The sequence below is a fragment of the Paraburkholderia sediminicola genome (assembly GCF_046027355.1).
GTDB lineage: Bacteria > Pseudomonadota > Gammaproteobacteria > Burkholderiales > Burkholderiaceae > Paraburkholderia > Paraburkholderia sediminicola_B.
The window spans coordinates 284,434-342,104 of record NZ_JAQQEK010000002.1 but is presented as its reverse complement, the minus strand read 5'-3'; the positions used below and the strand labels follow the sequence as shown (position 1 = coordinate 342,104).

50 protein-coding genes and 1 pseudogene (1 of these 51 running past the window's edge) are annotated in these 57,671 nt (G+C 63.1%); 30 read left to right on the top strand and 21 right to left on the bottom strand.

Going from position 1 to position 57,671, the window contains the following annotated elements:
• Positions 1-29 precede the first annotated feature (29 nt).
• The 7 genes from PQR42_RS04780 (at position 30) to PQR42_RS04750 (ending at position 7,682) form a co-directional block, all read left to right on the top strand.
• A complete protein-coding gene (locus PQR42_RS04780; RefSeq protein ID WP_408382752.1) occupies positions 30-1,439 on the top strand; it encodes a cache domain-containing protein in 1,410 nt (469 codons plus the stop codon).
• Positions 1,440-1,441: 2 nt separating this feature from the next.
• Positions 1,442-2,089, top strand: a complete 648-nt coding sequence (locus tag PQR42_RS04775) for a response regulator (protein WP_408382749.1) — start codon at positions 1,442-1,444, stop codon at positions 2,087-2,089.
• A gap of 113 nt (positions 2,090-2,202) precedes the next feature.
• A complete protein-coding gene (locus PQR42_RS04770; protein ID WP_408382747.1) occupies positions 2,203-2,745 on the top strand; it encodes a hypothetical protein in 543 nt (180 codons plus the stop codon).
• 159 nt (positions 2,746-2,904) lie between these two features.
• The gene (locus PQR42_RS04765) at positions 2,905-4,851 is read left to right on the top strand and encodes an arylsulfatase (RefSeq protein ID WP_408493576.1); all 1,947 of its coding nucleotides are present in this window, start codon (positions 2,905-2,907) and stop codon (positions 4,849-4,851) included.
• 7 nt (positions 4,852-4,858) lie between these two features.
• Positions 4,859-5,941, top strand: coding sequence for a formylglycine-generating enzyme family protein (locus PQR42_RS04760; RefSeq protein ID WP_408382743.1), 1,083 nt, complete (start codon positions 4,859-4,861; stop codon positions 5,939-5,941).
• Positions 5,938-6,732, top strand: a complete 795-nt coding sequence (locus PQR42_RS04755) for a MetQ/NlpA family lipoprotein (RefSeq protein ID WP_408382740.1) — start codon at positions 5,938-5,940, stop codon at positions 6,730-6,732. The genes PQR42_RS04760 and PQR42_RS04755 overlap by 4 nt, the downstream gene beginning before the upstream one ends.
• Entirely contained in the window at positions 6,726-7,682 is a 957-nt protein-coding gene (locus PQR42_RS04750) for a hypothetical protein (protein ID WP_408205076.1), read from the top strand. Before PQR42_RS04755 ends, PQR42_RS04750 begins: the two co-directional genes overlap by 7 nt.
• A 12-nt stretch (positions 7,683-7,694) precedes the next feature.
• Here the strand turns inward: PQR42_RS04750 and cls are convergent, their stop codons facing one another.
• The 4 genes from cls to PQR42_RS04730 all read right to left on the bottom strand — a co-directional run bounded on the left by cls (position 7,695) and on the right by PQR42_RS04730 (position 11,019).
• Positions 7,695-8,957 (bottom strand): cardiolipin synthase, encoded by a 1,263-nt coding sequence (cls, locus tag PQR42_RS04745; protein ID WP_408382738.1) that lies wholly within the window; start codon positions 8,955-8,957, stop codon positions 7,695-7,697.
• 148 nt (positions 8,958-9,105) lie between these two features.
• Positions 9,106-9,591 carry a hypothetical protein gene (locus PQR42_RS04740; RefSeq protein ID WP_408205074.1) on the bottom strand — a complete coding sequence of 162 codons (486 nt, stop codon included), beginning with the start codon at positions 9,589-9,591 and terminating at the stop codon, positions 9,106-9,108.
• Positions 9,592-9,613: 22 nt separating this feature from the next.
• Positions 9,614-10,465 carry an H-NS family nucleoid-associated regulatory protein gene (locus PQR42_RS04735; RefSeq protein ID WP_408205128.1) on the bottom strand — a complete coding sequence of 284 codons (852 nt, stop codon included), beginning with the start codon at positions 10,463-10,465 and terminating at the stop codon, positions 9,614-9,616.
• Between the two features lie 215 nt (positions 10,466-10,680).
• Entirely contained in the window at positions 10,681-11,019 is a 339-nt protein-coding gene (locus PQR42_RS04730; protein WP_408382736.1) for a hypothetical protein, read from the bottom strand.
• A 372-nt stretch (positions 11,020-11,391) separates the two neighbouring features.
• On the opposite strand from PQR42_RS04730, the gene PQR42_RS04725 reads away from it, so the two are divergent.
• On the top strand, positions 11,392-11,685 hold the full coding sequence (locus tag PQR42_RS04725; protein WP_408382734.1) for a hypothetical protein: 294 nt from the start codon (positions 11,392-11,394) through the stop codon (positions 11,683-11,685).
• Between the two features lie 54 nt (positions 11,686-11,739).
• Positions 11,740-11,976, top strand: coding sequence for a hypothetical protein (locus PQR42_RS04720; RefSeq protein ID WP_408205127.1), 237 nt, complete (start codon positions 11,740-11,742; stop codon positions 11,974-11,976).
• Between the two features lie 27 nt (positions 11,977-12,003).
• Here PQR42_RS04720 and PQR42_RS04715 read toward each other — a convergent pair whose 3' ends face one another.
• Positions 12,004-13,077, bottom strand: coding sequence for a DUF6765 family protein (locus PQR42_RS04715; RefSeq protein ID WP_408205071.1), 1,074 nt, complete (start codon positions 13,075-13,077; stop codon positions 12,004-12,006).
• Between the two features lie 354 nt (positions 13,078-13,431).
• Here PQR42_RS04715 and PQR42_RS04710 point away from each other — a divergent pair, with 354 nt between their 5' ends.
• The gene (locus PQR42_RS04710; protein ID WP_132377815.1) at positions 13,432-13,662 is read left to right on the top strand and encodes a DUF2964 family protein; all 231 of its coding nucleotides are present in this window, start codon (positions 13,432-13,434) and stop codon (positions 13,660-13,662) included.
• A gap of 48 nt (positions 13,663-13,710) precedes the next feature.
• On the opposite strand, the gene PQR42_RS04705 is transcribed toward PQR42_RS04710, so the two are convergent.
• The 3 genes from PQR42_RS04705 to PQR42_RS04695 all read right to left on the bottom strand — a co-directional run bounded on the left by PQR42_RS04705 (position 13,711) and on the right by PQR42_RS04695 (position 15,786).
• Positions 13,711-14,172 (bottom strand): DUF488 domain-containing protein, encoded by a 462-nt coding sequence (locus PQR42_RS04705; RefSeq protein WP_408205070.1) that lies wholly within the window; start codon positions 14,170-14,172, stop codon positions 13,711-13,713.
• A gap of 101 nt (positions 14,173-14,273) precedes the next feature.
• Positions 14,274-14,675, bottom strand: a complete 402-nt coding sequence (locus PQR42_RS04700; protein WP_041759096.1) for an FKBP-type peptidyl-prolyl cis-trans isomerase — start codon at positions 14,673-14,675, stop codon at positions 14,274-14,276.
• Positions 14,676-14,928: 253 nt separating this feature from the next.
• Positions 14,929-15,786: a carbon-nitrogen hydrolase family protein gene (locus tag PQR42_RS04695; protein WP_408205069.1), complete on the bottom strand. Its 858-nt coding sequence runs from the start codon at positions 15,784-15,786 to the stop codon at positions 14,929-14,931.
• A 218-nt stretch (positions 15,787-16,004) separates the two neighbouring features.
• Here PQR42_RS04695 and PQR42_RS04690 point away from each other — a divergent pair, with 218 nt between their 5' ends.
• From PQR42_RS04690 to PQR42_RS04655, 8 genes are all read left to right on the top strand, one after another.
• Positions 16,005-18,647 (top strand): ligase-associated DNA damage response DEXH box helicase, encoded by a 2,643-nt coding sequence (locus PQR42_RS04690; RefSeq protein ID WP_408382732.1) that lies wholly within the window; start codon positions 16,005-16,007, stop codon positions 18,645-18,647.
• The gene (gene pdeM, locus PQR42_RS04685; RefSeq protein ID WP_408382730.1) at positions 18,644-19,303 is read left to right on the top strand and encodes a ligase-associated DNA damage response endonuclease PdeM; all 660 of its coding nucleotides are present in this window, start codon (positions 18,644-18,646) and stop codon (positions 19,301-19,303) included. Before PQR42_RS04690 ends, pdeM begins: the two co-directional genes overlap by 4 nt.
• Positions 19,304-20,261: 958 nt before the next feature.
• Positions 20,262-21,449 (top strand): hypothetical protein, encoded by a 1,188-nt coding sequence (locus PQR42_RS04680; protein WP_408382728.1) that lies wholly within the window; start codon positions 20,262-20,264, stop codon positions 21,447-21,449.
• 1,140 nt (positions 21,450-22,589) lie between these two features.
• On the top strand, positions 22,590-23,351 hold the full coding sequence (locus tag PQR42_RS04675) for a 3-oxoacyl-ACP reductase (RefSeq protein ID WP_408205065.1): 762 nt from the start codon (positions 22,590-22,592) through the stop codon (positions 23,349-23,351).
• Positions 23,352-23,704: 353 nt separating this feature from the next.
• Positions 23,705-25,093: an FAD-binding oxidoreductase gene (locus PQR42_RS04670; RefSeq protein ID WP_408382727.1), complete on the top strand. Its 1,389-nt coding sequence runs from the start codon at positions 23,705-23,707 to the stop codon at positions 25,091-25,093.
• A gap of 211 nt (positions 25,094-25,304) precedes the next feature.
• The gene (locus PQR42_RS04665) at positions 25,305-25,895 is read left to right on the top strand and encodes a BPSL1445 family SYLF domain-containing lipoprotein (protein ID WP_408448909.1); all 591 of its coding nucleotides are present in this window, start codon (positions 25,305-25,307) and stop codon (positions 25,893-25,895) included.
• A 249-nt stretch (positions 25,896-26,144) separates the two neighbouring features.
• Positions 26,145-27,632 carry a SulP family inorganic anion transporter gene (locus tag PQR42_RS04660; protein ID WP_408382723.1) on the top strand — a complete coding sequence of 496 codons (1,488 nt, stop codon included), beginning with the start codon at positions 26,145-26,147 and terminating at the stop codon, positions 27,630-27,632.
• A 160-nt stretch (positions 27,633-27,792) separates the two neighbouring features.
• Positions 27,793-28,239 carry a histidine kinase gene (locus tag PQR42_RS04655; RefSeq protein ID WP_408382721.1) on the top strand — a complete coding sequence of 149 codons (447 nt, stop codon included), beginning with the start codon at positions 27,793-27,795 and terminating at the stop codon, positions 28,237-28,239.
• An 8-nt stretch (positions 28,240-28,247) separates the two neighbouring features.
• On the opposite strand, the gene PQR42_RS04650 is transcribed toward PQR42_RS04655, so the two are convergent.
• Positions 28,248-29,807: a methyl-accepting chemotaxis protein gene (locus PQR42_RS04650; protein WP_408382719.1), complete on the bottom strand. Its 1,560-nt coding sequence runs from the start codon at positions 29,805-29,807 to the stop codon at positions 28,248-28,250.
• Positions 29,808-30,062: 255 nt separating this feature from the next.
• Positions 30,063-30,602, bottom strand: coding sequence for a YbaK/EbsC family protein (locus PQR42_RS04645; RefSeq protein ID WP_408205126.1), 540 nt, complete (start codon positions 30,600-30,602; stop codon positions 30,063-30,065).
• A gap of 237 nt (positions 30,603-30,839) precedes the next feature.
• Between PQR42_RS04645 and PQR42_RS04640 the strand changes: the two genes are divergently transcribed.
• Both PQR42_RS04640 and PQR42_RS04635 read left to right on the top strand, forming a co-directional pair.
• On the top strand, positions 30,840-32,165 hold the full coding sequence (locus tag PQR42_RS04640) for a YihY/virulence factor BrkB family protein (RefSeq protein ID WP_408382717.1): 1,326 nt from the start codon (positions 30,840-30,842) through the stop codon (positions 32,163-32,165).
• A 416-nt stretch (positions 32,166-32,581) separates the two neighbouring features.
• Positions 32,582-33,763 carry a porin gene (locus PQR42_RS04635; protein ID WP_408205058.1) on the top strand — a complete coding sequence of 394 codons (1,182 nt, stop codon included), beginning with the start codon at positions 32,582-32,584 and terminating at the stop codon, positions 33,761-33,763.
• 224 nt (positions 33,764-33,987) lie between these two features.
• On the opposite strand, the gene PQR42_RS04630 is transcribed toward PQR42_RS04635, so the two are convergent.
• The 9 genes and pseudogenes from PQR42_RS04630 to PQR42_RS04590 form a co-directional block, all read right to left on the bottom strand.
• A complete protein-coding gene (locus PQR42_RS04630; protein ID WP_408205057.1) occupies positions 33,988-34,860 on the bottom strand; it encodes a proteasome-type protease in 873 nt (290 codons plus the stop codon).
• 176 nt (positions 34,861-35,036) lie between these two features.
• Positions 35,037-35,837, bottom strand: a complete 801-nt coding sequence (locus PQR42_RS04625) for a transglutaminase family protein (RefSeq protein WP_408382715.1) — start codon at positions 35,835-35,837, stop codon at positions 35,037-35,039.
• Between the two features lie 12 nt (positions 35,838-35,849).
• Positions 35,850-36,800, bottom strand: a complete 951-nt coding sequence (locus tag PQR42_RS04620) for an alpha-E domain-containing protein (RefSeq protein ID WP_310817865.1) — start codon at positions 36,798-36,800, stop codon at positions 35,850-35,852.
• Between the two features lie 164 nt (positions 36,801-36,964).
• A complete protein-coding gene (locus PQR42_RS04615) occupies positions 36,965-38,374 on the bottom strand; it encodes a circularly permuted type 2 ATP-grasp protein (protein ID WP_132377847.1) in 1,410 nt (469 codons plus the stop codon).
• A 403-nt stretch (positions 38,375-38,777) separates the two neighbouring features.
• Positions 38,778-39,230 carry an HU family DNA-binding protein gene (locus tag PQR42_RS04610; protein ID WP_007177969.1) on the bottom strand — a complete coding sequence of 151 codons (453 nt, stop codon included), beginning with the start codon at positions 39,228-39,230 and terminating at the stop codon, positions 38,778-38,780.
• Positions 39,231-39,660: 430 nt separating this feature from the next.
• Positions 39,661-40,407 (bottom strand): tetratricopeptide repeat protein, encoded by a 747-nt coding sequence (locus tag PQR42_RS04605; RefSeq protein ID WP_408382713.1) that lies wholly within the window; start codon positions 40,405-40,407, stop codon positions 39,661-39,663.
• A pseudogene (locus PQR42_RS04600) lies at positions 40,404-41,746 on the bottom strand (5'-nucleotidase C-terminal domain-containing protein); the annotation flags it as partial. The gene PQR42_RS04605 and the pseudogene PQR42_RS04600, both read right to left, overlap by 4 nt.
• Positions 41,747-41,805: 59 nt before the next feature.
• Positions 41,806-43,284, bottom strand: a complete 1,479-nt coding sequence (pdxR, locus tag PQR42_RS04595; RefSeq protein WP_408382712.1) for a MocR-like pyridoxine biosynthesis transcription factor PdxR — start codon at positions 43,282-43,284, stop codon at positions 41,806-41,808.
• 214 nt (positions 43,285-43,498) lie between these two features.
• A complete protein-coding gene (locus tag PQR42_RS04590; protein ID WP_408383025.1) occupies positions 43,499-45,040 on the bottom strand; it encodes a peptide MFS transporter in 1,542 nt (513 codons plus the stop codon).
• A gap of 932 nt (positions 45,041-45,972) precedes the next feature.
• On the opposite strand from PQR42_RS04590, the gene PQR42_RS04585 reads away from it, so the two are divergent.
• The 7 genes from PQR42_RS04585 to PQR42_RS04555 all read left to right on the top strand — a co-directional run bounded on the left by PQR42_RS04585 (position 45,973) and on the right by PQR42_RS04555 (position 53,993).
• Complete coding sequence (locus PQR42_RS04585) at positions 45,973-46,545, top strand: cupin domain-containing protein (protein WP_408205054.1); 573 nt, start codon at positions 45,973-45,975, stop codon at positions 46,543-46,545.
• A gap of 181 nt (positions 46,546-46,726) precedes the next feature.
• Positions 46,727-48,343 (top strand): peptide ABC transporter substrate-binding protein, encoded by a 1,617-nt coding sequence (locus PQR42_RS04580; RefSeq protein WP_408205053.1) that lies wholly within the window; start codon positions 46,727-46,729, stop codon positions 48,341-48,343.
• A 16-nt stretch (positions 48,344-48,359) separates the two neighbouring features.
• Positions 48,360-49,298: an ABC transporter permease subunit gene (locus PQR42_RS04575; protein ID WP_408205052.1), complete on the top strand. Its 939-nt coding sequence runs from the start codon at positions 48,360-48,362 to the stop codon at positions 49,296-49,298.
• Between the two features lie 3 nt (positions 49,299-49,301).
• Positions 49,302-50,216 carry an ABC transporter permease gene (locus PQR42_RS04570; protein WP_408205051.1) on the top strand — a complete coding sequence of 305 codons (915 nt, stop codon included), beginning with the start codon at positions 49,302-49,304 and terminating at the stop codon, positions 50,214-50,216.
• A gap of 1 nt (position 50,217) precedes the next feature.
• Positions 50,218-51,216: an ABC transporter ATP-binding protein gene (locus PQR42_RS04565; RefSeq protein WP_408205050.1), complete on the top strand. Its 999-nt coding sequence runs from the start codon at positions 50,218-50,220 to the stop codon at positions 51,214-51,216.
• Positions 51,213-52,238: an ABC transporter ATP-binding protein gene (locus PQR42_RS04560; RefSeq protein WP_408382710.1), complete on the top strand. Its 1,026-nt coding sequence runs from the start codon at positions 51,213-51,215 to the stop codon at positions 52,236-52,238. Before PQR42_RS04565 ends, PQR42_RS04560 begins: the two co-directional genes overlap by 4 nt.
• 174 nt (positions 52,239-52,412) lie before the next feature.
• Entirely contained in the window at positions 52,413-53,993 is a 1,581-nt protein-coding gene (locus PQR42_RS04555) for an OprD family outer membrane porin (RefSeq protein ID WP_408205048.1), read from the top strand.
• A gap of 61 nt (positions 53,994-54,054) precedes the next feature.
• Here PQR42_RS04555 and PQR42_RS04550 read toward each other — a convergent pair whose 3' ends face one another.
• Together PQR42_RS04550 and PQR42_RS04545 are read right to left on the bottom strand one after the other, a co-directional pair.
• On the bottom strand, positions 54,055-54,936 hold the full coding sequence (locus PQR42_RS04550) for an IclR family transcriptional regulator (protein ID WP_408205047.1): 882 nt from the start codon (positions 54,934-54,936) through the stop codon (positions 54,055-54,057).
• Positions 54,937-54,983: 47 nt separating this feature from the next.
• Positions 54,984-55,241, bottom strand: coding sequence for a hypothetical protein (locus PQR42_RS04545; protein WP_408382708.1), 258 nt, complete (start codon positions 55,239-55,241; stop codon positions 54,984-54,986).
• Here PQR42_RS04545 and PQR42_RS04540 point away from each other — a divergent pair.
• The 3 genes in view from PQR42_RS04540 to PQR42_RS04530 are tightly spaced (at most 39 nt apart) and all read left to right on the top strand, a layout consistent with a single transcriptional unit that may run on beyond the window.
• Positions 55,240-56,331, top strand: coding sequence for an ABC transporter ATP-binding protein (locus PQR42_RS04540; protein WP_408205046.1), 1,092 nt, complete (start codon positions 55,240-55,242; stop codon positions 56,329-56,331). The genes PQR42_RS04545 and PQR42_RS04540 overlap by 2 nt on opposite strands.
• On the top strand, positions 56,324-57,238 hold the full coding sequence (locus PQR42_RS04535; RefSeq protein WP_408382706.1) for an ABC transporter permease: 915 nt from the start codon (positions 56,324-56,326) through the stop codon (positions 57,236-57,238). The genes PQR42_RS04540 and PQR42_RS04535 overlap by 8 nt, the downstream gene beginning before the upstream one ends.
• A gap of 39 nt (positions 57,239-57,277) precedes the next feature.
• Positions 57,278-57,671, top strand: the 5' end (the start) of a protein-coding gene (locus PQR42_RS04530) for an ABC transporter permease (protein ID WP_408382704.1). Its footprint extends 401 nt past the window's final position; the window shows 394 of its 795 coding nt (coding positions 1-394); it begins with the start codon at positions 57,278-57,280; its stop codon lies off the right edge, out of view.

Below are 57,671 nucleotides of genomic sequence, written 5' to 3'. Positions count from 1 at the left end.
TACGTAGCCGGTCGGCCGTCTTTTCAACGATGAAACTCAAAGCCAAGATTGTCCTGCTGGCGATCGTGCCCTTTCTGGCCGCCATCGCGAGCATCGAAATCGGTGTGCGCCAGGAAGCCACGGCGCTCGCCGAGACGCAGCACGCGACCACGCAGGCCGCCTATATGGCGAGCAAGGAGATCGAGCTCAAGCATTACGTCGAACTCGCCACCACCGCGATCGCGCCGCTCTATAACGCCGGCCAGGACAATGCGCGCGACGACGCGATGCTGCGCACGCGCGCGCTCGACGTGCTGGAAAAAATGGACTTCGGCAAGGACGGCTATTTTTTCGTCTACGACATGCACGGCCGTTCGTTGATGCATCCGCGCGAGCCCGACCTCGTGGGGCGCGACCTGTGGGAAATGCGTGACCGCGAAGGCACGTTGACGATCCAGCAGCTGCTCGCCGCGGCCTCGCGCGGCGGCGGCTATGTGCGCTACCTGTGGCATCGTCCGTCGACGGGCAAGGTGGCCTCGAAACTCGGTTACGTCGTGCCGCTGCAGCGCTGGGGCTGGATGATCGGCACCGGCATCTATCTCGACGACGTGGATAGCACGCTCGCGCATATCGACGCAGGCGCTGCCGCCAACATCGATCGTACGATGAAATGGATCGACGCGATCGCCGTGGCCGGACTCGCCGTGATCGCGCTGTGCGCGCTCGTGCTCAACGTCACCGAATATCGCAGCGCGGACGCCAAGCTGAAGCGGCTCGCGCAGCAGGTGGTGGAGTCGCAGGAAAACGAACGGGCGCGCCTGTCGCGCGAATTGCACGACGGTATCAGCCAGATGATGGTCTCCGTGAAGCTGCTGCTCGAATCCGCGCTGGCGCGCTTCGAGCGCAGCGAAGTGCGCGTGCCCGCGGCCGAGGCCGCGCTCACCACCAGCCTCACGCGGCTTGGCGACACCTTGCGCGAAGTGCGGCGCATTTCTCACGCGCTGCGCCCGTCGATGCTCGACGATCTCGGCGTGGCGGCCGCGCTGGAGCAACTCTCGCGCGAACTCAGCGAACAGTCGGGCATCGAAATCGGCTTCACGCAGATCGCCCACACGCACGCCGCGGCTTTGCCCGACGCGGTCAACACCGTGCTGTTCCGGATCGCCCAGGAAGCGCTGACGAATATCGTGCGCCACGCGCAGGCGACGAGCGCGGCGCTCGCGCTGGAAGTATCGAACGACGCCGTCACGCTGAACATCGCGGACAACGGACGCGGGTTCGACGTCACGCATGCGTTCGTCGGCCGGCGCTCGGGCGTGGGTCTGCGCAATATGCGCGAACGCCTCGAAGCGCTGGGCGGCACGCTGTCGCTCAGTTCACAGGCCGGCCACACTCTCGTCACCGCACGCGTGCCGCTGGGATCGACCGAGCCGACATTGCCGGCCTTGCAGGAAACCTGACCATGAACGACGCCTCACCCACTATCGCCCGTCTGATTCTCGTCGACGATCACCCGCTCGTGCGCGACGGTTTGCGCGCGCGCCTCGAAGCGGTGCGTAACCTCGAAGTGGTCGGCGAAGCGGGCAATGCGCAAGAAGCGCTCGCCCTCGCCGCGAGCGCGGAGCCTCACCTCGTGCTGATGGATGTCGGCATGAACGGAATGAACGGCATCGCGCTGGCCGGTATGTTTCACGAGCGCTTTCCGGCGATTCGCGTTCTCATGCTGTCGATGCACGACAATCTCGAGTACGTGACCCAGGCAGTGCGCGCAGGTGCGAGCGGCTACGTGCTCAAGGACTCGCCCGCCACCGAAATCATCCAGGCGATCGGCGCGGTGCTCGAAGGCAAACAGTTTTTCAGTGCGGGACTGGGCGCGCGTCTGATTCAGGCTTCGGCAACGCAGTCGCCCGTCGAACGGCTGACGCCGCGCGAGCGCGACATTCTCGACGCGCTCGCGGAAGGCCTGTCGAGCAAGCAGATCGCCCAACGCAACGACCTCTCCGTGCGTACGGTGGAAACGCACCGGCTGAATCTGAAACGCAAGCTCGATATTGAAGGTCAGGCCGAGTTGATCAAGTTCGCGGTGGAGAACCGGCGCACGAGCCGGTGAAGACCTGACTGACGCGGATCGGCGATCGCCGCATAATCAGCACTGCACCCACTCAAACTACTGCCGTCGTTCCGTCTAATCTACTCAACGCCCGACACCTGGAGCTGATGAGGATGAAACGCTCGATCTCATTGCGGCTAGCAAGTCTGCTGATCTGTTTCGCCGCCACTCACGCGCACGCCGAATCGGCGCGCGTCAATCGCGGCCACGATCCGTTCTTTCAGATCTCCAAAGCGATCGGCGACTGTCCGGCGCCTTTGGGTCCACTCGAAACCGAGCGGGAATGGCTCGACGACAGCCATTACCGGATCGAGCGCGGCAATAGTTGCTGGGTGGAGGGCCGCTGCCGTTTGTCGAACGCCTATCTATACGACGTGGAAATTGCCGACGCCGTCCAGCGGCGCCTCACCAACATCAATTTCGCCACGCACTGGCGCGAACAGTCGACGCTCTGGCTAACGCTGCAACGCCGCTTCATCTACGTCGAAGGCTGCGTCGCACCGGGTTTCGACAAGCAGGCCTTCCTTACCGAACTCGCGAAAACCGCGGACGTCGAGCGTGTGATCGACGACACGACCACTAATCCGCACGCCGCACAACTCCCCTACAAAACGCTTGCGAATCCGGATAAGCCAGTACTCGATCCAGGCAACTAGCCACATAAGCCGACGAGCGAAAGCAGCACGCGCGTGATATCCGGTATCACGCTGCAACGCCTATATCGGCAATCGAACATAGCAACGCAGAAATCGAACTTTGGGCGTTTCGACGTCATTGCTACCATCGGCGACCCGACATATCCGGTCACCACAACAATGACAACACAACGATCGCAGCGTGCTTCTTTTCGTCTTGGCATGATCGGCGCCGCCGTCGCCAGCCTCGTCGCACTCGCATCCTGCGGCGACGACAACCTGCCCGGCCCGACGCCGACACCCGTTGTCGCCCAGAAACGCCCGAACATTCTGTACATCATGGCCGACGACCTCGGCTATTCCGACATCCACGCGTTCGGCGGCGAAATCAATACGCCCAACCTCGACGCGCTGGTGCAATCGGGCCGCATTCTGACGAATCATCATACGGGCACTGTCTGCGCGATCACGCGTTCCATGTTGATCTCCGGCACCGACCACCATCTGGTCGGCGAAGGCACCATGGGTGTGCCGACCGATGAGCGCAAAGGGCTGCCGGGTTACGAAGGCTATCTGAACGACCGCGCGCTCTCCGTTGCGCAATTGCTGAAGGACGGCGGATATCACACGTATATGGCCGGCAAATGGCATATCGGCTCGGGCATTGTCGGCAGCACGACGGGTGGTGGACAGACGCCCGACCAATGGGGCTTCGAACACAGCTATGCCCTGCTCGGCGGCGCCGCGACCAATCACTTCGCGCACGAACCGGCGAACTCGCGGAACTACACCGAAGACGGCAAATACGTGCAGCCCGGTCAGCCAGGACAACCGGGCGGCACGGGCGGCAGCCCCGCGGTGTTCTATTCGACCGACTTCTACACGCAACGCCTGATCTCGTACATCGACTCGAACAAGGGCGACGGCAAACCGTTCTTCGCCTACGCGGCCTACACGTCGCCGCACTGGCCGCTGCAAGTACCCGAGCCTTATCTGCACAACTACGCCGGCAAATACGACGCCGGTTACGACGCGATCCGCAACGCGCGCATTGCGCGGCAAAAAGCGCTCGGCATCATTCCGAACGACTTCGTGCCGTACGGCGGCGCATCGGAAACGCTCGTCGCGACCGCGGCCACCGCGAGCAACGGCACGGTGAACGCGAAGTACGTGAGCGCCGTGCATAGCGCGGCGCAAGGCTATACCGACTATGGTCCGGGCACGGTGAACAAGACGTGGGCGAGCCTCTCGCCCGCCGAGAAGAAAGCGCAGGCGCGCTATATGGAAATCTACGCGGGCATGGTCGAAAACCTCGATCACAACATCGGCCTGCTGATCCAGCATCTGAAGGATATCGGCGAGTACGACAACACCTTCATCATGTTCCAGTCGGATAACGGCGCGGAAGGCTGGCCGATCGACTCCGGCGCCGACCCGACCGCGACCGACACCGCCAATGCCGCCGACCCGGTCTATTCGGCACTCGGCACCGATAACGGCAAGCAGAACGCGCAGCGTCTGCAGTACGGCTTGCGCTGGGCCGAAGTGAGCGCGACGCCGTTCCGTCTGACCAAGGGTTATTCGGGCGAAGGTGGCGTCTCCACGCCGTTGATCGTCCATCTGCCGGGTCAGACCACGCAGAAGCCGACACTGCGCGACTTCACGCACGTGACCGACAACACCGCGACGTTCCTCGCCGTCGCGCAGATTCCGCCGCCCACGCAGGCCGCGCCGCCGCTCATCAATACGCTGACCGGCGTCGATCAGAACAAAGGCAAGGTGGTCTATAACAATCGCTACGTGTATCCGGTCACCGGGCAGTCGCTGCTGCCGTTGCTGAACGATCAGGCCACGAGCGCGGTGCACACCGCATCGTTCGGCGACGAAGCCTACGGCCGCGGTTATCTGCGCAGCGCCGACGGCCGCTGGAAAGCGTTGTGGACGGAACCGCCGCTCGGCCCCGTGGACGGTCACTGGCAACTGTTCGACATGAGCGCCGACCGTGGCGAAACGCAGGACGTGTCGACGCAGAATCCCTCGGTAATCGACGGTCTCGTGCAGCAGTGGAACAGCTATATGAGCAGCGTCGGCGGCGTCGAACCGTTGCGTCCGCGCGGTTACTACTGAGCACGCAATGACCGTTAGATTCAAGCTCAAAAGCAAGGCGGCGTTGTACGGCGTCTACGCGGCGATCGCCACGGTCGCCTTCACCGCCGCATTTACCGCCGCGACGGCCGCTTCGGCGGTCTTTAGCGGCGGCAAACAAGGCGCATTCGACGAGCTCAACACGTCGCGCCCGCTGGCCGCGCTCGGCTCCGAGCAGCAATGCGAGCGTTACGCGGGCCTGCCCTTGCGCTGGCGCGACGATCCGAAAGCCGGCATGGTGCATCTGCATGGCGGCGACTTCGTGTTCGGCAGCAAACTCGGTTATGAAGACGAGCGTCCGGCCGGCGATGGCAAGACGCGCGTCGCCGGTTTCTGGATCGATCAGACCGACGTGACGAATGCCCAATTCACCGCATTCGTCAAGGCGACGGGCTATGTCAGCGATTCCGAGCGTCAAGGCGGCGCCGTGGTATTTCACACGCCGACACGCGATGAGATGAATGCGCGCGATCTCGCGTGGTGGACGTGGGTGAAAGGCGCCGCGTGGAATCATCCCACCGGGCCCGGCAGTTCGCTCGAAGGCCGCATGAACCAGCCGGTGACGATGGTCACGCAAGCCGACGCGCTCGCCTACGCGCGCTGGCTCGGCCGCGATCTGCCCACCGAAGCCGAGTGGGAATACGCGGGCAAGGCAGGCCACGAAGGCGCGAACCTCGACACCGCGCCGCGCGATGAACACGGCGAGCCGAGCGCGAATTACTGGCAAGGCGTGTTTCCCGTGCTCAACACGAATGAGGACGGTCACGTCGGTCTCGCGCCCGTCGGCTGCTATGCCGCCAACGATTTCAAGCTCTACGACATGATCGGCAATGCGTGGGAATGGACCAAGGATGTTTATACCGGTCCGCATCAGTCGCACACCAACGGCGATACCGCGGCCGTCGCGCCGCTCAGCCGTAAACACGACACGCCGATGGTCATCAAAGGCGGCTCGTTCCTGTGCTCGCGCGACTATTGCGTGCGCTATCGGGCGGCGTCGCGTGAACAGCAGGAAGCGGATTTGCCGGCGTCGCACATCGGTTTTCGCACGGTGTTGAGGGACGCGTCATGAAGTCACGGCTATTCGCGACGGCCGTGCTGCTGGTTGCCGCTTCGATGGCTCAGTACGTGCAAGCCGCCGCGTCGCAAGTCATCAAGGTGGGCGTGAGTCCGGGCACGCATGCCGAGATCATGGACGAAGTGCGCCGCGTCGCGGCCAGTCGCGGACTCACGCTCGACGTGGTCGTATTCGATCAGCCCGAACGCATCGACGCCGCGCTCGCCGCGAAGCAGATCGACGCGGCGAGTTTCGAAGACGAGCCACGCTTCGACGCACAACGCAAACAGCACGCCTTTGCGCTAACGAGCGTCGCCACTACCGTGACGTTTCCCATCGCCTTGTATTCGCGCAAACTGACGAACCTCGGCCAGTTGCAACGCGGCGCGACGATCGCAATCCCCGACGATCGTGATGGCACGGCGCGTGCCTTGATCCTGCTGCAGAACTTCACGCTGCTGACGTTCAAGGACACGGCGGGCCTGCACGCGACGCTCGCCGACATCACGAGCGACCGGCTGAATCTGCAGATCCGCCAGGTGCCGCGCGCACGTCTGTTCGACACCTTGAACAGCGTGGCCTTCGCCGTGATCGATAGCGACGACGCGGCGCGCGCGGGTCTTTACCCGGCGCGCGACAGCCTCGGCCTCGAAGACGCCCGCTCGCCCTACGCCAACGTGTTGACGGTGCGCGATTCCGACCGCGCTCAGCCCTGGGTTGCGCAACTGGTGGCGGCTTACCATTCGAACGACGTCGCGCATTTCATTCTGACGCGCTATCAGGACTCGGTGCGCCGGCCGTGGTGAACGCTTTCTCGTTTGCATGCACGGCGTGCGGCAAGTGCTGCAATAGTCCACCGGCCATGTCGTTACCCGAGTTGTTCCGCCATCGCGACCGGTTCATCGGCTGCCTTGCGATTGGCCGCGTGCCGCGCAGGCGCCTGGGTGAGCGGGTGCGCGTCGGCCGGCACGAAGCCGTGCTCGACGAGGCCGATATCGCCGCCTTCGATTCGATCGCGGACACGCTGCTCCATCGCGCGGGCGACATCTTCAGCATCATGACGCAGGGCTACGATTACCCTTCTCTGGCGTGCTGTCCCGCGCTCGCTGATGATGGACGCTGTGCGATCCATTTAAACGGTAAGCCGGTCACGTGCGAAGTGGTGCCGCTCGATCCGCTCGTACCGGATACGCTGCAACATCTCGTGCTGGCCGGCCGCAATCAGAGCGCCTCGTACCTGGGCGCCGACTGCATTCAGGAAGGTGAACGCGCGGACGCCGCACTGATGATCGCGCAAGGCAAGATAAAAGACGCGAATGCGAAGGACGCTTTGGCGCGTCGCCGCCGCGCGCTAGAAAGAGAACGTGAAGTGTGGGGCCGTGCCGTATTCGAATCGTTGCGTAAAGACCTGTTCGACTCGCCCACCGCGTTGGCGCGCATTCCGCCGGATGGCTTTCTGACGATCTCGCTCGTGCCGGCGCTATTGTCCGTGGCCAGTACTTCCGCACGCTGTCGCCAGTTATGTCTCGACTATATCGACAGCCAGGTCCCGTTGATCGACCGCAGTATTGAGCAAGCGCTTTTGCGACGCCGACTGGATGATCGTCCGGTCACTCAGGAATTGCGCGGATTCGCTCATGCGTATCAACGTGCCAAGGCGCTTCTCGCCACACCGCTACCAGCCATGGGAGCGGAGAGCAGCGCGCCCTCTTCTTTATCAACTACCGAAGCCTATCTCTCGGGCGCGGATCACTAGTCAAAAGATTCGTCAGAGTTGCGTATCCAGCAGCGGCACGAACTGTTCGATCAGCTTTTCCGTAAAGGGCCGGTGCATCCATGCTTCGAGCGTGACCTGCTGCGACTTCTTTATATCGTCGGCGAAAACGGCGGTTTGCTGCCTCGCGAAGTCACGGTCGTAGATGTTCAGATTCGCTTCGTCGTTAAGCTTGAACGAACGGTTATCGAAATTGGTCGAGCCGACCGAAACCAGATATTCGTCCACCACCAGCAATTTGCAGTGAAACATGGTCGGCTGATACTCGTACATTTCCACGCCCGCTTTGAGCAGATCGCCCCAGCACGCGCGCGATGCTTCCCGCACGGTATGCGTGTCGATTTTTTTTCCGGGCATGATGATCTGTACTTTCACGCCGCGTTTCGCCGCCTCGACGATTGCGTTGATAGTCAGCTTGTCGGGAACGAAATAGGCACTCGCCAGATGAATGGAGTGCGTGGCCGCCGTGATCGCCATCAGATACATCAACTGCATGTCGTCGCTGCCGCCGGAGGGTGAGCTGCTGAACATATGCGCGAGGCCATCGCCCATTGACTCGACATCGGGGAAATAGCCGGGACCGTGCAGCACATTGCCGGTTGCCTTGACCCAGTTGTCCATGAATACGGCCTGCATATGGCCGACCACAGGACCCGCCACGCGGAAATGCGTATCGCGCCAATGCTTTTCATTCTGCGCGTGGCCCGTCCACTCCGGAGCGATACCCACACCGCCGGTAAAGCCGATATGCCCGTCGATCACCAGCAGTTTGCGGTGCGTGCGATTGTTCATGCGGCCAAGGCCGGTCCAATGGGGCTTGTGATACTGAATCACTTCCGCGCCGGCATCGCGAAGCAGATTCAAATACCGCTTATCCATTTTCGACGAGCCGACCCAGTCGAGCAGCACGTGTACCGCGATGCCTTCGCGCGCTTTATCCGCGAGTGCCTGCGCAATCTGCTCGCCAATTTCCCCGGACCAATAGATAAAGGTTTCAAACGTGATGGTTTGACGTGCGGAACGGATGCCTTCCAGCATCGATGGAAAAATGTGGTCACCGTTGAGCAGCATCTCGAAGCGATTGCCCGAGATGACCGGCGGCCCGAGCAGCAAACCCATTGAGCGAAGGAATTGCGGATCGTCGCTCGCATAAAGGCGTTCGATCTTATGTTCGATCTTCTTCTCGCCGCTCGATAAATTGGCAATCACCAAGATGATGACGAGCGTGACGAAGGCGGTAATGGGAATCGTCAGCATGCGTGGCCTCGATGCTAATCGGCGGGACGCGTCGCATGCGCGTCCTGCGGTTTGACGAAGACTCCGGGCCTCGGCCCCGGCTTTTACGACGAACGCAGGACGCATTGCGCGTGCCCGTTGCAGGCCCGCACCTTGCTACTCAAACGCATTACCTGACCAGCGAGAACGCTTCCCGGCTGGCTATTTCACCCGCGCCATAGACACCGACCACCGTGTAGTCCGACGCTACGCATTCGAATGTGGACGCCTGAAACGTGATGACGAAATGGCGCAGTGCGAGTCCGGTCGATGCGACCGCCGCAAGCTCGGCGGCCAGCGACGAATTCATGACTTCATGAACGGAGTAGCCGGTGAGTCCCTGCGAGGCGAGTGGATGAATCTCGAGATCGCCGTCGCCGGGCGGACCCAGGCGATGAAATACCGTGTCAGGAAACAGCACGGTGCAAAATGGGTCGTCGTCGGGATCGAATGGTCCGAACCGTTCAAAGTCGGATTCCGCAATCGGATAGGAGAGAATGACCCGGCGGTCACTCGCGACGATGAACGGTTCGCCGGCATCTTCTGCCGGATGAGGAACGGAGTCCAGCAGGACGACCTGGTCTTCCTGCTGGGGTGATTCAAGCGTACTGGTCATCTACTTCACGACTCGGTTGCGCTCATGCGCCGGCTGACGCCGGCGCGGCTTGCGGCGTCGCCGCGACAGTCGTCGCGACGGCTTTTTTGGCTGCGGTCTTGCCCACAGGTGCTTTCCTGGCCGCTTTGGTCGCGGCGCTCTTCTTCGCGGCCGGCTTCGCGGCGCCTTTCTTTGCCGCTACTTTCCTGGTGGCCGCGGTGGCTTTCTTTGCAGTCGTCTTTTTGGCCGCGCCTGCTTTCTTTGCCACGACTTTTCGAGCTGCGGCTTTCTTGCTTACGGCGCCGCTCGTTGCCGCCGACTTCACTTTACCGGCCTTCTTGGCTGCTTTGTGACCGGCATCCGCCACGGTTGCCGAAGCGCTATCGATCAGAAATCTGGTGCGGTCCTTGACCGTGGCGAGCCATGCCGGCGCCGGGCCGCGGCCGCTCCACGTCGCGCCGGTTTTCGGATTGATGTACTTGGGCGGTTGCGCGCCTTTCGGCTGACCTTTGCTGCCTTTCGCATGGGTGACAGCAGCCTTGGCCGCCGACTTCAGTTCGCTCACGCCTTCGACCAGGAACTGTGTGCGGTCTTTCACGCCGGCAATCCAACCCGGCGCGCGGCCATGGCCCGTCCAGGTCGCGCCGGTTTTATGGTCGCGGTACTTTGCCATTGCCTTACCGGAGCTGACGGCTTTCGCCTTGCCGTTGCCATTCAGGCCCCTCGCGGCGCGCCGGGCTTTTGCCTGGGCTTCGATATCCGCGGTAGTCAGGCCATGTTTGAGCATCAGGTCACGAATCTGGTCGACCGCGACTTGCGCTTTCCTGGCAATAAGGACGTCAGCTTGCGCCTGAAGCTTTTTAAGCTTTGCTTGGATTTGCTCTAACGTGGGCATTTGATTGCTCCTTATGTGGTAATCGATCGAACTATGCCACGAATGACGCGAGAAAGGCAGATCGGCGTGGCTATAAAAACACGAGTCGGAGTCGATCATGCATCCGGTGGAGTACGAACTTTTTGGGTTCTTTACTCCGTTGCCACACTTTTCCTGTCTTTTCCTTTGCCACTCCCCCTTCTCTTCTATTGTCTTTCCAATTGTTGGCCCGCCGATCACATCGGCGTAAACACGACGGCCTGACGGTCGGCGATATAACGCACACTGCGCATGAAACGGTACTGCTGGTCATCCGCGGTAATGCGGTTGAGGCCCATCCGGGTCAACGACAGCATCTCGTCAGCCTGAAAGGCGGCCACCACACCGTGCCCGGTCAATGCCTCCAATGCGCCGGACGGGTCGCCGACATAAACGCTGCGCACATGCGTGCCGATTCGCATCAGGACCACGCTTTCGCCTTCGTCGAGCGCCAGTTCGAGATAGCAGGCAAGCGCTCGCAACGATTCCGGCGTCGACGCCCGGGACTGATAGATCGCAGCATTCGATGGTGTCATTTTCGTTTCCCCGTCACACGCATCAAGAAAAGGCGGCCGCTGTGCATCGCGGCATTAGTCGCTTCTACTATAGGCAAGCATTTGAAGATTCAAAGGACGGGAGTACATTTTTTATTGTTTGAGTACGTTTGCGCTGGTCATTTTTTATCAAAACACTTTTTGCCGGCCACGAAATCCAGGTTTCCCCAGATGCAATGCGCTAGCCGGAACCTCCGTAACCCCGCGTTACCAATCTCGCAGCGCTGTTTCACCTGTGTCCGGACCGCCCTCCTACACTCCGAACCGTAACTCGACGCAAAGCTCTGGAAAACCCGCAAGGGTGAACCTGAGGCAATCGGAAGCATCGCACTTCGATATGCAAGGAGAAGGCAAATGAACAAGAAGATCATCGGCGCGGTATTGGGTCTGGCAGTTTTGGCGGCATCGTCGGCAGCCACGGCGCACGTGGATGTGGCCGTCGGAGTCGGCATTCCAGTCGGCGTGGTTGCAGCGCCGCCGCCTGTTTATGTCGCGCGCGGTCCGGCGGTGGTCCCGGTTGCCTATGGCGGTTACGGCGACTGGCGCGCACGCGAGTGGCGCGAGCGCCGTGAATGGCGGGAACGCGAATGGCGCCGTGAGCATTGGCGCGAGCACGAATGGCGTGAACGGCACTGGGGCGGCTATTGAAATGACGCCGAATAGCGCCACGTTAGAACACCTCAATTGAACGGTACTTTTCAGATGAAAGCGGGTTACATCAGAACCGCCCTCGCGGCGGTCGCACTCACTTCAGCAGCGCTCGGCACGGCGAACGCGGCCGGCTGCATGAAGGGAGCGGTCGTAGGCGGAGTGGCGGGACACTATGCCGGACACCACGCGGTGGTCGGCGCGGTCGGCGGATGTCTTGTGGGGCGGCACATGGCCAAAAAACATGCGGAAGAACAGGCCGCGCAACGTCAGCAAGCCAGAGTGGAATAACCAGGGTTCGGGGCGCCGGCGCCCCGTTCAGGCAATTCGCAATCCGTGCGTCGGCAGAATCTCCTGCGTGGTCACGAAGCGGTGCTGCTTGACCGCGTCGTGAAATAGCCGGTAATCGCTTTTCTCAAAGGCGTCCGTCCACACCGGCTTGTCTCCGGTGTCGTCGTCGAACTTCAAACCGGTGGCCAGGAACTTCCAGGAGCCGGGACCTTTAGGCACGTATTCCGGAATCGACTCTTTCAAACCCGGAATACCGCCGGCCTTCACGACGCGGCAAATGTGCCGCAAGCGATCGTTGTCGTCCTCGAGCCGGTTCGTATTGAGCAGGTTCGTGAGCACGTCTTTCACATCGTCCGGCATGCCGGGCAGGTTCTCGAAATCTTGCCGCCCCGCCAGATAGGCGCGCACCGCGCGGCATGCCATCTCGGCCGCCTGCACGAATTCCGGCAGATTGTGTCGCTGGACGAACTCGTTTCTACCGTCGATGTAATGCCATTTAGCCCACGGCTGGTCAGGATAGTGCAAGGCAGCGCCATGACCGACGGGCAGCGCAACAGTCAGCACATCCTCCTCGATGTGTTCGATCAGGTGCTCGCTGGCGAGCCTGAGTTTGGCGAACCAGCCTTTGCGCGTGCAGTCCTGAGCCTCCAGCAGATGAACCCGATTCCACGGACTTTCGATGCCGGCGAACCCCTGATGCGCCCATGTATCGACATAGGTGTGAAGCGTCACGCCCAACCGATGCAGTCCTGTCTCGGTGTCGCGGCGCAGGATCGCGCGCCGCACCACCTCGCGCGCGACCGCGCTATCCGGCCGGCACACGGCCTTTTCGTGCAACGTCGAGCCAACAGCCGCCGGCAGAAAATGAAAGGGCGTCCACACCAGCCGGTTCTTGTCGTCCTCCGTGGTGGCGTAGTCGAATAATTTGTGCGCGGTGGCAAAGCGTTCGAACGTCTCGCCGCCCTTGAAGCGCAAGATGCCCGCGGTCGTCGCATCGTCCACATATTGGCAGGCATGCGCCACGGTGATCGCGTCGCCGGCCGGCATCCCGGCCACGCGGGCGGCAATATAGACGACACCATAATGAAAGTCGATATTCATGACAGGCGCTCCTGACGCGCGACGAATGACGACGGGGGGATTCTGGACTGCGCGGCGAGGTGGATGCCGCGTCGGCGCGTGAGTAGATAGTAGACGACCGAACGCGCCGGGACTTTAAAAAAGCCGCTCGCCGCCCTGCTTCATGCCGAGTCCGGCGCATACGCGCCGTTTCGCTAAATAGACTTGTGACAATCGGGCGCTGCATTTTCCCGCTTTTATTATTTGCACTGTCCGGCGGCTCAGCTATGCTGTGTGCCATTGGAAACCATTCGTAATGCGAAAGGGCATAACCGGGCCGCACGACTCTCCAGTCCAAGCCTTCGGCAGGACACGCTAACTCAAAGGATAATTCCTGTGAAACTCGACAATTGGAAAGAAGGCGCAAGCCCGGAACGGCGCAAGCTGCTACGCAGCAAGCTTCACGTCCTGCTGGCCACGATCGGCACGCTGGCGTCCGTGGTCGGGATCTGCGTGGCCATTAACGGCGGACTGGAATTCAATCGCACCAAAGTTTTCATCGGAGTCGGCATTACCGTCGTCTCCACCATCATTTATATCTCTATGCTTTTCGCGCCATCCGAGTGAGATCCGGCCTTCTTCTGTTGCGCAAAGGCGCCGCCGTCGAGTCGGCGGTTACGACAAATGGGTAATTTTCAGGCGGCTATTCCAACGCGAGTTCAGGTATTCGAGCGCGAGCCGCCGGTGGCAATGGTGTGGTAAATGTTCACTGCAAAGCAGGCAAGCCGAGCGGAATAGATCGACGTCCAGATTGCTTTCCACCCGGCGCCTGGCGATCAGTTCGACGTAAGCCGCCGAGAAATCGTCCCACGTCAGTTCTTTGGCCTTGTAACGCTTGAACAAGTCGGGCTCCGGAGCCAGGTCGGGCATTTCCTGGTAAGCGGCGCCGCACAACTTGTCGAGAAAGAAAGGCAGATCCTGTTTCTTCGCGAAGCCGGCGAGTTGCGACGTATTGCTCAGGCGGATGTCGAGTACCGTCCGCACCTTTGCGTCCTTTAGCAAATCGAAAAATTCCTCAGCCGTCTTGCCGGTAAATCCGATAGTGGCCACCTGCACGGCATTGCTTTCGCGTTTCATCACGTGAGTATCTGGCAGTGGGCAGACGCAGTGCCCGGAAAAAGAAAAGCCCCGCTGCGATATCCGGAGCGGGGCTCAGTCTCAGTTAACGTCGCGCTGGTTTACTTGACGATACCGACCAGTTCGACCTCGAACGTCAGGTCGCTGTTCGGCGGAATCACGCCAACGCCGCGATCGCCGTAAGCGGTCGCTGCCGGGCAGGTCAGTTTGGCCTTGCCGCCCACCTTCATCTTCTGCACGCCTTGCGTCCAGCACGGAATCACGCGATTCAGCGGGAACGTGGCCGGGCCGCCGTGTTTCGCCGAACTATCGAACTCGGTACCGTTGGCGAGCGTGCCGCGGTAGTTGACCTTCACGACATCCTCGGCGGCCGGTTGAGCGCCAGTGCCTTGCGTCAGGTGTTCGACTACTACGCCGGACGGCAGTTTTTCGGTGGTGGGCGCGGCGGCCATTGCCGTCGAAGACAGAAGAGCTGCTGCGACCAATGCAACGATAGATTTCAAAGCGAGTCTCCAGATGGGTAGTGCGCCTCATTGTAACGGATCGCATCTGGCACACCAGTACCGCCGGGTTGCATGGGCAGAGCTGTACAGCGGACGCCGTCTATTGCAGCGCGTTCATAAGCGAGGCGGCCCGCTTCACGTTACTGATAGCGAGCATGATCGCATTGCTCCGAGCGGTGCCCGCGCCGCAGCGCAGCAGCTTAGGCGCGATGCAGCCGGTTGCTTCGAAGTGACTTACGACGCGCGCTTTTAGTCAGTCCAGGCTTTGTATCGCGTAGGCGACCGTCGTCGCCTCACCGCGCGCGTTGAAGTCCGCGAGCACCGTCTCGCGTTCGCGGACATCGGCCAGCACGGCCGGATCGAGCAGCGCGGTAATCACTTCTTCGCGCTCGCGGCCCGCTTCCACCATCACGTCGCCAGACGGGCCCCAGATCGCACTCGCACCGCACGTGACCCAGCCGCCGGTCGTGCCCACGTGATTCGACAACAACGCGTACACGGTGTTGTCGAATGCCCGCGCGGGAAACCAGATGCGCGACTGGTGGTAGCCGGTCTTCACGCTGAAGAGCGCGCTCACCAGATACGCGTGCGCGCCGTTGACCGCCGCAAGCCGCGCGTGCTCCGGAAAGCCTGAGTCGTAGCACACGCCGAGTGCCAAACGCCATCCGTCGATTTCAAGCAAGCGGCCTTGCGTGCCCGGCTGATAGATCTTTGTCTCGCTGCTGTACAGGTATTGCTTGTGATACGGATCGAGCTGCTCGCCGGAACGGCTGAACACCAGCGAGGAAATATGCAGGCCGCCCTCGCCGCGCGTCGCCGCACCCACGATCGCGGCAATCTCGCGCTGCCGGCAAATGTTCCGAATCGGTTCGAGGCGCGCGTCGTGTGCGTCGAACGCGTACTTCGCGGGATCGCCGGCAATCAGGCCCGGTTCGTAGCCGCTGAGGAATTTCTCGGGAAAAACCACCAGTTTTGCGCCGGCGTCGGCGGCCAGAGCGGTCAATTCGACCGTTCTGGCGATGTTGGCCGTGACGTCACCGGATACCGGTTGAGCTTGCGCAGCCGCGATTCGCAATGAGGTTTGCGGCAGCAATGCCTGTGTGTGATTCAACGCGCACTCCGTGATGAATGAATCGTTGCGATGCCCCCGCGCACTGTTGACCTTGGGCAGAGGCACGCGAAGCCTCGGCATTTAAACACGAGCGGCGCGCCGCGCGTAAGTGCGAAGATGCGTGGTGAACCACCTGTGCGGTTTAGCGGTCCACATAGGAGATCCTCTCCTTCGAGTTGTTCGCCGACACGTTAATCCGATGCTAAAGAGCGCTTTCGATGACCGAGCCGGCTGACTCCGACGAGAATACAGTCCCAGCGCCGTCTGCTCTGCCGGAGCGGCGCCGCGCGCCCCGGCCGCGCCGGATTCCGCGTAGCCGCGAGCAGCAGGCGCGGCTCGACGCGCGTGAGCCGGCGTTCGAGCCGCTGCCTTTTTCCATCGACGAAACCGCTGCGCAACGCCCCTTTGCCGTGAAACTCGCCGAGTGGTTCGACGCGCGCCGTTGGCAGCCGTTCGAATTTCAACGCGAGGTCTGGCAGGAAATCGGCCGTGGCGCGAGCGGTTTGCTGCATGCGACAACCGGCGCGGGTAAAACATGGGCGGTCTGGTTCGGCGCACTGGCCGCCTTCGCCGCCATGCCAACCACGCGAAAACGTACGCCCCGCACGCAGCCGGAGCCACTCACCGTGCTATGGATCACGCCGATGCGCGCGCTTGCCGCGGATACCGCGCGCGCGTTGCAAAGTTCGGCGGCGGAACTCGCCGTGCCGTGGAGCGTCGGGTTACGCACCGGCGATACGTCGTCGGCCGAGCGAGCGCGGCAGAACCGACGCATGCCGTCGGCGCTGGTCACGACGCCGGAAAGCCTCTCGCTGATCCTCACGCGGCCCGATGCACGCGATGTACTCGCGCACGTGCGGTTGGTGATCGTCGACGAATGGCATGAACTGCTCGGCAACAAGCGCGGCACGCAGACACAACTCGCGCTCGCGCGTCTCGCGCATTGGCGGCCCGAATTGCAGGTATGGGGCTTGTCGGCGACGCTCGGCAATCTGTCTTTCGCCGCCGATGTCTTGCTCGCGCCCGTGAAGACGCCACGCGTGAGCGTGCATGGCGCGCTGCCGAAAGCACTGATCGTCGATACGGTGATTCCCGAGACCATCGAGCGGTTTCCGTGGGGCGGCCATGTGGGCATGCGCCAGGTCGGCGCCGTGGCCGAGGCGATCGGCGAGGCTCAGACCTCGCTCGTGTTTACCAATACACGCTCGCAATGCGAGGTCTGGTATCAGGCGCTGCTCGAAGCACGGCCCGAATGGGCGGGTCTGATCGCGCTGCATCACGGCTCGCTCGATCAGGAAGTGCGCGAATGGGTCGAGCGTGGTCTCAAGAGCGGCCTGTTGAAAGTGGTTGTGTGCACATCGAGCCTCGATCTGGGCGTCGATTTTCTGCCGGTGGAGCGCGTGTTTCAGATCGGCTCGCCCAAGGGCGTCGCACGATTGATGCAGCGCGCGGGCCGTTCGGGTCATGCGCCGGGGCGGCCGTCGCGTGTCACGATCGTGCCGACGCATGCGCTCGAACTGGTCGAAGCCGCCGCCGCGCGCGAGGCCGTCGAGAAGCGTCAGATAGAAGGCCGCGAAACGCCTGAGAAACCGTTCGACGTGCTGGTGCAGCATCTCGTCACCGTGGCGATCGGCGGCGGTTTCGACGCGCGCGAACTGTACGGCGAAATTCGCAGCACCTATGCCTACCGGCTACTGACACAGGCGGAGTTCGATTGGGCGCTCGGCTTCGTCGAAGGCGGCGGCACGGCGTTGCGCGCCTATCCTGACTACCATCGCGTGGTACGCGAAAGCGACGGCCTGTACCGCGTGCCGCGCGACGATCTGGTGCGAAGGCATCGCAACAACATCGGCACGATCGTCGCGAACGGCACCTTGAATGTCGCTTATCTCTCGGGCGGACGGATCGGCGCGATCGAGGAATCGTTTATTTCACGGCTGAAACCCGGCGATATTTTTACTTTCGGTGGACGCGCACTCGAATTGATCCGCGTGCAGGATATGACCGCGTGGGTGCGGCGCGCGACGTCATCGCGCGGAGCCATGCCGCAATGGGCGGGCAGCCGCATGCCGCTTTCCTCCGAACTCGCCGACGCCACGCTGACGATGCTCGCGCGCGCCGCCGGCGGCATCTACGACGAACCCGAAATGCGCGCCGTGCGGCCGCTGCTCGAATTGCAGCAGAAGTGGTCGGCCTTGCCGGAGCCGGGCGTGCTGGTGGTGGAGTTGGTGAAATCGCGCGAAGGACACCATTTCTTTTGCTATCCGTTTGCCGGGCGCACGGCGCATATCGGTTTGGGCGCATTGCTCGCATGGCGCGTCGCACGCGAAAAACCCGGTACGTTTTCTATTTCAATGAACGACTACGGCTTCGAGCTGTTGTCCGCGCAACCATTCGATTGGGCTGCGCAACTCGAAAGCGGTTTGCTCTCGCCCAAAGAACTGGATCACGACATTCTCGCCAGCCTCAATTCTTCCGAACTCTCGATGCGGCGTTTTCGCGAGATTGCGCGCGTGTCGGGGCTGGTGTTCCAAGGGCATCCCGGGCAGCAGAAAAGTACGCGGCAATTGCAGGCGTCGAGTGGTCTCTTCTACGAGATCTTTCGCAATCACGATCACGGCAATCTGTTACTCAACCAGGCCGACGACGAAGTGCTGCTGCAGGAACTCGACGCCCGCCGCATTCGCATTGCGCTCGAACGCATGAACGCGAGCCGTGTGGTCGTCACGCGACCGAAAAAGCCGACGCCGTTTGCGTTTCCGCTAATCGTCGGACGCCTGCGGGAAAAGGTCAGCACGGAGAAGCTCGCGGATCGCGTCGAGCGGATGCTGGCCGAACTCGAGAAGGCGGCCCGCACATGAAGCCGGCTTCGTTGCCGGTGGAGATCGCCGGTCATCCTCTTGTGCTGTCGAGCATGCGCGCGATGTTCGATCCGGCGCTGCGCTGTCTGTTCGTCGCCGATGCGCATTTCGGCAAGGACGCGGTGTTTCGCGCACGCGGCATTCCGGTGCCGATCGGTTCGACCGCCGACAACCTGATGCGCCTGGATATTCTGATCGCCGAGTTCGAACCGGCCATGCTGGTGTTTCTCGGCGACCTGCTGCATGCGCGCGAGGCGCATGCCAGCGAGACGCTCGACGCGTTGCATGTCTGGCGCGCGCGGCATGCGGGGCTGCGGGTTGTGTTGGTCGAGGGCAATCACGACCGGCATGCGGGCGCGCTGCCGGCGACGCTCGACGTCGAGTACGTGCAGGAACCGTGGCGTGTGGGGCCGTGGGCGTTGTGTCATCACCCGCAGAGCGTGGCAGGTGCGTATGCGCTCGCGGGGCATGTGCATCCGGTGTATCGGATTGCGACGCGCAACGATTCGGTACGGGTTCCGTGTTTCCGGTTCGGGACGGCGTGTGGTGTGTTGCCTGCGTTCGGGAGTTTTACTGGAGGTGCGCGTGAGGATAGTCGCGTGGCCGGGGAAAAGGTTTTTCTGGTGGTGCAGGAGAGGGTGATTGAAGTGGTGTGATGCGGGATTTCGTTGTGGCTTTTTTGAGCAACCGGCTCGTGGAGGTTGGGGGTGGGAGCGAGCGAACGGGGGTCGTTCGCTCGCTCCGTTTGGCATCGGTGGGGAAGCCGGTCTCCCGGCCTCCGTGCGATGAAGGAGCGTCGCTCCGTTAGTGGTTGCCGCCGCCGTGGCCTCCTCCGCCGCCTCCGCCGTAGCCGCCACCGTGGCCGCCAAAGCCGCCACCGAAGCCACCGCCGTGGCCTGAGCCAAAGCCGCCACCGAAGCCGCCACCGTGGCCTGAGCCTGGGCCGTTTCCGCCTTTGCCGCCGTTGCCACCGTTGCCGGGGCCGCCGTTGCCGGGACCGCCTGCGCCGTTGCCGGGGCCGCCTGCGCCAGGACCACTTCCGCCCTTGCCGCCGTTGCCGGGACCGCCATTACCCGGTCCGCCTGCGCCAGGGCCGCCATTGCCCGGGCCACCTGCGCCGGGACCACCGTTGCCCGGGCCACCTGCGCCGGGACCGCTTCCGCCCTTGCCGCCGTTGCCGGAGCCGCCACTACCCGGGCCGCCTGCGCCAGGACCGCCATTGCCCGAGCCACCTGCGCCGGGACCGCCGTTGCCCGGGCCACCTGCGCCGGGTCCACCTCCGCCCTTGCCGCCGTTGCCCGGGCCACCCGCGCCTGGACCGCCGTTGCCCGAGCCACCTGCGCCGGGTCCACCTCCGCCCTTGCCGCCGTTGCCGGAGCCGCCATTACCCGGGCCACCTGCGCCAGGACCGCCGTTGCCCGAGCCACCTGCGCCGGGACCACCTCCGCCCTTGCCGCCGTTGCCGGAGCCGCCATTACCCGGGCCGCCTGCGCCAGGACCGCCGTTGCCCGAGCCGCCTGCGCCGGGGCCACCTCCGCCCTTGCCGCCGTTGCCGGAGCCGCCGTTGCCCGGGCCGCCTGCGCCAGGACCACCATTGCCCGAGCCGCCTGCACCGTGACCGCCATTGCCGGGGCCACCCGCGCCGTGACCGCCATTGCCCGGACCACCCGCGCCGGGACCGCCATTGCCCGGGCCACCTGCGCCGGGACCGCCATTGCCCGGGCCACCTGCGCCGGGACCGCCATTGCCCGAGCCACCTGCGCCGGGACCGCCATTGCCCGAGCCACCTGCGCCGGGACCGCCATTGCCCGAGCCACCTGCGCCGGGACCGCCATTGCCCGAGCCACCTGCGCCGGGACCGTTTCCGCCCTTGCCGCCGTCGCCGTGACCACCGTCTCCGTGACCACCATTGCCGGGACCGCCCGCGCCAGGACCGTTTCCGCCATTGCCGCCGTCACCGTGGCCGCCTTCTCCATGGCCACCATTGCCAGAGCCGCCCGCGCCAGGACCATTTCCGCCCTTGCCGCCGTCGCCGTGACCGCCGTCACCATGACCGCCGTCGCCATGTCCGCTAGCGCCGTGACCACCATCGCCATGGCCGCCGTCACCATGGCCACCATCGCCGTGACCACCGTCGCCATGACCGCCGTCGCCGTGGCCACCGTCGCCGTGGCCACCGTCGCCATGTCCACCGTCGCCATGACCACCGTCACCATGTCCGCCGTCGCCGTGACCACCGTCGCCATGACCGCCGTCGCCATGACCGCCGTCACCGTGACCACCGTCACCATGACCGCCGTCGCCGTGACCACCGTCACCATGTCCGCCGTCGCCGTGACCACCGTCGCCATGACCACCGTCGCCATGACCGCCGTCACCATGACCGCCGTCACCATGACCGCCGTCGCCGTGACCGCCTTCGCCATGACCGCCTTCGCCATGACCGCCGTCGCCGTGGCCGCCGTCACCATGTCCGCCGTCGCCGTGACCACCGTCACCATGACCGCCGTCACCGTGGCCGTGGCCGCCATCGCCGTGACCGCCGTCACCATGATGACCACCATCGCCATGATGACCGCCATCACCATCACCGCCGTGACCGTGATGACCACCGTCGCCATGACCATGATGGCCACCATGGCCATGACCATGACCGTGGCCATGGCCGCCGTCGCCACCATCACCGCCATCGCCACCATCACCGCCGGTGCCGCCGCCATCACCTCCTGTGCCGGTTCCGCCGCCACCCGTTCCGCCGCTACCACTGCCACTACCCGTACTCCCGGAACCCAGTCCCGATGAGCCGCCGCTATTGCCCGTGGTCGCCGAAGTCCCGCTGCCGCCGCTTTGCGTGCCCCCGGCCGATACTGCCCCCAACCCACCCGCAGCCGCGGCAATTCCACTTCCGCCTGGCATCACGAGGCTACCGATTTCCCGCTTGCAGCCAAGCGAGTCCAGACAATCGGCCGGCAACGCTTGCGCCAACATCATCTTGTTAGAACTGACCGACGGCGCGGCGGACGCCGCTGGATTCGTTTGCGCACCCGCCATCGCCGCATACAGACTCACAGCAACTGCGAATACCGCCCGGCGCGTCCCCAGCGCCAGCGCGTCCCCGTTTTGCTTTTTCATTTCATTCTCCTAACTATATGCCTTGAGTGACCGGCCCTGACAACAGGTGAATCTCTGTTCACCGTTAAAAATGAAACTTCAACGCCCAGTCGTCATTGCCTCGCGTCACGCGAAAACCGCACGACGTCCGGCATCTCTCTCGCGGAAAACCCCGGTCCGATTCAACGTGATTCGAGAGAGACAACTGGCTGTGCGCGAACTTGGTTTTGAAAGCTGCACAGCGGGCCTTGATGGACGTTGAAGTTATGCGGAGCGCCATTACGTGACCGTGCGCTACCCCACGCAATGCGATATCGCCGCGTTGTTTACGATTAATTGCGCACCTCAACTGTCAGAGATCGTCAATTACCGGCTTCTATAAACGGGCGAAAATTCTTGCCTTTAGATACGCACTCCCAACTATTATTTTTTTACAGCGTCATTGGTCCACTTCATCAGATGAATCAAGCCGATACGTTCGAATGCTTCACCTACGTGTGTATCCGAACACAAAAGAGAAATTGCTCATGCACGAGTGAGGGCAATCACACAGACGGCGCAGCTCGGATTATTTACTCTCCGTCATAATCACCTCCGTACTTCAGCAAGGCGCAAAGACGTCGAGTGACTAAAAGCATTCCACCATCGGATCGCCCCCCTGCTCGCCATAGAGAACTTGCGGCTCGCACCGCATTCCAACTGTCGCGCGAACTCACTGCTACGCCCTTTTTGAATTCGTTCGCGATCTATGCGCCATCGCACGGACCGAGCGCGAATCCTGAATCGGGCGACAATACAAGCATCGCAATTCCATCGACAACAGGAGAACAGATGCTTCTATCCGAACAATGGGTGCTGGTCACGGGCGGCGCTCGCGGACTCGGCGCGGCGATCACGCGCGCGCTAGTGCGCGAAGGCGCGAGCGTGGTCGTGAACTACCGCAACAGCGAAACATCGGCGCTCGCGCTGAAAGAGGAATTCGGCGATCGTGTGCTGCCGCTTCGGGCGGACGTCACGGACGCGGCCGCCGTCACGCGCCTGTTTGAAAAAGCGCAGGTGCAAACCGGGCAACCCATCGTGTCGGTAGTGAACAACGCGCTGGCCGACTTCCGGTTCGACGGTGACGCTCGCCCGAAAATCGACTCCATCGACTGGACGCGTTTCCAGCAGCAACTCGACGGCTCGCTCAAAGGCGCGCTCAATACGATTCAGGCAGCCGTTGCCGGCATGCGTTCACGAGGGTTCGGCCGCATCGTCAACGTGGGCACCAATCTGTTTCAGAACCCCGTGGTTCCCTATCACGACTACACGGCGGCCAAGGCAGCGCTGTTGTCGCTCACGCGCACGGCCGCCCACGATCTCGGTCCGGACGGCATCACGGTGAACATGGTGTCGGGCGGACTGCTGCGCACCACCGACGCGAGCGCGGCCACGCCGGAATTCGTCTTCGACCTGATCGCGAGCTCCACGCCGGTGCGCCGCGTCACGACACCGGAAGAATTCGCGGATGCCGTCCTGTTCTTCCTGTCGCCGTGGTCACGCGCGGTGACCGGCCAGAATCTGATCGTCGACGGCGGCCTCGTGAAGGGCTGAGCGGTTCGCTCGCCGCTCGCACGCCTCTCACGCGGGCGCGCCCCAAACCGGGAAGTGTCGCTGTGCACCCACCACGCTGCGGCACAACCAACACTTCCCGCCAGTCTCTTTTTCCGAAGCATTTCCACCATCCGCGGCGCCGGGGCGAGTGATCGCCACCGTCAAGACCCGCGGATGCTTGCCGCGCGAGCTCTCGCGCACAATCGGTAAAAAACACGGGTTTACCTTTGTTTGACTTCAGGAGACAGGCTCGTTTACTGGACGCAAAATAAGCTTTCAGGACACTTCCGATTTGCTTTGGTCAGCTGAATAGTGTTCTGCAAATCTCTTCCACTATTTCAGGAGATTGAGCCATGGTTAATGTGTCCAGCAGCGTCGTCGACGAATTGAAAACCGCCATGCGGGGGCAGGTTCTGTTGCCCGGCGATGCGAGCTTCGATGAAGCTCGCAGCATCTGGAACGCGATGATCGACCGGCGTCCGGCGATCATCCTGCGTTGCGCAGGCGTAGCCGACGTGCGCCGCGGCGTCGCTTTCGCGCGCGACAACGGCCTGCCGCTCGCGATTCGCGGCGGCGGTCACAACATCGGCGGCAGCGCGTTGTGCAACGACGGCGTCGTGCTCGACCTGTCGCAGATGAAATCGGTGCGAATCGATCCCGCGGCACGTCGCGCGTCTGTCGAACCGGGCGCCACGCTGCACGATTTCGATCATGAAGCGCAGGCCTTCGGACTCGCCACGCCGCTCGGCATCAACTCGACCACCGGCGTCGCGGGCCTGACGCTCGGCGGCGGCTTCGGCTGGCTGAGCCGCAGATACGGCATGACGGTGGACAACCTGGTGTCAGCCGACGTCGTCACCGCCGAAGGCGAATTGGTCCACGCGAGCGCCGATTCGCACGAAGATCTGTTCTGGGCCATTCGCGGCGGCGGCGGCAATTTCGGCGTCGTCACGCGATTCGAGTTCACCCTGCATCCGGTCGGACCGCTGGTGTACGGCGGCCTCGTGGTCCTGCCGATCGACCAGGCGCGTGACGCCCTGCTCAAGTACCGCGCGGCGAACGGCGGCATGCCGCAGGAACTGAGCGTGTGGGCCGTGCTGCGACTCGCACCGCCGTTGCCGTTTCTGCCACCCGAAGTACACGGCAAGCCGGTGATCGTCTTCGCGATGTGCTATACCGGCGCCGTCGAAAACGGTCCGGCCGCGGTGGAATTCGTACGCGCCTTCGGAACGCCGGTCGGTGAACATCTCGGCCCGATGCCATATGCCATGTGGCAACAGGCGTTCGACCCGCTGCTCACGCCGGGCGCGCGCAACTACTGGAAATCGCACAATCTCAGCGAGATTCCGGACGGTCTCATCGACGCGCTGCTCAACGCGATCGACAACCTGCCGTCGCCGCAATGCGAGATTTTCTTCGGGCAGATCGGCGAGCAGACCCAGCGCGTTCCGGTCGAAGCCACCGCCTATTCGAGCCGCGACACGGTGTACGCGATGAACGTGCACGGCCGCTGGGACGATGCGAGCGACGACGAGCGCTGCGTCGGCTGGGCCCGCGCATTTTTCGATGCGGCGGCGCCGTTCGCGCTGGGCAGCGTCTACGTCAACTTCATGACGGAGGAAGAAAGCGGACGCGTCGCCGATGCGTACGGGCCGAACTACGAACGCCTCGTTGGCGTAAAAAACCGCTACGATCCACGCAACCTGTTCCGTCACAACCAGAACATCCGGCCGTCGGCGTAGTCATAGACCAAGCGGGGAACGGGCGCCGGCATCTCGCGCCTCATCCCCGCCAGCGCGTACCGGCCTGCCGTGAACACGCGAGCGGAAGGGCCGGGCACGCTAAGTGCTAGTTAGCAATTGACGTACGGGCGTGCCGGCGTCACGGCCCTACGTTTGAATGGAAACGAAAACGCCACCTTCATAACGTCAATAACGCAAAAGGACAACAATCATGCGCAGACGACAATTCATCATGACCACCAGCGCCGCGCTCGCCACCGCAGGCTTCGGCCTCGCCGGCTGCACGACGACGTCGCCGTCCTCGAGCGCATCGCCTTCGGCCAACGCCGGCAAGCGCGACAGCATCAACGCGGGGGTCGATTCCACGCTGTCGCGTCTCTACGAGAACGTCGCAGGTTCGCGTGAACTGGTGGCCAAAGCACGGGGCATTCTTGTGTTCCCGAACGTCATTTCGGCGGGCTTCTGGGTCGGCGGCCAGTACGGCGAAGGCGCGCTGCGCGTGGCCGGCCGCACCACCGGTTACTACAGCACCGTCGCGGGGTCGTTCGGTTTGCAGATCGGTGCGCAGTCCAAGGCCCTCATCTTCCTGTTCATGACTCAGGATGCACTCGACACATTCACCAGCAGCCAAGGCTGGGCTGCCGGCGCGGATGCCACCGTCGCCTTGCTGAAGATCGGCGCGAACGGCGCGGTCGACACGTCGACCGCCACGAGTCCGGTCGAAGCCTTTGTGCTGACGAACGGCGGCCTGATGGCCGGCATATCGCTCGAGGGCACCAAGGTCTCGCGTCTGATGATTTGAGCTTGAGTGCACACGCGCATTGCCGCGCAACCGCGTCGCCGGCTGCGTGGCATCTCCGCCCGGCCCGGCGCGGAAGCTACCGTCGCGTTGCCTGCCTCCCGGTCGCCCTGACGGCACTGCTGTAAAATTCACGCTTTTTGCAATCTTGCCCGGCCACCGCTGCGCCCCAGGCCGGGACACTCATCTGTCCGCAGACGCGCGTCTCGCTTGCCTGCACGCCGTTTGCCCGGACTTCCCACCTCGCCGAAGATGAACACCGCTCGTCCCACATACGGCTGGCTCGCCACGCTGCCCGGCATCAAAAGCAATGTCCTCGCAGGACTGACCTCGTCGTTCGCGCTGGTGCCGGAATGCATCGCCTTCGCGCTGGTCGCCCACCTCAATCCGTTGACGGGCCTGTACGGCGCTTTCTTCATCTGCGCCATCACGGCGTTGTTCGGCGGACGGCCCGGCATGATTTCCGGGGCCGCCGGTTCGATGGCGGTGGTCATCGTGGCGCTCGTCGTGCAACACGGTGCGCAGTATCTTCTTGCCACCGTGATTCTCAGCGGCATGCTGATGGTGCTGTTCGGCGCGCTGCGGCTCGGCAAACTGATCCGCATGGTCCCGCATCCGGTGATGCTCGGCTTCGTCAACGGGCTGGCAATCATCATCGCGATGGCGCAGCTCGCGCACTTCAGACAGAGCACGCCGCAAGGCGAACAATGGCTGCACGGCAGCGCGCTGCTGATGATGTGCGGACTCGTCGCGCTCACCATGGCGATCGTCTATCTGCTGCCGCGGCTCACGCGCGCGGCACCGCCCGCGCTGGTGGCGATCGTCGGCGTAGGTCTCTTCACGCAGCTACTGCAACTGCCTACGCGCACGCTCGGCGACATGGCGCACATTGCGGGCGGCCTGCCGAGTCTGCGTATGCCGAGCGTCCCGCTGAATCTGGACACGCTGCATGTGGTGCTGCCCTACGCGGTGCTGATGGCGATCGTCGGTTTGCTGGAAACCTTGCTCACGTTCAATCTGACCGACGAGATCACCGAAACGCGCGGCCAGCCGAATCGCGAATGTCTCGCGCTCGGCGCGGCGAATATCGCGTCGGGTCTGTTCGGCGGCATGGGTGGCTGCGCCATGATCGGCCAGACCATGATCAATCTGAATTCTGGCGGCCGTTCGCGCCTGTCGGGTATGGTCAGCGGCGTGATGATCCTGATGTACATTCTGTTCCTGTCGCCGCTGATCGAGCGCATTCCGCTGGCGGCGCTGGTCGGTGTGATGTTCGTGGTGGCGCAACAGACTTTCGCGTGGGGCTCGCTGCGTGTGCTGCGCAAGGTGCCGCGCAACGACGCGCTGGTGATCGTGGCGGTCACCATCATCACCGTGTTCTCCGATCTGGCGATCGCCGTGCTGTGCGGCATCGTGATCGCCGCGCTCAATTTCGCGTGGCAGCACGCTCGTGAAATTCACGCGCATGTCGAAGATCGCGCCGACGACAAGATCTACGCGCCGCGCGGCACGCTGTTCTTCGCATCAACCACGCGTTTTCACGAGCTTTTCGATCCGGTAAAAGATCCCGAGCGCGTCACGGTCGACTGCCGCGATCTGCTGCTGGCCGATCATTCCGCGCTCGCAGCATTGCAAGGCCTGGTCGAACGCTATCGAAAAGCCGGCAAGGAGTTACGTATGAAGAATTTGTCCGAACGCAACCAGCGTCTGCTGAGCCGCGCCGGTATTGCATTTACATGACGAATAGCGCCACGGACACCTGAAAGTTGCGCGCGCAACCTGACGAATTCCCAACATCAATTTGCGCCTGGTGCAAATACCGACTGAAGGTAATATTTCCCGAGAACGTTGGTTTTTCGTACTACAGTAGACGTTCCGCGTGCAGTCTTCGGAGGCCACCGTGACAAGGCGCGTTTCGCTCGACGACGAAACCGAGTTTGCAATCTGGAAACGCAGAAGCGCAGCGGACGTCAGGCAATCGCGTCGCGTTCTAATAGGACATCGTGACAAGGCGATCGGCGAATCGCTGGTGCTGCTGCTTTCGCTGAAGGGCTACGACGCGATCTACGCCGCCGATCTGATCAAGGTGCAAAGCTTTCTGAAGTGGTGGAAGCCGCACGCGGTTTTACTCGACACGCGGCTCGACTCCGTTTCCAGCTATGAATTCACGCGCACCGCGCGCGCGGAACGATGCAACGCCGACGTCCTGATGCTGGCCATGAGCAACGTCTGGCCGCTCGACCCGATCGGCCTGCTGAAAGACGCCGGCTTCGACGGCCATTGCCGGCGCCCCTGTTCATTGTGGCGCGTGGCGGACATTCTGGAAAACCACTTCGCCCAGGCTTGAGCAGCCGGTCAGCGGGCTTCCGGCAGCGTGAACACGGCAATCGCCGCGCTGAGCTGCCCGGTTTGCGCTTTCAGCACATCCGCTGACGCGCTCGCTTCTTCCACCAGCGCTGCGTTCTGCTGGGTCGTCTGATCCATGCTCGCCACCGCGATGTTGACCTGCTCGATGCCCGAGCTTTGCTCCACCGAAGCCGCGCTGATCTCGCCCATGATGTCCGTCACGCGACGCACTGCCTGCACGACTTCCTGCATGGTTTCGCCGGCGCGGCTCACGTACTGCGAGCCGCCTTCGATCTGCGCCGCGGACTCCTCGATCAGCGTCTTGATCTCCTTCGCGGCCGCCGCGCTGCGTTGCGCGAGGCTGCGCACTTCGCCTGCCACCACGGCGAAGCCGCGTCCTTCCTCGCCGGCGCGCGCCGCTTCGACCGCCGCGTTCAAAGCAAGAATGTTGGTCTGAAACGCGATCCCCTCGATTACGCCGATGATGTCGCCGATCCGATGCGACGACTGCGAAATCCCGCGCATCGTCTCGACCACCTGGCCGACCACCTCGCCGCCACGCGCCGCCGTCTCCGATGCGTTATGCGCCAGTTGGCTCGCCTGCTTCGCGTTGTCGGCGTTCTGCTTCACGGTCGCGGTGATCTGCTCCATGCTCGACGCGGTTTCACCGAGCGCGGCGGCCTGCTGCTCGGTACGGCGCGACAGGTCCGCATTGCCGGCGGCAATTTCGTTGGACACCGTCGAAATCAGCGTCGCGCCGCCGCGGATCTGCGCGATCGCGTGCGCGAGACGCTGCTGCATGCGCTGCATCGCGGCGAGCAGGCTGGTTTCGTCGCCGGCCTTCGTCTCCACCATCACGTCGAGGTCGCCGTCGGCGATTCGCGCGGCAATCTGCGCGGCGTACGCCGGCTCGCCGCCGAGTTGCCGCAAGATGCTGCGCAGGATCACGCCGATCACGAGCGACACCACCAGGCACAGCAGCAGCGCGGCGCCCACATACTGGATGAGCGTCGTGTAGAACGCGGCGTCGATATCGTCGGTGAAGACGCCGGTGACGATCGTCCAGTTCCACGGCTTGTACAGCCGCACGTAGTTGATCTTCGGCGCCATTTCATTGGAGCCCGGCTTCAGGAACTGCAAGTGGATGAAGCCTTCGCCTTCGCGCTGGGCGAGATCGGAGCCGTCCTTGAACACATGGCGCCCTTGCGGGTCGGTGAAGCCGCTCATGTCCTTGCCTTCGAGGTCGGCCCGCACGCCGTGCATCAGCACGCGGGCATGCGCGTCCTCGATCACGAGATAACCACCGGCACCGCCGTAGCGCATCGCGCGCAGATCAGCCATTGCCGTGCGTTGCGCGTCGGCGAGCGGCATGGTGCCCGCGGCGACCAGACCGTTATAGCGATCCAGCACGCTGTACGCGACGCTGACCACGCTCTTCAATTCGGCCTGACGGTCGGCGATCATCGTGTCGCGTGTTTTGAAAGCGCCCCACAGGCCGATTGCCAGAATACCCATGCACATGACTGCTAGTGCGAGCCAAAGCCGCACCTTCAGGCGAAACCGTTCCATCTCCGTATCCCTTGTACTTGTCGTCGACGCGCCGCTCGCGGCGGACGCCGCGGCGGTTCATGTCACTCTTTGGATTAACGGCGCAACGGGGGAAAACTTCAGGCTTCGCCGATCGGCTTCGGGCGCTGGGCCAGGGTGTGGGCGTGGCACGCTCTGGCCAGAGCGTGAACCCGGCCGGCTCTGTTTACTAAGAGACACGCGCGAAGCGGCGCCCTTCGCTCAATTTGATGTCGTACATGCGGATCGCGCCGGGCCTCACTCCGCCGGCAGCGTCAGCGAGGCGACTTCGCAGCGCGGCCACTGACGCAATACGTCGGGCGCCAGCAACAACTTGGCGGCTCGCACGCCCGCGCCCATGACGATCTGGCTCCGCTCCATGACGGCGGCATCGACGAGAATGCGCCAGTCGTCCGGCAAGCCGAATGCCGTGATACCGCCGAACTCCATGCCGCTGTGCTCCACCGCCGCTTCCCGCTTGGCGAACGAAAGCCGCTGCGCGCCCAGCGCCGCCTTCACCGCGCCGTTGATGTCGAGCCGCAGCGAACCCAGCGAGACCACCGCCGCGTAATGCTCGGCACCCTCTTTCTTGTAGCGGACCACGATCGTGTTCGCGCAGTCTTCCAGACCGAAGCCGTAGCGCGCGCTGAATGCGGCGGTGTCCGACGCGTCGTCGGTGACGGAGAAAACCGTTACGCCTTGCGCCGGCAATTGCTCGACCACATGCGCAGGTAAATGCGCGCCCAATTGTTCCGCTGCAATGACGTCCAGCCGCTGTACGAGTTCGTGCGAGTGCATAGTGAGCAAAGTGTATGAGGATCCCTCGGCATTCTAACGGCACTCCTCGCCCGAGGTGCGCGGCCCGGCACGGGGGCGGCGCGCGCCGGTCGCGCTTGTTATAGTGACAGGCACAAGGTTTGCGAAAGGCGTTGACGCGAAGACGGCGGCGAAGCTGCTTGAACGGTCCGCCCCCCGGTCCGCACCCGCCACCCCGTATTGCCCGCGCGGCGCCAGTACCCCTTGGGAAACACGACCATGGACATCGAGACGCTTTCCGCCGAGAACCTTCAACTGGTGGCCCGCAAGCAGGCCAACTGGGCCATCGGCGCCTTCAGGCAGTTCGCCGAAGACCGCTGCGCGGCGATGGCCGCCAGCATCGCCTTCTATGCCGCGTTCTCGCTCGCGCCCACGCTGGTCATGGTGATCGCCGTGGCCGGCTGGTTCTTCGGCGCCGAGGCCGCGCGCGGCGAGTTGTTCGACCACATTCACGGCTTGCTCGGCGATCAGGCCGCCGCGGGCGTGCAAACCATTGTCGAGAACGCCCATCACAGCGGCAGCGCCGGCGGCGTAGCGGCGATCATTTCGCTCGCGACACTGGTGATCGGCGCTTCGGCCACCTTCTCGTCGCTCAACAGCGCACTCAATATAGTGTGGCCGTACACGGGGCCGCGCTCGTCGAGCGTGATCGCGCTGGTGCGCGTGCGCCTGATCTCGTTCGGGCTGGTGCTGGGGGTGGCGTTCCTGCTGATCGTGTCGCTGGTGCTCGATACGGTCATTACCTTCATCGGCAAATGGCTGTGGGGCGACTCGCCGTATGTCGTGATCGGCAATCTTCTGCAACTCGGCGTCGGCCTGCTCGTGCTGGCGTTCGCCTTCGCCGGCTTGCTCAAGTTTCTGCCGGATGCCCGCGTGCGCTGGCGGGATGCGCTGGTCGGCGGGATCGTCGCGGCCGCGCTGTTTTCGGCGGGCAAGAAGCTGTTCGCGCTGTATCTCGCGCACGCCGGCATGGCCACCTCTTTCGGGGCGGCCGGCTCGCTCGCCGTGCTGCTGATGTGGCTGTACTTCTCCGCCGCCGTGCTGCTGCTCGGCGCCGAATTTTCGGCGGCGCGCGGGCGCATGCACGACCCGCGCGGAAGCTGGGGCATGCAGGACGACGCACCACCGGGCAGCCGCGCCAAGCTCGCCTCGGTGCTGGCGGCATCGACGGTTGCGGCGGACGCAGTGCCGCACGCGGATGCGGACGGACGCGCCGCGTCGGGCGACGCCGCGCTCGCCCCCGCCATGCGCGACGCAAAGGCAGGCGCGCTCAGCGGCGCAGTGCCGGCGGCGGCTTTCCGGGTGCAATCCGGAAACAGGCCGTCGGCGCGAGCGACGGCGCTCAAGGTCGGCCGTACGGTCGTGCTGGCCGAAGCGCAAGCGACGCGCATCGCCGCCGTCACGCTGATCGGCGCGAGCCGCAAAGCCGTTGCGGCCGATCGCTACGTGAGGCGGCATCCGTGGACCTCGGTGCTATTCGCGGCCACCGCTGGGCTCGCTGCCGCGATGGTTGCACGCCGCAATTCCGACGACAGCGAACACTAAACCTCACATTGCAACCAGACCGCTACCAAGGCTGCACCTGTCAGCCTGGACGGTGGCGCCTGCTCACAGCGTTGAAGACCTGTCTAGCCGCCCCGTCAAGCGAGATCTGCCTCGATTTTTATGGAAACGCTACAAAACGAACAGGAAAATTAGACGACTTCGTTACAAATCGCCTTCAAATCAGTGTCGAAAGTACACGTATTGGAGCACTCACTGTCGACAAAACAACAATAATGCTGAGTCAACGAATAAATGTTGCTGAAACAGAAATAATCGTTAACGCGCTTTAAATACAAGGCTTTGCGTGGTTTGTCAGTTTTTGGAGACACTCTTTTTTTTCCAGTTCTTGCCGATTGACCCGGTGAGCTATTCTCCTTTCCGCAACAAAGAAACTAATCATCTGCGTGGAGAAATGGATGAAACGAATCGCACTGTCTACCCTCTCGCTGGCGCTCCTCAGCGCCACTGGCGTGGCACATGCTCAAAGCAGCGTTACTCTGTACGGCTTGATCGACGAATCGATCCAGTACGCTCACAACACGGTTGACGCGAACGGCAAGAACGCGAATCAAGTTGGCCTGGTCGGCGGCAACCTGCAAGGTCCGCGTTTCGGCTTGAAGGGCACGGAAGACCTCGGCGGTGGCCTGAAGGCAATCTTCCAGTTGGAAAACGGCTTTGACGTGAACACCGGCAAGCTGGCTCAGGGCGGCCGTATGTTCGGTCGTCAAGCGTACGTGGGCCTGACGGGTGATCAGTGGGGTACGGTCACGCTGGGTCGTCAGTACGATCCGCTGGTCGACCTGGTCCAGCCGCTGACGGCTGACAACTACTTCGGTTCGACCTTCACCACGCCGGGCGACGTCGACAACAACGACAACTCCTCGCGCACGAACAGCGCTGTCAAGTACACCTCGCCGGTGTGGGGCGGCTTCCAGTTCGAAGGCATGTACGCTCTGGGCGGCGTGGCTGGCGCAACGGGTTCGGGTCAATCGTGGTCGGGCGCTGCAACGTACGCAACGGGCCCGTTCAGCGTGGCTGCTGGCTACTTCCGCCTGGACAACGGCAACACGCTGGCTAGCCGCACGTCGGCAGGCGTAGTGGGCTGGAACGGCAGCACGTCGGACGGCACGTTCGACAACCAGGTCAACGGCGCATACGCCGCGGCCAAGTCGATCGGCATCGCTTCGGTCGCTGTGCAATACGTCGCGGGCCCGTTCACGGCTAACCTGCGTTACAGCAACGCACAGTACAAGCCGGACGCGAACTCGGGCTTCGGTTCGACCGAGAAGTACAACATCGGCGGCGCATACCTGGGTTACCAGGCAACGCCGGCAATGCTGGTTGGCGTGGGCTACATCTACACCAAGGCTAGCGGCGATTCGAGCGCAACGTATCACCAGGTTTCCCTGGGCGGCGACTACAACCTGTCGAAGCGCACGGACATCTACCTGGTCGGCGCATATCAGCACGCAAGCGGCCAGCAACGCACGTCGGCCGGCACGCTGGTCGATGCAGGCGCAGCAATCGGTTCGTACGGCTACAACTCGGCTTCCAGCTCGCAAGAACTGGTCAGCCTGGGCATCCGCCACAAGTTCTAATCGAGCTTGACGGACTGCTGAAGCAACACGCAGTTGAAGACCAGCCACGGGTGAAAAGCCTGTGGCTGGTTTTTTTTCGTTCCGCGTTCCTTGCTTCTTGCGGACGACCCAAATGAAAAAGGCCGCCAGCAAGCCCGATTAGGCTCGTGACGACCTTTGCTGTCATTCCCTCCCGCCGAATCCCGCCGACGCCGGCCTGGACGCAAGCGAACGCGTCTCTCAGCCTACTTTCGTTGCGCCTTGCCCCTCTCCGCCTGCGCCAACGTCTGCGCGGGCTTTGCATCGAGTTCATGCTCGATTCCATCAGCGCCGACCGGCGCGCGATGCAGCACCAGCGCCCGCTCCCGCTGCAACAACGGAACATCCGGCGATTCCTGCCAGTCCGGATCGGGGATCTCCCCGAACACCTGGCGCAGCCGCTCGCCCCACGTCCGGTGAATCATCTCGAAGTACGCGTTGTCGTGATCGATCGAGACGAAGCGCGTGACGCGCAGCGTGTCCTTCTGGTAGACCAGCAGATCGAGCGGCAAGCCAACCGACAGGTTCGAGCGCAGTGTCGAGTCCATGGAGATCAGCGCGCACTTGGCGGCTTCGTCGAGCGGCGTGGACGGCGTGAGCACGCGGTCGATGATCGGCTTGCCGTACTTGGCCTCGCCGATCTGAAAATACGGATTCACCGCCGACGCCTCGATGAAATTGCCCGCCGCGTAGATCATGAACAGGCGCGGCCGGTTGCCCGCGATCTGCCCACCGAGAATGAAGCTGCAATTGAAGTCGACGCCGAATTCCTGCAACGCCTCCGCCTCGCGCTGATGCACGCAACGCACCGCGCGGCCGATCACGCGGGCCGCGTCGGCCATGGTGGGCGCGCTCCAGAGCGTGGGCAGGGAAGGATCCGTGGGCTCGGACAGCTCGTGCAGCACCGCCTGGGTGAGCGACAGATTGCCGGCGCCCAGAAGGGTGAGCATGCGCTCGCCCGGCTGCTCGAACACCGACATCTTGCGCGCGGTGCTGATGTGATCGACGCCCGCATTGGTGCGCGTGTCCGAGAGGAACACGAGACCTTCGTCGACGGACATCGCGACACAGTAAGTCATAAGGAAAGGTACCCGCAAAAAACAACTGAACGGCGCTATTGTAATGCGGCGCGCATGCGCCTCTATCCGCTTTGTTCCCGTTTATCGGCCTTTGCGGGCCTGACTTGAATGGATATGAGGGCTGGCGCTCGCTCGCGCCTCCAGGGCCCGCTTCACGGGCCGCCCTCTTTTTGCGTCTATTGTGACAGCTGCGAGCTGACCTTAACGGACACTTTCAGCTGTTCTTCCAGTCCGCCGATACGCCGGCCACGCACCGGCGCGGCCGCTTCATAGTCCCGCGCGACGGCCAGGCGGCAGTAGATTTCGCTGGCAAACGCGGCGTGCGTGACATCGATGGAAATCCAGCCCTTGCCTTCGAGCCACACGTCCACCCACGCATGGCTCGCGCCGTGCGTCACCTCGCCGGGTTCGATATAACCGCTCACGTAGCGCGCCGGGATGCCGCGCGCGCGGCAGCACGCGAGCATCAGATGCGCGTGATCCTGGCACACGCCGTTGCCGAGCGCGAGCGCCTGGGCGGCGGTGCTGGTGACTTCGGTAATGCCCGTGTTGTACTTCACGCGCTGCACGATCTGTTCGGACAGCGCGATTAGATTCGCCGAGCTCGTCAGGCTCGGCACCGATTCGGCCAGTTCACGGACCGCCGCATCGGCCTCGGTCAGCCGCGTCGAACAGGTGAAATGCTCGAGCGGAATCGGACCGACCGCGTCGGGCAAATGACCGTCGATCAGCGGAATCGTGTCCACATCGCCGGCCACGTGCAGACGAATCTCGCTATGCGGCTTGTTGATGACCAGCGTGTGCAGCACGTTGCCGTAGGCATCGAAGGTCGCGTCGAGCTTTCCAGGCGCGTCGATGCTCCAGCGCCGCACGACCTGCGAGGCGCCGCTCGCCGGCGTCAGACGCAGTTGCTGGATCGAATAATGGACAGTCGCTTCGTAGCGATAGGACGTGTCGTGGCGGATCGTCAGGTACATAAAGAAACTCCGTCAGGCGACTGGCAACATCAGATAGGTACGCGCAACCAGATTGCCCAGCTCGAATACGCGAGCGAGGAACTGTGTCAGATAGGCGTGCAGGCCGGCTTCGAAAATCTGCCGGATGTCGGAGTACACGAGTTCGGCGCGCAGCTTGCCGGCGAACCGTTCGCACTGGTTCGAGCCCGAAGTGCGTAGCATCGCCAGATTCACGCAGACGCCTTCGAGCGACGCCAGCAATGAACGCGGCATCTGCTGATTCAGGATCATCAGTTCGACCACGCGCGCCGGCGTGACGACGTCGCGATACACCTTGCGATAGATTTCCAGCGCGGACACCGAACTCAGAATCGACGTCCAGTAATAGAAGTCTTCGAGCTGGCGCGCGGCGTCACGCGAATTCGGTTCGACGTCGGCAAAGCGCACGTCGAGAATCCGCGCGGTGTTGTCGGCGCGTTCGAGAAAGGTGCCTAGTTGCGTGAAGAAGAACGCGTCGTCCTGCAGCGCGGTGCCGATCGTCACGCCACGCGACAGATGCGAGCGGAATTTGACCCATTCGAACAGCGCGCCCGGATTGCTCGCCGCCTGACCGGACGAAGCGCGCTCATTGAATTCGAGCCACGTATCATTGATGGTTTCCCACCACTCGGTCGTCAGCGTGCCGCGCACGGCGCGGGCGTTTTCGCGCGCCGCCTGCAAACACGAGTGAATACTCGACGGATTGGTCGCATCGGCGACCATGAAATCGAGCACGTGTTCGCGGGTCGGTTCGTCGTAGCGTTGCGCGAACGCGGTTTCGAGTTCGGAGATGCGCAGCACCGAGCGTTGCGCGCGCGCCTCCTGCTCGGGCGTCTGCGGCAACAGCAGCGCCTTCAGGTTGATGTCGAGCATGCGGGCGGTGTTCTCCGCGCGCTCCATGTAGCGGGCCATCCAGAAAAGGTGATCGGCGGTTCGGCTTAGCATGACGGCGTTCCGTATCTGATGACGCGAGGCCCGGTCGAAGTAAAAGGCCCGCGCTGGTTATCCGTATGCGCCGGCGGCGTGCGTGCTGCTTATCACGTGCCGCCCCGGCGCGCTGGGTTGCAGGTGCGGTTGCGTGAAGCGTTGCAACCGTATCGGCAACCGCGTCAGTCGACCATCCACGTATCTTTGGTCCCGCCTCCCTGCGACGAATTGACGACGAGCGAGCCCTCCTGCAACGCCACGCGCGTCAGTCCGCCGGCGACCATCGTGACGGTCTTGCCGGACAGCACGAACGGACGCAAGTCGATATGGCGCGGCGCGATGCCGGCTTCCACGAACGTCGGACACGCGGAAAGCGCCAGCGTCGGTTGCGCGATGTACCCTGCCGGACGCGCAATCAGGCGCTCACGGAACGCTTCGATTTCGGCTTTCGTCGAAGCCGGTCCGACGAGCATGCCGTAGCCGCCCGCGCCGTGCACCTCCTTGACGACCAGCTCCGGCAGATGCGCGAGCGTGTACGCCAGATCGTCCGGCTTGCGGCACTGGAACGTGGGCACGTTATTGAGGATCGGCTTCTCGCCGAGGTAAAACTCGATCATTTCCGGCACGTACGGGTAGATCGATTTGTCGTCGGCAATGCCGGTGCCCATCGCGTTCGCGAGCGCCACGCGGCCGGCGCGATACGCAGTCAGCAGACCCGGCACGCCGAGCGCCGAGTCGTTACGGAAGGCGAGCGGATCGAGAAAATCGTCGTCGACGCGGCGGTAAATCACGTCGACGCGCTTCGGCCCTTGCGTGGTGCGCATGAACACGTAGTTGTCGTCGACGAACAGATCCTTGCCTTCCACCAGTTCCACGCCCATCTGCTGCGCGAGGAAGGTGTGCTCGAAATACGCGGAGTTGTACATGCCCGGCGTGAGCACCACCACGACCGGATCGTCGACGCCTTCCGGCGCCACCGAGCGCAGCGTATCGAGCAATAGATCGGGATAATGCGCGACCGGCGCAATGCGGTTCTGCACGAACAGCTCGGGGAAAAGCCGCATCATCATCTTGCGGTTTTCGAGCATATAGGAGACGCCCGACGGCACCCGCAGGTTGTCTTCGAGCACGTAGAACTCGCCTTCGTCGCCCGCGCGGACCACGTCGACGCCGGCGATATGCGCGTAAACACCGAGCGGCACATTCACGCCCTGCATTTCAGGCCGGTATTGCGCGTTGGTATAGACCTGCTCGGCCGGCACGATACCGGCGCGCACGATATTGCGGTCGTGATAGACGTCGTGGATGAACAGATTGAGCGCCTGCACGCGCTGGCGCAAACCGGCCTCCAGGGTCTGCCATTCACCGCGCGGAATGATGCGCGGAATCAGGTCGAATGGGATCAATCGCTCGGTGCCGGACAGGTCGCCGTTCACCGCGAAGGTGATGCCGACCCGGCGAAACAGCAGGTCGGCTTCCGCACGCTTGCGCGCGATCGCCTCGTTGCCCTGCTTCACCAGCCACCGCTCAAAGCGCGCGTAGTGTGGCCGCACGGCATCGTCATGATGACGCATCTCGTCATAGCATCGCATGTCACGCCCCGCTCTTGTTGTCGGATAGAAGGCGAATGCGCTGCGCATTCGGTGTTCGACAATCGATCAAGCAAGCGCTATGCCATTGCGCTTTCCGCGGACTAAACAGGTTGCATGCACGCGAATAGCGCATCCCGGCCGGCATGGCTTCGCTGCCATCGTACTGCGGCGGCTCATGATGCGCTAGTACGGTGCATTTGCGGCACCGCGGTGCGTCGGCGGGGAAATCCCCGAGGCGTCCAATGAAATCGCAATACGCCCTGAGCGCGCATAAAAAATCCCCGTGGATTCGCACCCACGGGGATTCGGACAACGTGCACTGCGGATCGTCCCCAAGGAGACTTCCTTCGAAGCGGCTCAAACGCAGCCATTGTTAAAGCAATGGCAAACGCGTGAAGCGCGATCAGCCTGCAGCTGCGTCTTTCAGCTTCTTCAGCGGACGTGCCTTGATGCGCACGCTAGCCGGCTTGGCCGGGAACCAACGCTCTTCGCCCGAGAACGGGTCTTTGCCGAAGCGCTTCTTCTTCGCCGGCACAGCTTGCACGACGATCTTCAGAAGACCCGACAGCGTGAATTCGCCAGCGCCCTTCTTATGCACGGCGCCGAGGATCGTGTCTTCGAGCGCGGCCAGAACAGCCTTGGCGGTCTTCGGTTCCACAGCAGCGCGTTCAGCGACGTGTGCAGCCAGCGAGGCCTTCGTGAAGGTGTCCTTGATCGGCGACGGAGCGCTGGAAGCCTTCACGGCGACCTTCTTAGCTGCGACGGCCTTCTTCGCAGGAACTTTCTTTGCAGCAACCTTCTTGGTCGGTACCGGGGCAGCAGCCTTCTTGGCCACCTTTTTTGCGGAAGTCGGCATGTTTCTCCTACCTGTTGTGGTCAGTGAATTGCACGAAGCGCACACGGTATGTGCACGCTTCAACGCCGGATTCTACAAGCGCTAATACGATTTGCGCGACTCTTTTATGTATAACAGCGAAGGTTTGTTGCGCGGCGCAGACTGCGCAACACATTTTGATGCTTGTTTTAGCGGGTAAACGTGCGTCGAGGGGTCTGGCAACACCAACACGTAACGTCCGTTACAAGTCATTTCGATGCATGAATAACGGCACTTTCTGCGCTTGGCCAGCGCCGACGGATCGCTCGAGGATCGCAAAAAACACTTCATGGCTCGCTCACCATGCGCTTTCACGCGGCGGAAAAAACACGCCCCCTGCAGCGAAAAGCGCTGCTGGGGGCGGCCAATCTCGCCCTGCGACAGAAAATCGCGGGCGACAGTCAAAACACTTTTACTGCCGGCTGACGTGTTTGAGATCGTGTTCGCTTTCCTTCACGTGAGCCCAATACTCGTTTTCGTCGCACGCCATGCCGAGCTCGCCGTTGCGATACGCCATCGCCAGCGCGAGGTTGGCCTCGGGTAACTCCGCATTGGCTGCACGCGTGAGCCATTGCAACGCCAACGCGTCGTCGTGCGGCAGCGTCGCGCCGAAGCGATACTCGTTGGCGAGCTGGAACTGCGCGGGCGGCAGGCCCGCTTGCGCCGCCTGTTCGAGCCAGCGAATCGCCAGGCCGGCGTCGCGCGCCACGCCGTAACCGTTGCGATAGAGCGTCGCGAGATCGTAGGCCGCCTGGGCATCGCGCGAATCATGCGATGCCGCCAGCGTCAGCCAACGGCGGCTTTCCACGTAGTCCGGCGCGACGCCGGGCAGCCCGCGCAACAGCAGATGCCCGAGCGTGGCTTGCGCGCGCGGCGCGCCGTCGAGCGCAAGTCGACGGTAAAGCTCGACGCCTTCGCGTTGCTCGTCGATCTGTGGCGAACTCACCAGCACGTCCGCGAGCGCTTCGCGCGCCGCCGCGTTGCCGAGCGCCGAGGTCAGCCGCAACTGCCACAGCGGCCTAGCCGCATGCGTCGCGGTGCCTTGCATCTGCCAGTCGTCGATCTGCACGTTGGACACGCGCGTGGCCGCCACCGTGGCAAGCGTCCCCGCGCAGATGGCCACGGCCGCCGCCAGCGTCAAAGCGACGCGCGCGTTCATTGGTTGAGGTTCACGGAGTAAACCGCGAGACCCTTGCCGATGCCATCGTCGGCCTGGATCTGGGCGACGTTGGCGATGCCGTTGGCCTGCGCGAGCGCCGTCAGGTTCGGCGCCGACAGGAAGGTCACCGGACCGGCCGTCGCCACCTTCGTGAACCGCCAGCTTCGATCGCTGCCGTTGCTCGCCGCCTTGATCGTCTGCGCTTTCTTGATGTAGGCGATCAGCACGTCACGGCTCGCATCCGGCGATGCGTAAATCGTCTTGCTGCCGTCGAGCCCCGGGAAATTTCCGCCACCGCTCGCGCGATAGTTGTTGGTCGCGACGATGAATGACTGCGTATCCGAGATCGCCGCGCCCTGATATTTCAGGTTGCGAATCCGGCTGCCGACCGCCTGCGTGACATCGATTTCGTAGCTGAAATCCTTCGACGTGATCATGTCGAAGTTATAGCCGGGATACGTGCTGACGAGGGCCTGCGCCGCCGTGTTGGCCGGATCGATCTGGTTGAAGCGCTTCGCCGCGGTTTCGAGCCAGGCCTTCAGATCAACGCCCGTCACCTTCACCGCGTAGATCGTGTTCGGGTACAGGTAGAGGTAGAGGTAGAGGTAGAGGTAGCGGTAGCGGTAGAGGTCGGCGGCGTTGTTGATCGCCACGTTGCCTTGCGCGACGTCGGTGAAATCGTTACCGCCGCCGAAGCCGCTCTTGAACGGCGCGCTCACCGACGGCACCGGAATGCCCGCATATCGCGGCAGATTCGCGTTGATGTAGTCCTGCGTGTAGGCCGCCTGCGCCTGGTTGACGATCTCGATGGCCGACACGTCGCCCACATCGGCAAAGTAGGTGGTCATGCGGAAATCGGTCGTGCCGATCGGCGTTTTCACATAGTTGATGGTCGCGGCATGTTCGGCGGCGATCGCCTATGCGACCGCCGGATCGACTGCCACGTAGCTGTTATCCGCGTTCTGGATCGAGCGGGCTTGCGCGGTGCTCGCGTTGCGGTCCACCGTCCACGTGCCGTTCGTGTAGTTCAGCGCGAGCTTGATCACACCGAGATGCTTGCCCCAGAAATTCGCCATCACGGTCGGCACGCCGTTGACGGTGCCCTTCACCTTGTCGACGCCCGGCAGGTTGAATTGCGTGACGTGCTGTTTTTATCGGGGAAAACCTGGTGCGAGTGGCCGATCAGCATCGCGTCGATGCCGGCCACTTTGGACAGATAGTAGCTGCCGTTTTCCATCGACGGCGAATAGGTCGAGTTGTCGAGGCCGCCATGCGACATCGCCACGATGATCCGCGCGCCCTTCGCCTTCATTTCCGGCACGTACTTCGACGCGCTTTCCACACTGATTTGCCGGGCATTAGATAGCCATAAGTAATCTGCACGCGCGGATCGCGGGCTTATCGCGTGAGCCGCGGCAGGATGTCGGCGAGCTTCGTGAGCGCGGCGTCGATGTGCTCGACCGCGATGCTGCCGTAGCCGAACATCAGGCCCGGCTGCGCCTTCATGCGCAGATGAAACGGCGCGAGACCATACAAGCCGATCGATGCTTCACGCGCCGCGTTCACCACGACTTCTTCCGTCAGCGGCGCTTTCAGACGCGCCGCCATGTGGATGCCGGCCGTCGGCACGATCGGTTCGAACCAGGGCGCGAGGCCGCCGTGCAGATGATCGAGCAGCATCGCGCGGCGCGCCGCATAGGTCTTGTGCATGCGCCGCAGATGTTTGGCGAAATCGCCATTGAGCATGAAGGACGCGAGCGCGGTTTGCGTGAGCGTGCAGCCGTGCCAGTCGCCGATCTGGCGCGCCTTGATGAGCGGACCGTACAACGAGGCCGGCGGCACCACATAGCCGACTCGCAGTTCCGGAAAGATCGTCTTCGAAAACGTGCCGACGTAAGCGACGAGTCCGGCGCGGTCGAGGCTTTTCAGCGGCTCCATCGGCCGGCCTTCGAAACGGTACTCGCAGTCGTAGTCGTCCTCGATGATCACCGCGCCGCGTTTCTGCGCCCATTCGAGCAACTCGACGCGACGCTCGAGGCTCATCGGCATGCCGAGAGGAAACTGGTGCGAAGGCGTCACGTAGACGAGCCGCGCCTTGTCCGGCAGCTTGCTGACGATCAGGCCTTCGGCATCCACCGGCACGGGCACCACGCGCGCGCCGGTGGCCTTCAGGCATGCATGCGCCGGCGTATATCCGGGGTCCTCGATCGCCGCGACTTCGCCGGCACGCAAGGTGATGCGCGCCAGCAGATCGAGCGCGTGCTGCGCGCCTTGCGTGACGATCACGTCTTCCCAGTTGCTTGCGACGGCGCGGTTGAAGGCCAGGTAGCGCGAGATCGCGAGGCGCAGCTCCTGCTCGCCGGCCGTGTCGCGATAGATGCCGGGGCCGCGCGCTTGTGCACGCAACGCGTGGTTCACGCAGCGGCGCCAGACGTCGAAGGGAAACAGCGTCTTGTCGGTCGCGCCGCCGACGAAGTCCTGCGGCGACGCGACCGAAGGCCGCGGCAACGGCAAGCTCTCGGGCATCTCCTCCCACAGGGGCTGGGCACGCGCGGCGGCCTTCGCCTTGGCCCTGGCCCGCTCGCGCGACGACTCCGCCGCCCGCGCATGCGCGGAGCGCTCCACTGGCAGACGCTCCAGGCCGTCGGCGACGAAGGTGCCCGAGCCGCCACGCGCGCTCAGATAGCCTTCGGAGAGCAGCCGCTCGAACACGTCGAGCGTGGTCTTGCGTGACACGCCCAGTTGCGTGGCGAGATCGCGCGTGGACGGCAGACGCGTGCCGCCCGCGAGACGCCCTTCGAGAATGCCGGCTCGCAACTGCCGATAGATCTGTCCGGACAGATCGTGATGACCTTCGACCGCGATATGGATTTCCATCCGGGTGGTTACCTTGAGTAGCCGGGAAACGGTTGTTTGAAAAGACCAATGGCAACCGTTAGCTTACCCCTGCCGGTGCTATCCGATGGACATTCAAGCAGGTGCGCGGCGCCTCCCGATACAAAAATGGCGCACCGTGCATTGCAAGGCGCGCCATTTCAGTTCCTGCCGGTGCACGCCATGACGTGCGCCGCGTTCGTCACTCGGAGTGTGATTACTCCGCCACCACCCCATTCAACGGCGCGGTCTGCCGCGCGCTCTCACGCGCCTCATCGCTGCAACGCTGATGTTCGCGCGAAAGCTTGCGCATCAACGGCAACAGCAGAACCGCCACCAGAGCACCCACTGCCGCGAGCCAGCCCAAGCCGGTAAACAGCTTCGTATAAAGCGGCAACGATTCCAGCGGATCCATATCGCCCGCCGGCATCTGCGCAAAATTCGCGACCACGCTGCCCAGATATTGCGACACGCCGGTCGCCACGAAGTAAGCGCCCATCATGAAACCGCTCATGCGCGCCGGTACGTAGCGCGCGATCATGGCGAGTCCCAGACCGCTCACCAGCAACTCGCCGAGCGAATACAGCCCGTAGCCGCCCACCATGAACCACGACGAGACGCGTCCGTTCACCGCGTAGTTACCGCTCGCCGCGTAGACGAAGAAGCCGGCCGCGACCACCGCGAAACCGAACGCATACTTCACCGCAACCGGCACGTCCTTGCCGCTGTTCGCGAGCTTCGTATACAGCAGCGCGAGCAGCGGGCTCAGCAACATGATCCAGATCGGGTTGAGCGCCTGGAACTGCGCGGCGCTCCAGGTGAACCACGTCTGGCCGAACAGAATGAAACGCGGATCGACGTTGCGCAACGCGAACAGCGTGAGCGACGTCGACATCTGCACGTAGAACACGAAGAACAGAATCACTTGCGCGGTCAGGATCAGCGCGGCGACCAGACCCGAGCGCTCCGAGCGTTCGCACTTCACCAGCATGTAGCCGAAGATCGCCAGAATCGCGACGCCCGCCGTGTACACGCAGGCCACCGCGATCGCCTTGTGCTGCAGCACGAACATGGTCGCCGCGCCGAGCGCAAGGCCACCCAGCGCGACCGCGCCGACGCGCTTCCAGCGCACCGGTTCGGCGTCCGGCGCGGAGCCGATATGCGCGAGCGTGCGGAACATGATGAAGTAGTTCAGCACCGACAGCAGCATCCCCGCGCAGCAGACGGCAAAGGCCGTATGCCAGCCCCAGTGGTCCTTGATCCACGGCGTGGCGAGCATCGACACCGTCGAGCCGATGTTGACCGCCATGTAGTAGATCGTGAACGCGCTGTCGATGCGCGCGTCGTCGCCTTCATAGATACGGCGCACGAGATTCGCGGCGTTGGCCTTGAAGAGACCGTTGCCGACCACGATCACGCCGAGCGACGCGTACATATAGGCGAGCTGGTCATTGGGCAGCGCCAGCATGAAATAGCCGACGGACAGCACGCCGGCGCCGAAGATCATCGTGCGGCGCGCGCCGAGAATCTTGTCGCCGATCCAGCCGCCGATCGACGGCGACGCATACACCAGCGCCGTGAATGCGCCCCATGTCAGCGTGGCGTGGCTGTCGGTGAATTGCAGCTTGTCGATCATGAACAGCACGAGCAGCGCGGCCATGCCGTAATAGCCGAAGCGCTCCCACATCTCGATCAGGAAGACCGTCGAAAACGAACGGGTCTGCGAGACGCGTGCGCCAGGCGGATTGGATGAATGCATCATGTACCTCTTGTTCAAACGGTTGCGGCGTCGCGCGAACTGGGCCGCGCGGCGCGTGAAACGGAATCTGGAAAGACAGTTGGCGAAGCGTGTGCGTCACCGGTGCAAATAGCCACCATGCGGACACAGCGCGGGCACAGCGCGTAGGCGCGCTCATCCGCGCGCTAGAGCGCCAAACCAGCAGATAAACCAGGGGATGGGATCGAGGCCCGCCTCGCGAAACGCCTCGCAGGAAGTCCCCTTCGGGGACACTGCGCCACACCGGGCTCGGACTCCGGCACGCGGAGCGGGCTCAATGATAAAGCATCGCGACAAACGGGAACTCCGACGCCGACAGAGAGCGGCGTTGCCACGCGGCGGCAGGCAGAAAGCCCGCGGCGGGAAAAATCGGCAGTGATGGTCATGTCCTTACGCCGGCTGCCGTTCGGTTGGAACGTGCCGGACAGTGCTCCGCCGCGCAGGATCGCTGCGGGCGGAATGATAAACAGCGGCCCGGATTCGCGTGTGGTGTGCACACGCGCGCCCTTCCGCAAGCGGGGCTGATTCTGCAAACAGAAGCATCCTGAGTCACTCAGGGAATTCACTGATCCCGCGTCAATAACCTGTCCTTACACGCCATACGCCTTGGCCGCACCGGCGCTTGCCGCCGAAAATAGTCTTTTGTGTCATACCTTTAATCCTCCCGATACTCATATTGCATAAAGCGGTTAGCGGCGGGCAATACTGCAGCCGTTACCGCGTTTGTTTCCTATTTCTCGAAATAACCGGCCAATTTGGCTGGGATTAGATTCGGTTCTGGCAACATAGAGCGTTGTCTCGAAATGTGGTCTCTCACAGCACCGGGGCTAAAAAGACCCGAAGCCCGGCCTGGACGCAATCAAACCATATTTACTTATATCAAACAAATTTTGACGGGCTAATTTCCTCCTGCTATGGTCACGACAATTCAAAAAAGCAATCCGGCACTAGAAATCGGCAGCAAGATCCGCGCGCTGCGCCAACGGCTCAAGCGCACGCTGGATGACACGGCAACCGCGGCGGGGATTTCCAAGCCGTTTTTGTCGCAAGTCGAGCGCGGGCTGGCGTCACCGTCCATCACTTCGTTGGCCGGTATCGCCCACGCACTCGGGGTCACGGTGCAGTATTTCGTCGATACGCCCAGCGAGGAACGCTGCGTGAGCCGGGGCGATCAGTTGAAGTTTTTCGGTTTTGCGGACTCGGCCAATCTGTTTGCGCGGCTGACCAACGTGACGGGCGGCCGTCAGCTCGAAGCGATCCTCGTGAGGATGCCGCCCGGGCAGAAACGCTCTGAAGTCACCACGCATGCCGGTGAAGAGTTTGTTTATGTGATCGACGGCGAAGTGTCGTTGACGCTGGAAGGCAAGACGTTCGTGTTGCACGCGGGAGACAGCGCGCATTACGAATCGACGGTGCCGCACAGCTGGGTGAACACCGCGCGCATCGAGTCGGTGGTCGTCTGGGTGGGCACACCAAGACTGTTCTAAAGAGCAGGCACCTTATCCGGTCAAGCCGGCGAGGGATTGCCTGCATTACGCAATGTAAGGAATCCTGCATGTCGCGCTACCACCACGAGCAACAAGGGCCGCCCTGGCCCGAGCAACGCAGCTAAACCGGCGCCCTGGCGCCAGCGCGTTTCTCTCTCGACCTTTCCTGCGATCTCAACCGATGAAAACCCCGTTCGTCTACACGACGGCGCTGGCCGCGCTCGTCCTCACGTTTGCCCCTTCCGCATTCGCCGTCACGGTGCCGCCTGGCGTCACGCTCGCCGCCAGCCAGGAGATGACCCGCCAGGTGCCGGGCGAAACCGAATCGCTCGACCCCGCGCATATCGAATCATGGACCGGCAACACGATCGGCCTCGACCTGTTCGAAGGTCTGACGCGCATGGACGCGAGCGGCGCGATCGTGCCGGGCGTCGCGGAATCGTGGTCGCGTAGCGGACCGAATACATGGGTTTTCAAGCTGCGTCACGATGCGCGCTGGAGCAACGGCCAGCCGGTCACCGCGGCCGACTTCGTCTACTCGTGGCAACGCGTGCTCGATCCGAAGACGGGTTCGAAATACACGGTGCTGGTCGAATTCGTGAAAAACGCCAAGGCGATTCTCGCCGGCAAGGCGCCGTTGACGAGCCTCGGCGTGCGCGCCGTCGATCCGTACACGCTCGAAGTCACCACCGAGGTGCCCGCCACGTTTTTCCCGCAGCTGACGGCCATGGCGACGATGACCCCGGTCAATCGCGCGGTCGTGACGAAGTTCGGCGGCGACTGGACCCGTCCGGGCAACTTCGTGGGCAACGGCCCGTATGCGCTGACCGACTGGCAGCCGAGCAATCGCCTCGTGGCCACCAAAAGCCCGACGTACTGGAATAACGGCAAGGTCGTGATTTCGAAAGTGACCTACCTGCCGATCGAAAACGACGAAACGGCGATGCGCATGTATCAGGCCGGCCAGTTCGACTACACGTATTCCATTCCGTCAGGCGTCTATGCGCAAGTCAGCAAACAGTTCGGTTCCGAACTGAAAACCGGTCTGCAGATCGCCACGTACTACTACAGCCTGAACAACGACGACCCGGCCTTCAAGGACAAGCGCGTCCGCCAGGCGCTCGCGATGGTGCTGGACCGCGACCTGCTGACCAAGCGTCTGACGGCCGACGGCGAAGTGCCGATGTACGGCCTGATTGCCAAGGGCACCGAAGGCTCGGGCGTCTTCACGCCGGAGTGGACGAGCTGGCCGATGCCCAAGCGCATCGACTACGCGCGCAACCTGCTGAAGACCGCGGGCTATTCGGACGCGAAGCCGCTGACGTTCACGCTCACCTACAACACCAACGACCTGCACAAGAAGGTCGCGCTGTTCGCCACGTCGGAATGGCGCACCAAGCTCGGCGTGACCGCCAAGCTCGAAAACGTCGAATACAAGGTGCTGCTCAAGCAACGCCACGACGGCAAGGTGCAGGCCTCGCGCGACGGCTGGTTCGTCGACTATAACGACGCCAACTCGTTTTTCGATCTGATCCGCTGCAACAGCGTGCAGAACGACCAGCACTATTGCAACCCGCAAGTCGACAAGCTGATCGACGAAGGCAACCAGCAACTCGACGACGCGAAGCGCACCGCGTTGTTCACGCAGGCGCACGATCTGGCCATGAACGACTACCCCGTGGTATCGCTCTTCCAGTATTCGGCCGACCGGCTGGTCAAGTCGTACGTGGGCGGCTATAAGCCGACCAACTACCTCGACATGCGCGCCACGCAAGACATGTATCTCACCAAGCACTAAACGCGGGAGCACCGTCATGCTGGCCTATACGCTGCGCCGCACGCTCTGGGCGATCCCGACGATTCTCGCCGTGATCACCGCGTGCTATCTGCTGCTGCATCTCACCCCGGGCGGCCCGTTCGACACCGAGAAACAACTCTCGGCAGCCGTGCTGGCGAACCTGAACGCCAAGTATCACCTCGACGAACCGTTGTGGCTGCAGTACCTCCACTACCTCGGCTCGCTGCTGCACGGCGACCTCGGGCCGTCGTTCCGCTACGCCGACTGGTCGGTCAACGACCTGGTGTGGAAGGCGCTGCCGGTCAGTCTCGGCGTGGGCGGCGTGTCGGTGCCGATCGCGCTCGTGATCGGCGTCGCGCTCGGCACGGTGGCCGCGGTGCGGCGCGACCGTTTCGTCGATCACTTCGTGATGGTGCTCGGCAATATCGGCAACGTGGTGCCGCCCTTCGTGCTGGGCCCGGTGCTCGTGTGGATCTTCGCGATCCTGCTGAAGACCTCGGAAGGACATGGCTGGCTGCCGGCCGGCGGCTGGGGCGACGGCGAGTGGCGCTATCGCGTGCTGCCGATCGTCCTGCTCACCATCATCAACGTCGCCGCGATTGCCCGCGTGATGCGCGGCAGCATGATCGAAGTGCTGTCGGGCAACTTCATTCGCACGGCACGCGCCAAGGGTTTGCCGGGCCGCACGATCGTCTTGCGTCACGCGATGAAGCCCGCGCTGATGCCGGTCGTGTCGCTGCTCGGCTCGATCTGCATCTCGTCGATTACCGCGGCAGTGGTGACCGAATCGGTGTTCGCGCTGCCGGGCCTTGGCCAACTGGTCGTCAACGGCGCGATCAATCGCGACTACACCCTCGTGCTCGGCCTCGTCGTGCTGACGACCGCTGTCGCCGTGCTGTTCAATCTGCTGGTCGACCTCGCGTACGCTTGGCTCGATCCGCGCATCCGGTACTGATCCATGCCCCGCTCAATTCAATCGACTGCCGCGGCGCTCGATCCGCTCGCGGCCATCTCGAAGGCGCCGCGCTCACGCGGCCCGCTCGCCACCGCCGCGTGGCGCTTCGTGCGCAATCGTGCCGCTTTTACCGGCTTCGTCGTGCTGATGCTGATCGTGATCGCCTGCGTGGCGGGTCCGTGGCTGCTGCCGAACGGCCCGATCGATAGCGACTGGAGCGCGATCAGCCTGCCGCCCACTTTGCAGAACATGCACTGGTTCGGCACCGACGAACTCGGCCGCGATCTGCTCGCGCGCACGCTGCAAGGCGGGCGCGTGTCGCTCGAAGTCGGTCTGCTCGGCACGCTGGTGTCGGGGTTGATCGGCGTCGCGTACGGCGCGACCGCGGGCTATCTCGGCGGACGCGTCGACGCGGTGATGATGCGCATCGTCGACATGATGTACGCGATTCCCTACATGCTGATCGCCATCCTGATGATGACGATGTTCGGCCGCGCCTTCTATCTCGTCGTGCTCACCATCAGCGCATTTTCGTGGCTCGATATGGCGCGCGTGGTGCGCGGCCAGACGCTGTCGCTGCGCTCGCGCGAATTCATCGACGCCGCGAAAGCGATCGGCGTGAGTTCGCGTTTGATCATCGCGCGTCACATCGTGCCGAATCTGTTCGGCGTGGTCGTGGTGTATGCGAGCGTGACGGTGCCGAATATCGTGCTGACGGAATCGGTGTTGTCGTTTCTCGGCCTCGGCGTGCAGGAGCCGATGACGAGCTGGGGCGTGCTGATTCAGGACGGCGCGCAGAAGCTCGAATCGATGCCTTGGCTGCTCCTGTGCCCGGCCGTGATGCTGTGCGTGACGCTGTATTGCGTGAATTTCGTCGGCGATGGTTTGCGCGACGCATTCGATCCGAAGGACCGTTGACATGCCGCTACTCGAAGTCAAAGACCTCAGCGTGCGCTTTACGCGCCGCGAAGGCGCACCCGTCGACGCGGTGCAAGGCGTGTCGTTTGCGCTCGAGGCGGGCCGCACGCTCGGCATCGTCGGTGAATCGGGCTCAGGCAAGAGTCAGACCGTGATGGCGTTGCTGGGCCTCCTGGCCGGCAACGGCAAGGTGTCGGGCGCCGCGACCTATCGCGGCGAGAACCTGCTGACCATGAACGAAGCGGCGCTGAACAAGATTCGCGGCGACCGTATCGGCATGATCTTTCAGGACCCGATGACCTCGCTCAATCCGTTCCTGACGATCGAACGGCAGATGACCGAGACGCTGCAATTGCATCGCAAGATGTCGCGCCGCGAAGCGCGCCGCCGCGCGATCGAAACGCTCGAATCGGTGCGCATTCCCGATGCCGCGCGGCGTATTAACATGTACCCCCACGAGTTTTCCGGCGGCATGCGCCAACGCGTGATGATCGCGATGGCGCTGCTCTCCGAGCCCGAAATCCTGATCGCCGACGAACCCACCACCGCGCTCGACGTCACCGTGCAGGCGCAGATCATCGAACTGCTGCGCGAACTGAATCGCGAACGCGGCACGGCGATCATTCTGATCACGCACGACATGGGCGTCGTGGCCGGCCTGTGCGACGACGTGATGGTGATGTACGCCGGCCAGACCGTCGAGCAGGCGAGCGCCGCCGCGCTATTCGCCGCGCCGACGCATCCGTACACGCTCGGTCTTTTGAACGCGCTGCCGCGTCTGACCGACGATGACGACGACCGTCCGCTGCAAACCATTCCGGGCAATCCGCCACTGCCCGGTGAAGTCGGCGCGGGCTGCGCGTTCGCGCCGCGCTGCGGGTATTGCACCGACCGTTGCCGTGAATCGCGGCCGGCCCTTTCCGCTGCCGCTGGCCACGCCGACGCGCTGCGCGCGTGCCATCGGCCGGTCGGGGAAATTCTCGAGGCACAACACGTATGAACACCACTCCTCTTGCAAACCAGGACGCGGCGACGCTCTTGCGCGTCGACAATCTCAAGGTGCAATTCGGCGTGCCGCGCGGCGGCTTTCCGTGGTCCGGCAAAGCGACGCTGCGCGCGGTGGACGGCGTGTCGTTCAACGTGCGGCGCGGCGAAACCGTGGGCCTCGTCGGCGAATCGGGTTGCGGCAAGTCGACGCTCGCGCGCGCAATCATCGGACTCGCGCCGGTGGCGAGCGGCAGCGTACGCTGGCTCGGCGACGAAACCGTGCTGCCGGGCGCGCGCCGCGATACCTCGCGTTTGCGTCGCGACGTGCAGATGATTTTCCAGGACCCGCTCGCCTCGCTCGACCCGCGCATGACGATCGAACAGATCGTCGCCGAGCCGTTGATGACGCACGGTCAGGACGTCGCGCGTGCCGACGTGCAGCGGCGCGTGCTGACCATGCTCGAACGCGTCGGCCTGAACGCGCAGCATCTGCGCCGTTATCCGCACGAGTTTTCCGGCGGCCAGTGTCAGCGCGTCGGCATTGCGCGCGCGCTGATCGGCGAACCGCAACTGGTGATCTGCGACGAGCCGGTGTCCGCGCTCGACGTGTCGATCCAGGCGCAGATCGTCAATCTGTTGCGCGATCTGCAACGCGAACTGTCGCTCTCCTTGCTATTCGTCGCGCATGATCTGGCCGTCGTCAAAGCAATCAGCCACCGCGTGCTGGTGATGTATCTGGGACGTGTGATGGAGTTCGGCGACAAGCGCGAGGTGTACGGCACGCCCCGCCATCCGTATACGCGGGCGTTGCTCTCGGCCGTGCCGGTGCCCGATCCGGTCGTGGAGCGCGCGCGCCGTCATCTGCTGTTGCGCGGCGAGATTGCCTCGCCGCTCAGTCCGCCTTCCGGTTGCGCGTTTCGCACGCGCTGCCCGGATGCGATTGAAGCCTGCGCGAAGGAGATTCCGCAGCCCATCACGCATGGCGCCAAGGCGACACGCGTCGCTTGTATTCGCGTGGGAGACACCGCGAAATAAATGCCCTCGGGGCATCGCTAAAGCAAAGAACCTGAGAAGTTAAAACCGTATTCCCGGCGCGGCGGGCCGTCGCGCCGTTGGATTCGTTCGTCCTGCCAACCGCGGGAGGAACGATAAGCGTGGACTGGCTAACCGCCAGCCAAAGATTCACCACAATAATCAGAGACGTACTCAATGAAAGATAACCGATCAAAAAACCGGTCAAAAAAAACCGGAGCAGCAACGTTCTTTTACTGCGCATTCACGCTTCCCGCACTGACACTCGCCGCTAACGCGTATGCCGACGACGGCGTCACGGAGCCCACCTCCGAGGCGTCTAAAACTCAAACGCTCGCGCAAACGTTGTCGTCCCCCGCGCAACTCGCGCAAACCACGCCGACGCAGCAAAACGATACGTCCGGCAAGCGACGCGCGGAGCAAGGCGGCCAGGTGCGCAACGACCAGCCCGACACCACCAACGCCATCGTCAACGCCGAAGCCAGTCAGACGGTCACGCCGCCCGCGCCGCTGTCGAGCCAGGCGGCGAGCAAGGGATTCATCGCCGACAGTCATCTGAATCTGCAGTTTCGCAACTACTCCGATTACTTCCAGGCGCCCAACACGATCTACCGTCACGCGTGGGTCCAGGGCGTGCAGGCCAACTATGAATCCGGCTACACGCAAGGGCTGGTCGGCTTCGGCGTCGATGCCTCGCTGTTCGGCGCGCTCAAGCTCGACGGCGGCAACGGCGCGGGCAACATGGTGCACGTGGGCAAGGACGGCGGCGGTTCGGAGCAGCTCGCGTGGGCTTACCCCGGCATGTACGACATCAAGGGACGCATTTCGGAAACGGTCGTGAAGTACGGTTTGCAGATCGTCACCAACCCGTTCCTCGAACCGCACGACAATCGCGCGCTGCCGCCGACCTTCCTCGGCGTCTCGATGGTCAGCAACGATCTCGCGCACACCGAGCTCCAGGCCGGCAGCTTCACCAAAGTCGACGCGCGCGGTCACACGAACCTGAGCAATCTCACCACCTCGTACGGCGGCACGCGTATCGATCGCCTCACTTATGTGGGTGGCACGTGGCACTACGCGAAGAACGGCGAGATGGCCCTGTATGTCGATCAGGCCGACGACGTCTGGCGTCAGTACTACGGCTCGGTCGCGCAGTCGTTCGGCGATCCGACCACCATCAAGTGGAGCGGCCTCGCGAACATCTACTCGACGCACGACACCGGCGCGTCGCGTCAGGGGCACATCAACAGCAATGCCTACAGCGTGTCGGTCTCCGCGCAGCACGGCCCGCATGCACTGCTGCTCGGCTACCAGCAGGTGCTCGGCGACCAGTTCTTCGACTACGTCAACGAGACCAACGGTATCTACCTGACCAACTCGATGGACGTAGACTACAACGCGCCGCACGAGCAGTCGCTCCAATTGCGCTATACGTTCGACGGCAAATACGCCGGCGTGCCGGGGCTCAAAGCAATGTTCTGGGGGCAATACGGCTGGGGCGCGGATGCATCGGCGGGCGCGGCGGAGAATGCCTCGCCTTCGGCGCCGCTGCATGATCTGTACTGGAAGAACGGTGAACCGGTGCATGGCCATCACCACGAGTTCGGCTTCATTCCGAGCTACACGCTGCAAAGCGGACGCTTCAAGGACACGAAGATCACGTTCATCGCGATGTGGCACAACAGCCAGTACCACTACTCGGATGGCAACAACATGGAATACCGGCTGGTGGTGAATGTGCCAGTAAAGGTGTTCTAAGCGCTTCCAGGTGATTCGGGGCGGCGCGGTTTGCGCGCCGCCTCGGTGATCGCGCTTGCGCTCAGCCCGTGATCCGTTCAGTCGTCATCGCGCGCGACAAGCCGTGCATTGGCCGGCGCAACGCGACATCGAACGGATTGGTTTGCGGGCCGATCGCATCGGCCTGCCGCCGCAGCAATTCGACCACCATCGGCAGGCGGTCGTCGCCGAGACGCGCGGCCAGCGTGCCGACACTCAATGCCGCCACCGCCACGCCGGTGCGATCTAGAATCGGCACCGCCACGCCCGCCATGCCGTCGAGCACGCCGCTATTGCGCCCCGCGTAACCCAACTGGCGCACGCGTTCGATCTCGGTGCGCAAATACACTTCGTCGAGCACGCCGTAGCCGCGAATGCGCGGCACGTTGAAGCGGATGATCTCCTCGCGCTCCGCCTCGGGCAAAAACGCGAGAATCGCCAGACTGCCCTGCCCGACACCCAACGCCACGCGCCCGCCGATATCGCCGGTGAACGAGCGGATCGGAAACGGCCCTTCGCAGATGTCGAGGCACACTGCGTCGAAACTGCTTTTGACGAGCAGAAAGATCGTGTCGCCGAGACTCGCGCACAAGCGCAGCAGCGCGGGACGGCACAGCGTGCGCATGCCGCTCGGATTGCCGGCCTGCGCCGCGAGCGCAAAGAAATCGACGCTCAGCCGGTACAGCTTGGAGTTCTCATCCTGTTCGACGATGCCCTCCGCGATCAACGCATGCAGGATGCGGTGCACGGTGCCCTGCGTCAGCCCGACTGCTTTAGCGAGACGCGTGACGCGTCCGCCGTCGGGCTGCGCTTCGGACAATGCGCGGATTACCGCGAACGCGCGTTCCAGCATGCCGGGGCCAGGCGCGCCGCCCGCCTCGTCGGCGGCGGCTGAGTCGGTATCTCGTTTGGCGGCAGCATTCATCTTAATGGCCCATGATTATTTCACTGATCGGAACACTATAAAGTGTTTTATCCGCAAGTGGAATCCTGACAGATTTCGCAAATGAAGACGTTGCGCCAATGATTCATAGGGATTTTCCGGACATCATGCAGCGGAACACTTGCCATCGGTTCCATGGAATATCTTCCGCCAAATGGAATTTTTTCTATTCTTATACCGGCAAACGGAATTTGAAATTGACTGACGGTAATTTGGCTAGCTAGAGTCGGCGTCATCGAGGCAGTAGTCGATTGAACCGGTGTCGAACCATCCAAAGGCCAGATCATGTCGTTCCTCACACTCACGGACGTAACGAAATCGTTCGGCGATCTGCAAGCAGTCGCCGACGTGAACCTGTCGGTGGAAAAAGGCGAGTTCGTTTCGTTGCTCGGGCCGTCCGGCTGCGGCAAGACCACCACCTTGCAGATGATCGCGGGCTTCGTCGAGACGACCCGCGGACGCATCACGCTCGACGGCCGCGACATCACGCACATGAAACCGAACAAGCGCGGCCTCGGCATCGTGTTCCAGAGCTACGCGCTGTTTCCGCACATGAGCGTCGCCGACAACGTCGGCTTCGGGCTGGAGATGCGCAACATCGACAAGGCCGAGCGCAAGGAGCGCATCCGCGAAGCGCTGTCGCTGGTGCGCCTCGACACGCTCGCGCACCGCTTTCCGCGTGAACTCTCCGGCGGTCAGCGTCAACGTGTGGCGATTGCCCGCGCCATCGTGATCGCGCCGCCGGTGCTGCTGCTCGACGAACCGATGTCCAATCTCGACGCCAAGCTGCGCGAAGACATGCAGTTCGAACTGCGCGGCATTCAACGCAAGATCGGCACGACCACCATCATGGTGACGCACGATCAATCCGAAGCGCTGTCGATCAGCGATCGCGTGGTGGTGATGGAAGCCGGCCGCATCACGCAGATCGACACGCCGTACGAAGCGTATGAGCGCCCGGAAAATCGCTTCGTCTCGCAGTTCATCGGCAAGGCCAACATGCTGCCCGGCACCGTGGTGGCACGCGACGGCGACGCGATCCGCATCGACCTCGGCCACGATCTCGCCGAGACGGGACACACGGCGCAGTTGCCGGCGCGCGAGCGCGTGGTCGGCGTCGGCGACGCGGTGACCTTGTGCATCCGCCCGGAAAAGCTGCGCCTGTGCGCACCGAACGCGGGACGTGTGCCGGCCACGGTGACAAGCCGCTTCTTCCTCGGCAGCCAATGGCTGTACCGATTGGACAGCCGGCTCGGCGAAGTGCTGGTGTGCTGCCAGAACGAAGGCACGGAGCCGCTTGCCGAAGGCGCGACGGTCGGCGTCGACTGGAACAGCGAGGCGATCCGCTTCATTCAACGGGACGCGCATCATGGCTAGCACGCTGCCCGCCGCCGACGACCGCGACATGAAATCCGGCCACGCCCGCCGCGCGCCCTTCCATGCGTTTTTGCCGCTCTGGCTGATGTGCGCGCCGGCTTTTCTGCTGTTCGTGGCGCTCGTGCTGGTGCCGCTTCTGATGACGCTGGTGCTGACCTTCTATCGCTTCGATCCGGCCAGCGGCCCGATCGCTGCGTTCCAGTTCGGCAATTACGCGGAAGTGCTGAGCTCGTCGTATTACCACACCATCTTTCTGCGCACCTTCGGCATTGCGTTTCTGGTGACGCTGCTGTGCATCGTGATCGGCACGCCGGAAGCGTATGTCCTGTCGCGCATGCGCGATCCGTATCGCTCGATGTTCCTGCTGGTGATTCTCGCGCCGCTGCTCGTTTCGGTGGTGGTGCGGGCGTTCGGCTGGAGCATGCTGCTCAACACCAACGGCCTCGTAAACCAGGCGTTCGGTCTGGTCGGACTCGGGCCGTACAAACTCGAGTACACCACCTTCGCGATCGTCATTGCACTTGTGCACGTGATGCTGCCGTTCATGGTGATTCCGGTGTGGACGGCATTGCAGAAGCTCGACCCGCAAACGGAAAACGCCGCGCTGTCGCTGATGGCGTCGCCGGCGACCACGCTGCGCCGCATCGTCTTGCCGCAACTGACGCCGGGCATTCTGTCGGGCAGCCTGATGGTGTTCGGTTTGTCGGCGAGCGCCTTCGCGATCCCCGGCCTGCTCGGCGGACGACGCCTGAAGGTCGCCGCCACTGCGGTCTACGACGAATTCCTCGGCTCGCTGAACTGGCCGCTCGGCGCGACCATCGCGCTCCTTTTGCTGGTCGCGAATCTGATCGTGATGCTCACGTACTACCGGGTTCTGGAACGCAGGTACACCAGAAGCCTCGGCTAATTCATCGGCTCACACATTGGCTCACTCAGTGAAAACATCATGAGAAAAAACGGCCCCATCGCGCTGATCTTCCACACGCTCGTGATCGCGTTCGTGCTCGCGCCGCTCGTGATCGTCGTGCTGGTCGCCTTCACACCCGACGAAACGCTCACGTTGCCCACGCACGGCGTCTCGCTGCGCTGGTTCCGCGCGATCCTCAATTACCCGGATTTCATCAGCGCGTTTTTTAACAGCCTGAAACTGGCGTTCGCTTCGGCGACGCTGTCGCTGATCGTGGCGCTGCCCGCCGCCCTCGCCATCGGCCGCGCACGCTTTCCGGGCCGCAGCTTCCTTAACGGCCTGTTGCTGTCGCCGCTCGTGATTCCCGGCCTCGTCCTCGGCATCGCGCTGCTGCGCTTCTTCGCGCTGATCGGCGCGACCGGCTCGTTCGCGT

Excerpts from the sequence above, each read along its gene's own strand:
- PQR42_RS04780 (WP_408382752.1), top strand. The coding sequence starts at position 30 with ATGAAACTCAAAGCCAAGATTGTCCTGCTGGCGATCGTGCCCTTTCTG.
- PQR42_RS04775 (WP_408382749.1), top strand. The coding sequence starts at position 1,442 with ATGAACGACGCCTCACCCACTATCGCCCGTCTGATTCTCGTCGACGAT.
- PQR42_RS04770 (WP_408382747.1), top strand. The coding sequence starts at position 2,203 with ATGAAACGCTCGATCTCATTGCGGCTAGCAAGTCTGCTGATCTGTTTC.
- PQR42_RS04765 (WP_408493576.1), top strand. The coding sequence starts at position 2,905 with ATGACAACACAACGATCGCAGCGTGCTTCTTTTCGTCTTGGCATGATC.
- PQR42_RS04760 (WP_408382743.1), top strand. The coding sequence starts at position 4,859 with ATGACCGTTAGATTCAAGCTCAAAAGCAAGGCGGCGTTGTACGGCGTC.
- PQR42_RS04755 (WP_408382740.1), top strand. The coding sequence starts at position 5,938 with ATGAAGTCACGGCTATTCGCGACGGCCGTGCTGCTGGTTGCCGCTTCG.
- cls (WP_408382738.1), bottom strand. The coding sequence starts at position 8,957 with ATGCTGACGATTCCCATTACCGCCTTCGTCACGCTCGTCATCATCTTG.
- PQR42_RS04740 (WP_408205074.1), bottom strand. The coding sequence starts at position 9,591 with ATGACCAGTACGCTTGAATCACCCCAGCAGGAAGACCAGGTCGTCCTG.
- PQR42_RS04735 (WP_408205128.1), bottom strand. The coding sequence starts at position 10,465 with ATGCCCACGTTAGAGCAAATCCAAGCAAAGCTTAAAAAGCTTCAGGCG.
- PQR42_RS04730 (WP_408382736.1), bottom strand. The coding sequence starts at position 11,019 with ATGACACCATCGAATGCTGCGATCTATCAGTCCCGGGCGTCGACGCCG.
- PQR42_RS04725 (WP_408382734.1), top strand. The coding sequence starts at position 11,392 with ATGAACAAGAAGATCATCGGCGCGGTATTGGGTCTGGCAGTTTTGGCG.
- PQR42_RS04720 (WP_408205127.1), top strand. The coding sequence starts at position 11,740 with ATGAAAGCGGGTTACATCAGAACCGCCCTCGCGGCGGTCGCACTCACT.
- PQR42_RS04715 (WP_408205071.1), bottom strand. The coding sequence starts at position 13,077 with ATGAATATCGACTTTCATTATGGTGTCGTCTATATTGCCGCCCGCGTG.
- PQR42_RS04705 (WP_408205070.1), bottom strand. The coding sequence starts at position 14,172 with ATGAAACGCGAAAGCAATGCCGTGCAGGTGGCCACTATCGGATTTACC.
- PQR42_RS04690 (WP_408382732.1), top strand. The coding sequence starts at position 16,005 with ATGACCGAGCCGGCTGACTCCGACGAGAATACAGTCCCAGCGCCGTCT.
- pdeM (WP_408382730.1), top strand. The coding sequence starts at position 18,644 with ATGAAGCCGGCTTCGTTGCCGGTGGAGATCGCCGGTCATCCTCTTGTG.
- PQR42_RS04675 (WP_408205065.1), top strand. The coding sequence starts at position 22,590 with ATGCTTCTATCCGAACAATGGGTGCTGGTCACGGGCGGCGCTCGCGGA.
- PQR42_RS04670 (WP_408382727.1), top strand. The coding sequence starts at position 23,705 with ATGGTTAATGTGTCCAGCAGCGTCGTCGACGAATTGAAAACCGCCATG.
- PQR42_RS04665 (WP_408448909.1), top strand. The coding sequence starts at position 25,305 with ATGCGCAGACGACAATTCATCATGACCACCAGCGCCGCGCTCGCCACC.
- PQR42_RS04660 (WP_408382723.1), top strand. The coding sequence starts at position 26,145 with ATGAACACCGCTCGTCCCACATACGGCTGGCTCGCCACGCTGCCCGGC.
- PQR42_RS04650 (WP_408382719.1), bottom strand. The coding sequence starts at position 29,807 with ATGGAACGGTTTCGCCTGAAGGTGCGGCTTTGGCTCGCACTAGCAGTC.
- PQR42_RS04645 (WP_408205126.1), bottom strand. The coding sequence starts at position 30,602 with ATGCACTCGCACGAACTCGTACAGCGGCTGGACGTCATTGCAGCGGAA.
- PQR42_RS04640 (WP_408382717.1), top strand. The coding sequence starts at position 30,840 with ATGGACATCGAGACGCTTTCCGCCGAGAACCTTCAACTGGTGGCCCGC.
- PQR42_RS04635 (WP_408205058.1), top strand. The coding sequence starts at position 32,582 with ATGAAACGAATCGCACTGTCTACCCTCTCGCTGGCGCTCCTCAGCGCC.
- PQR42_RS04630 (WP_408205057.1), bottom strand. The coding sequence starts at position 34,860 with ATGACTTACTGTGTCGCGATGTCCGTCGACGAAGGTCTCGTGTTCCTC.
- PQR42_RS04625 (WP_408382715.1), bottom strand. The coding sequence starts at position 35,837 with ATGTACCTGACGATCCGCCACGACACGTCCTATCGCTACGAAGCGACT.
- PQR42_RS04620 (WP_310817865.1), bottom strand. The coding sequence starts at position 36,800 with ATGCTAAGCCGAACCGCCGATCACCTTTTCTGGATGGCCCGCTACATG.
- PQR42_RS04615 (WP_132377847.1), bottom strand. The coding sequence starts at position 38,374 with ATGCGATGCTATGACGAGATGCGTCATCATGACGATGCCGTGCGGCCA.
- PQR42_RS04610 (WP_007177969.1), bottom strand. The coding sequence starts at position 39,230 with ATGCCGACTTCCGCAAAAAAGGTGGCCAAGAAGGCTGCTGCCCCGGTA.
- PQR42_RS04605 (WP_408382713.1), bottom strand. The coding sequence starts at position 40,407 with ATGAACGCGCGCGTCGCTTTGACGCTGGCGGCGGCCGTGGCCATCTGC.
- pdxR (WP_408382712.1), bottom strand. The coding sequence starts at position 43,284 with ATGGAAATCCATATCGCGGTCGAAGGTCATCACGATCTGTCCGGACAG.
- PQR42_RS04590 (WP_408383025.1), bottom strand. The coding sequence starts at position 45,040 with ATGCATTCATCCAATCCGCCTGGCGCACGCGTCTCGCAGACCCGTTCG.
- PQR42_RS04585 (WP_408205054.1), top strand. The coding sequence starts at position 45,973 with ATGGTCACGACAATTCAAAAAAGCAATCCGGCACTAGAAATCGGCAGC.
- PQR42_RS04580 (WP_408205053.1), top strand. The coding sequence starts at position 46,727 with ATGAAAACCCCGTTCGTCTACACGACGGCGCTGGCCGCGCTCGTCCTC.
- PQR42_RS04575 (WP_408205052.1), top strand. The coding sequence starts at position 48,360 with ATGCTGGCCTATACGCTGCGCCGCACGCTCTGGGCGATCCCGACGATT.
- PQR42_RS04570 (WP_408205051.1), top strand. The coding sequence starts at position 49,302 with ATGCCCCGCTCAATTCAATCGACTGCCGCGGCGCTCGATCCGCTCGCG.
- PQR42_RS04565 (WP_408205050.1), top strand. The coding sequence starts at position 50,218 with ATGCCGCTACTCGAAGTCAAAGACCTCAGCGTGCGCTTTACGCGCCGC.
- PQR42_RS04560 (WP_408382710.1), top strand. The coding sequence starts at position 51,213 with ATGAACACCACTCCTCTTGCAAACCAGGACGCGGCGACGCTCTTGCGC.
- PQR42_RS04555 (WP_408205048.1), top strand. The coding sequence starts at position 52,413 with ATGAAAGATAACCGATCAAAAAACCGGTCAAAAAAAACCGGAGCAGCA.
- PQR42_RS04550 (WP_408205047.1), bottom strand. The coding sequence starts at position 54,936 with ATGAATGCTGCCGCCAAACGAGATACCGACTCAGCCGCCGCCGACGAG.
- PQR42_RS04540 (WP_408205046.1), top strand. The coding sequence starts at position 55,240 with ATGTCGTTCCTCACACTCACGGACGTAACGAAATCGTTCGGCGATCTG.
- PQR42_RS04545 (WP_408382708.1), bottom strand. The coding sequence starts at position 55,241 with ATGATCTGGCCTTTGGATGGTTCGACACCGGTTCAATCGACTACTGCC.
- PQR42_RS04535 (WP_408382706.1), top strand. The coding sequence starts at position 56,324 with ATGGCTAGCACGCTGCCCGCCGCCGACGACCGCGACATGAAATCCGGC.